This is a genomic window from Corynebacterium sp. HMSC065D07 (assembly GCF_001810695.1).
Classification (GTDB): Bacteria; Actinomycetota; Actinomycetes; order Mycobacteriales; family Mycobacteriaceae; genus Corynebacterium; species Corynebacterium hesseae.
This window is the reverse complement of the sequence record NZ_KV802471.1, coordinates 268836-324949: the sequence shown is the minus strand read 5'-3', so window position 1 is coordinate 324949 and position 56114 is coordinate 268836. Positions and strand designations below refer to the sequence as shown.

At 60.2% G+C, this 56114-nt stretch carries 57 protein-coding genes (1 of these 57 only partly in view); 24 read left to right on the top strand and 33 right to left on the bottom strand.

Going from position 1 to position 56114, the window contains the following annotated elements; genetic code table 11:
• A protein-coding gene (locus HMPREF2760_RS10585; RefSeq protein ID WP_070597308.1) for an Rv3212 family protein crosses the window boundary here: on the top strand, positions 1-236 show its 3' portion. The gene continues 1066 nt to the left of window position 1, outside the view; only the last 236 of its 1302 coding nucleotides appear in the window; its start codon lies beyond the left edge, outside the window; the stop codon is at positions 234-236.
• Between the two features lie 12 nt (positions 237-248).
• Here the strand turns inward: HMPREF2760_RS10585 and HMPREF2760_RS10580 are convergent, their stop codons facing one another.
• Positions 249-707, bottom strand: coding sequence for a hypothetical protein (locus HMPREF2760_RS10580; protein ID WP_070597307.1), 459 nt, complete (start codon positions 705-707; stop codon positions 249-251).
• A gap of 578 nt (positions 708-1285) precedes the next feature.
• On the opposite strand from HMPREF2760_RS10580, the gene HMPREF2760_RS10575 reads away from it, so the two are divergent.
• The gene (locus HMPREF2760_RS10575; RefSeq protein WP_010189168.1) at positions 1286-1543 is read left to right on the top strand and encodes a WhiB family transcriptional regulator; all 258 of its coding nucleotides are present in this window, start codon (positions 1286-1288) and stop codon (positions 1541-1543) included.
• Between the two features lie 85 nt (positions 1544-1628).
• On the top strand, positions 1629-1703 hold the full coding sequence (locus tag HMPREF2760_RS13230; protein ID WP_100227335.1) for a 50S ribosomal protein bL37: 75 nt from the start codon (positions 1629-1631) through the stop codon (positions 1701-1703).
• A gap of 78 nt (positions 1704-1781) precedes the next feature.
• Here HMPREF2760_RS13230 and rsrA read toward each other — a convergent pair whose 3' ends face one another.
• Both rsrA and HMPREF2760_RS10565 read right to left on the bottom strand, forming a co-directional pair.
• Positions 1782-2054 (bottom strand): mycothiol system anti-sigma-R factor, encoded by a 273-nt coding sequence (gene rsrA, locus HMPREF2760_RS10570; protein WP_070520186.1) that lies wholly within the window; start codon positions 2052-2054, stop codon positions 1782-1784.
• Positions 2054-2659 carry a sigma-70 family RNA polymerase sigma factor gene (locus HMPREF2760_RS10565; protein ID WP_070520183.1) on the bottom strand — a complete coding sequence of 202 codons (606 nt, stop codon included), beginning with the start codon at positions 2657-2659 and terminating at the stop codon, positions 2054-2056. Before HMPREF2760_RS10565 ends, rsrA begins: the two co-directional genes overlap by 1 nt.
• Before the next feature lie 37 nt (positions 2660-2696).
• Here HMPREF2760_RS10565 and ybaK point away from each other — a divergent pair, with 37 nt between their 5' ends.
• Positions 2697-3200, top strand: coding sequence for a Cys-tRNA(Pro) deacylase (ybaK, locus tag HMPREF2760_RS10560; RefSeq protein ID WP_070520181.1), 504 nt, complete (start codon positions 2697-2699; stop codon positions 3198-3200).
• 188 nt (positions 3201-3388) lie between these two features.
• Here ybaK and HMPREF2760_RS12630 read toward each other — a convergent pair whose 3' ends face one another.
• Positions 3389-4078 carry a hypothetical protein gene (locus tag HMPREF2760_RS12630; RefSeq protein WP_210386357.1) on the bottom strand — a complete coding sequence of 230 codons (690 nt, stop codon included), beginning with the start codon at positions 4076-4078 and terminating at the stop codon, positions 3389-3391.
• A gap of 124 nt (positions 4079-4202) precedes the next feature.
• Positions 4203-4865, bottom strand: a complete 663-nt coding sequence (locus tag HMPREF2760_RS10555) for an SOS response-associated peptidase (RefSeq protein WP_070597306.1) — start codon at positions 4863-4865, stop codon at positions 4203-4205.
• Between HMPREF2760_RS10555 and aroA the strand changes: the two genes are divergently transcribed.
• Both aroA and rsgA read left to right on the top strand, forming a co-directional pair.
• Positions 4864-6168, top strand: coding sequence for a 3-phosphoshikimate 1-carboxyvinyltransferase (gene aroA / locus HMPREF2760_RS10550; protein WP_070597305.1), 1305 nt, complete (start codon positions 4864-4866; stop codon positions 6166-6168). The two genes, HMPREF2760_RS10555 and aroA, sit on opposite strands and share 2 nt — an antisense overlap.
• Positions 6161-7183 carry a ribosome small subunit-dependent GTPase A gene (gene rsgA / locus HMPREF2760_RS10545; RefSeq protein ID WP_070597304.1) on the top strand — a complete coding sequence of 341 codons (1023 nt, stop codon included), beginning with the start codon at positions 6161-6163 and terminating at the stop codon, positions 7181-7183. The genes aroA and rsgA overlap by 8 nt, the downstream gene beginning before the upstream one ends.
• Before the next feature lie 69 nt (positions 7184-7252).
• Here rsgA and HMPREF2760_RS10540 read toward each other — a convergent pair whose 3' ends face one another.
• The 4 genes from HMPREF2760_RS10540 to HMPREF2760_RS10525 form a co-directional block, all read right to left on the bottom strand.
• On the bottom strand, positions 7253-7858 hold the full coding sequence (locus tag HMPREF2760_RS10540; protein WP_070597302.1) for a hypothetical protein: 606 nt from the start codon (positions 7856-7858) through the stop codon (positions 7253-7255).
• A gap of 53 nt (positions 7859-7911) precedes the next feature.
• The gene (locus tag HMPREF2760_RS10535) at positions 7912-8253 is read right to left on the bottom strand and encodes a hypothetical protein (protein ID WP_070597299.1); all 342 of its coding nucleotides are present in this window, start codon (positions 8251-8253) and stop codon (positions 7912-7914) included.
• A gap of 85 nt (positions 8254-8338) precedes the next feature.
• Positions 8339-8845: a DUF6912 family protein gene (locus tag HMPREF2760_RS10530; protein WP_180952063.1), complete on the bottom strand. Its 507-nt coding sequence runs from the start codon at positions 8843-8845 to the stop codon at positions 8339-8341.
• Positions 8846-8857: 12 nt separating this feature from the next.
• Complete coding sequence (locus HMPREF2760_RS10525; protein ID WP_070522579.1) at positions 8858-9268, bottom strand: HAD-IA family hydrolase; 411 nt, start codon at positions 9266-9268, stop codon at positions 8858-8860.
• A gap of 123 nt (positions 9269-9391) precedes the next feature.
• On the opposite strand from HMPREF2760_RS10525, the gene HMPREF2760_RS10520 reads away from it, so the two are divergent.
• A complete protein-coding gene (locus tag HMPREF2760_RS10520) occupies positions 9392-9913 on the top strand; it encodes a hypothetical protein (protein ID WP_227486282.1) in 522 nt (173 codons plus the stop codon).
• On the opposite strand, the gene HMPREF2760_RS10515 is transcribed toward HMPREF2760_RS10520, so the two are convergent.
• The 9 genes from HMPREF2760_RS10515 to HMPREF2760_RS10475 all read right to left on the bottom strand — a co-directional run bounded on the left by HMPREF2760_RS10515 (position 9910) and on the right by HMPREF2760_RS10475 (position 19906).
• On the bottom strand, positions 9910-10236 hold the full coding sequence (locus tag HMPREF2760_RS10515; protein WP_246818544.1) for a hypothetical protein: 327 nt from the start codon (positions 10234-10236) through the stop codon (positions 9910-9912). The two genes, HMPREF2760_RS10520 and HMPREF2760_RS10515, sit on opposite strands and share 4 nt — an antisense overlap.
• 179 nt (positions 10237-10415) lie before the next feature.
• Positions 10416-12968, bottom strand: a complete 2553-nt coding sequence (secA, locus tag HMPREF2760_RS10510) for a preprotein translocase subunit SecA (RefSeq protein WP_070522573.1) — start codon at positions 12966-12968, stop codon at positions 10416-10418.
• A 275-nt stretch (positions 12969-13243) separates the two neighbouring features.
• Positions 13244-13888 carry a ribosome hibernation-promoting factor, HPF/YfiA family gene (gene hpf, locus HMPREF2760_RS10505; protein WP_070522571.1) on the bottom strand — a complete coding sequence of 215 codons (645 nt, stop codon included), beginning with the start codon at positions 13886-13888 and terminating at the stop codon, positions 13244-13246.
• A gap of 171 nt (positions 13889-14059) precedes the next feature.
• A complete protein-coding gene (locus HMPREF2760_RS10500; protein ID WP_070522568.1) occupies positions 14060-14740 on the bottom strand; it encodes a ComF family protein in 681 nt (226 codons plus the stop codon).
• A gap of 21 nt (positions 14741-14761) precedes the next feature.
• A complete protein-coding gene (gene lpqB / locus HMPREF2760_RS10495) occupies positions 14762-16471 on the bottom strand; it encodes an MtrAB system accessory lipoprotein LpqB (RefSeq protein ID WP_070522565.1) in 1710 nt (569 codons plus the stop codon).
• Positions 16468-18120, bottom strand: a complete 1653-nt coding sequence (mtrB, locus tag HMPREF2760_RS10490; RefSeq protein WP_070522563.1) for an MtrAB system histidine kinase MtrB — start codon at positions 18118-18120, stop codon at positions 16468-16470. Before mtrB ends, lpqB begins: the two co-directional genes overlap by 4 nt.
• 90 nt (positions 18121-18210) lie before the next feature.
• Positions 18211-18897 (bottom strand): MtrAB system response regulator MtrA, encoded by a 687-nt coding sequence (mtrA, locus tag HMPREF2760_RS10485; protein WP_070522560.1) that lies wholly within the window; start codon positions 18895-18897, stop codon positions 18211-18213.
• Between the two features lies 1 nt (position 18898).
• The gene (locus HMPREF2760_RS10480) at positions 18899-19519 is read right to left on the bottom strand and encodes a dTMP kinase (RefSeq protein WP_070522557.1); all 621 of its coding nucleotides are present in this window, start codon (positions 19517-19519) and stop codon (positions 18899-18901) included.
• 33 nt (positions 19520-19552) lie between these two features.
• The gene (locus tag HMPREF2760_RS10475) at positions 19553-19906 is read right to left on the bottom strand and encodes a DUF4259 domain-containing protein (RefSeq protein ID WP_070522555.1); all 354 of its coding nucleotides are present in this window, start codon (positions 19904-19906) and stop codon (positions 19553-19555) included.
• A gap of 377 nt (positions 19907-20283) precedes the next feature.
• Between HMPREF2760_RS10475 and HMPREF2760_RS10470 the strand changes: the two genes are divergently transcribed.
• On the top strand, positions 20284-21216 hold the full coding sequence (locus HMPREF2760_RS10470; RefSeq protein WP_070597294.1) for a DNA-directed RNA polymerase II: 933 nt from the start codon (positions 20284-20286) through the stop codon (positions 21214-21216).
• A 30-nt stretch (positions 21217-21246) separates the two neighbouring features.
• Here HMPREF2760_RS10470 and manA read toward each other — a convergent pair whose 3' ends face one another.
• Both manA and HMPREF2760_RS10460 read right to left on the bottom strand, forming a co-directional pair.
• The gene (gene manA / locus HMPREF2760_RS10465; protein ID WP_070522550.1) at positions 21247-22476 is read right to left on the bottom strand and encodes a mannose-6-phosphate isomerase, class I; all 1230 of its coding nucleotides are present in this window, start codon (positions 22474-22476) and stop codon (positions 21247-21249) included.
• Between the two features lie 9 nt (positions 22477-22485).
• Positions 22486-23439, bottom strand: coding sequence for an exopolyphosphatase (locus tag HMPREF2760_RS10460; protein ID WP_227485841.1), 954 nt, complete (start codon positions 23437-23439; stop codon positions 22486-22488).
• Positions 23440-23468: 29 nt separating this feature from the next.
• On the opposite strand from HMPREF2760_RS10460, the gene cobA reads away from it, so the two are divergent.
• A complete protein-coding gene (gene cobA / locus HMPREF2760_RS10455) occupies positions 23469-24197 on the top strand; it encodes a uroporphyrinogen-III C-methyltransferase (RefSeq protein ID WP_070597292.1) in 729 nt (242 codons plus the stop codon).
• 22 nt (positions 24198-24219) lie between these two features.
• On the opposite strand, the gene HMPREF2760_RS10450 is transcribed toward cobA, so the two are convergent.
• The 4 genes from HMPREF2760_RS10450 to HMPREF2760_RS10435 are packed head-to-tail and all read right to left on the bottom strand — an operon-like array spanning position 24220 to position 27858.
• Complete coding sequence (locus tag HMPREF2760_RS10450) at positions 24220-25236, bottom strand: sulfite exporter TauE/SafE family protein (RefSeq protein WP_070597290.1); 1017 nt, start codon at positions 25234-25236, stop codon at positions 24220-24222.
• A complete protein-coding gene (locus HMPREF2760_RS10445; RefSeq protein ID WP_070597287.1) occupies positions 25229-25921 on the bottom strand; it encodes a sirohydrochlorin chelatase in 693 nt (230 codons plus the stop codon). The genes HMPREF2760_RS10450 and HMPREF2760_RS10445 overlap by 8 nt, the downstream gene beginning before the upstream one ends.
• A gap of 21 nt (positions 25922-25942) precedes the next feature.
• Positions 25943-26191, bottom strand: coding sequence for a hypothetical protein (locus HMPREF2760_RS10440; protein WP_070597285.1), 249 nt, complete (start codon positions 26189-26191; stop codon positions 25943-25945).
• On the bottom strand, positions 26188-27858 hold the full coding sequence (locus HMPREF2760_RS10435; RefSeq protein WP_070597284.1) for a nitrite/sulfite reductase: 1671 nt from the start codon (positions 27856-27858) through the stop codon (positions 26188-26190). The genes HMPREF2760_RS10440 and HMPREF2760_RS10435 overlap by 4 nt, the downstream gene beginning before the upstream one ends.
• A 229-nt stretch (positions 27859-28087) precedes the next feature.
• Here HMPREF2760_RS10435 and HMPREF2760_RS10430 point away from each other — a divergent pair, with 229 nt between their 5' ends.
• Entirely contained in the window at positions 28088-29440 is a 1353-nt protein-coding gene (locus tag HMPREF2760_RS10430; protein ID WP_070597283.1) for an FAD-dependent oxidoreductase, read from the top strand.
• A gap of 182 nt (positions 29441-29622) precedes the next feature.
• On the top strand, positions 29623-30909 hold the full coding sequence (locus tag HMPREF2760_RS10425; RefSeq protein WP_070597280.1) for a hypothetical protein: 1287 nt from the start codon (positions 29623-29625) through the stop codon (positions 30907-30909).
• A 93-nt stretch (positions 30910-31002) separates the two neighbouring features.
• On the opposite strand, the gene HMPREF2760_RS10420 is transcribed toward HMPREF2760_RS10425, so the two are convergent.
• The 3 genes from HMPREF2760_RS10420 to HMPREF2760_RS10410 are packed head-to-tail and all read right to left on the bottom strand — an operon-like array spanning position 31003 to position 33549.
• Positions 31003-31632, bottom strand: a complete 630-nt coding sequence (locus tag HMPREF2760_RS10420; protein ID WP_070597278.1) for a DUF2625 family protein — start codon at positions 31630-31632, stop codon at positions 31003-31005.
• A gap of 57 nt (positions 31633-31689) precedes the next feature.
• Positions 31690-33057, bottom strand: a complete 1368-nt coding sequence (locus HMPREF2760_RS10415) for a phosphomannomutase/phosphoglucomutase (protein ID WP_070597276.1) — start codon at positions 33055-33057, stop codon at positions 31690-31692.
• A 48-nt stretch (positions 33058-33105) separates the two neighbouring features.
• Positions 33106-33549, bottom strand: coding sequence for a DUF3499 domain-containing protein (locus HMPREF2760_RS10410; protein ID WP_083299235.1), 444 nt, complete (start codon positions 33547-33549; stop codon positions 33106-33108).
• 93 nt (positions 33550-33642) lie between these two features.
• Here HMPREF2760_RS10410 and HMPREF2760_RS10405 point away from each other — a divergent pair, with 93 nt between their 5' ends.
• Positions 33643-34113: a metallopeptidase family protein gene (locus tag HMPREF2760_RS10405; RefSeq protein WP_070564863.1), complete on the top strand. Its 471-nt coding sequence runs from the start codon at positions 33643-33645 to the stop codon at positions 34111-34113.
• Between the two features lie 128 nt (positions 34114-34241).
• Here the strand turns inward: HMPREF2760_RS10405 and HMPREF2760_RS10400 are convergent, their stop codons facing one another.
• From HMPREF2760_RS10400 to HMPREF2760_RS10390, 3 genes are all read right to left on the bottom strand, one after another.
• Positions 34242-34490 (bottom strand): WhiB family transcriptional regulator, encoded by a 249-nt coding sequence (locus HMPREF2760_RS10400; protein WP_005528147.1) that lies wholly within the window; start codon positions 34488-34490, stop codon positions 34242-34244.
• 489 nt (positions 34491-34979) lie between these two features.
• Positions 34980-36074 (bottom strand): mannose-1-phosphate guanylyltransferase, encoded by a 1095-nt coding sequence (locus HMPREF2760_RS10395; protein ID WP_070522520.1) that lies wholly within the window; start codon positions 36072-36074, stop codon positions 34980-34982.
• Between the two features lie 56 nt (positions 36075-36130).
• The gene (locus HMPREF2760_RS10390; protein WP_070565257.1) at positions 36131-37006 is read right to left on the bottom strand and encodes a glycosyltransferase family 2 protein; all 876 of its coding nucleotides are present in this window, start codon (positions 37004-37006) and stop codon (positions 36131-36133) included.
• Positions 37007-37095: 89 nt separating this feature from the next.
• Here HMPREF2760_RS10390 and HMPREF2760_RS10385 point away from each other — a divergent pair, with 89 nt between their 5' ends.
• The 3 genes from HMPREF2760_RS10385 to HMPREF2760_RS10375 are packed head-to-tail and all read left to right on the top strand — an operon-like array spanning position 37096 to position 40239.
• Entirely contained in the window at positions 37096-38748 is a 1653-nt protein-coding gene (locus HMPREF2760_RS10385; protein ID WP_210384679.1) for an LCP family protein, read from the top strand.
• A 45-nt stretch (positions 38749-38793) separates the two neighbouring features.
• Entirely contained in the window at positions 38794-39492 is a 699-nt protein-coding gene (locus HMPREF2760_RS10380) for a TIGR03089 family protein (protein WP_070564858.1), read from the top strand.
• Between the two features lie 24 nt (positions 39493-39516).
• Entirely contained in the window at positions 39517-40239 is a 723-nt protein-coding gene (locus HMPREF2760_RS10375) for a sulfite exporter TauE/SafE family protein (protein WP_070564855.1), read from the top strand.
• Between the two features lie 88 nt (positions 40240-40327).
• Here HMPREF2760_RS10375 and HMPREF2760_RS10370 read toward each other — a convergent pair whose 3' ends face one another.
• Positions 40328-40963 (bottom strand): endonuclease domain-containing protein, encoded by a 636-nt coding sequence (locus HMPREF2760_RS10370; protein WP_246823673.1) that lies wholly within the window; start codon positions 40961-40963, stop codon positions 40328-40330.
• A gap of 485 nt (positions 40964-41448) precedes the next feature.
• Positions 41449-42330, bottom strand: a complete 882-nt coding sequence (locus tag HMPREF2760_RS10365; protein WP_246818410.1) for a LysR family transcriptional regulator — start codon at positions 42328-42330, stop codon at positions 41449-41451.
• A 130-nt stretch (positions 42331-42460) separates the two neighbouring features.
• On the opposite strand from HMPREF2760_RS10365, the gene HMPREF2760_RS10360 reads away from it, so the two are divergent.
• From HMPREF2760_RS10360 to HMPREF2760_RS10350, 3 genes are read left to right on the top strand one after another with little or no spacing between them, the layout of a single operon-like run.
• Positions 42461-44116: a thiamine pyrophosphate-dependent enzyme gene (locus HMPREF2760_RS10360; protein WP_070565236.1), complete on the top strand. Its 1656-nt coding sequence runs from the start codon at positions 42461-42463 to the stop codon at positions 44114-44116.
• A 12-nt stretch (positions 44117-44128) separates the two neighbouring features.
• Positions 44129-45463: an aromatic amino acid transport family protein gene (locus HMPREF2760_RS10355; protein WP_070565234.1), complete on the top strand. Its 1335-nt coding sequence runs from the start codon at positions 44129-44131 to the stop codon at positions 45461-45463.
• A 13-nt stretch (positions 45464-45476) separates the two neighbouring features.
• Positions 45477-46517 (top strand): histidinol-phosphate transaminase, encoded by a 1041-nt coding sequence (locus HMPREF2760_RS10350; protein WP_070597274.1) that lies wholly within the window; start codon positions 45477-45479, stop codon positions 46515-46517.
• Here HMPREF2760_RS10350 and HMPREF2760_RS10345 read toward each other — a convergent pair.
• A complete protein-coding gene (locus HMPREF2760_RS10345; protein ID WP_083304516.1) occupies positions 46514-47281 on the bottom strand; it encodes a TetR/AcrR family transcriptional regulator in 768 nt (255 codons plus the stop codon). The two genes, HMPREF2760_RS10350 and HMPREF2760_RS10345, sit on opposite strands and share 4 nt — an antisense overlap.
• A gap of 48 nt (positions 47282-47329) precedes the next feature.
• Between HMPREF2760_RS10345 and HMPREF2760_RS10340 the strand changes: the two genes are divergently transcribed.
• The 6 genes from HMPREF2760_RS10340 (at position 47330) to HMPREF2760_RS10315 (ending at position 55978) form a co-directional block, all read left to right on the top strand.
• Positions 47330-48841, top strand: a complete 1512-nt coding sequence (locus HMPREF2760_RS10340) for a flavin monoamine oxidase family protein (RefSeq protein ID WP_070523320.1) — start codon at positions 47330-47332, stop codon at positions 48839-48841.
• A gap of 2 nt (positions 48842-48843) precedes the next feature.
• Positions 48844-49788, top strand: coding sequence for a universal stress protein (locus HMPREF2760_RS10335; protein ID WP_070530899.1), 945 nt, complete (start codon positions 48844-48846; stop codon positions 49786-49788).
• Positions 49785-51338 carry an APC family permease gene (locus tag HMPREF2760_RS10330; RefSeq protein ID WP_070597272.1) on the top strand — a complete coding sequence of 518 codons (1554 nt, stop codon included), beginning with the start codon at positions 49785-49787 and terminating at the stop codon, positions 51336-51338. Before HMPREF2760_RS10335 ends, HMPREF2760_RS10330 begins: the two co-directional genes overlap by 4 nt.
• A gap of 25 nt (positions 51339-51363) precedes the next feature.
• Positions 51364-52740, top strand: a complete 1377-nt coding sequence (locus HMPREF2760_RS10325) for an NAD-dependent succinate-semialdehyde dehydrogenase (protein WP_070597270.1) — start codon at positions 51364-51366, stop codon at positions 52738-52740.
• Positions 52741-53291: 551 nt separating this feature from the next.
• Positions 53292-54476, top strand: coding sequence for a class II histone deacetylase (locus HMPREF2760_RS10320; RefSeq protein WP_070597268.1), 1185 nt, complete (start codon positions 53292-53294; stop codon positions 54474-54476).
• Positions 54473-55978: an APC family permease gene (locus HMPREF2760_RS10315; protein WP_070597266.1), complete on the top strand. Its 1506-nt coding sequence runs from the start codon at positions 54473-54475 to the stop codon at positions 55976-55978. The genes HMPREF2760_RS10320 and HMPREF2760_RS10315 overlap by 4 nt, the downstream gene beginning before the upstream one ends.
• Positions 55979-56114 lie beyond the last annotated feature (136 nt).

The following is a 56114-nucleotide window of genomic DNA, read 5'->3' as shown; positions in this document are numbered from 1 at the left end:
AGCTCAATGTGGATCACATTCTCGAGCAAGCGGTGGGAACCGGGGTCGCAGTCGACGAACGCCTACTCGTCCCCACTGAGGAGGGGATCGACGTGGTGAACTGGTCTACCGGGAAAACCGAGAAGACCATCCCCGTTGACCGTGACGGCTATTCCGGCCCGATTTCGCTAACGCTAGCGGGCACGGTCATCGTTGAGCAGCGCGGCGACACCGCTGTGGCGCTCACCGCCGCTTAAGAGCATGCCCTACTAAAAGTGGCTTTCAGCCCACTGCGCCGTCTCGGGCCGCGCCATGAGCAGGTATAGGACGAGCCCGGCGCTTGCCAAGGTCACGATGCCTAGCAGCGCTGAGCCGCCGTTAAACATCTGAAAAGCCATGGCGCCCAGGATGAATTCCACCAGCACGATGGCTCCGCGGCCCCAGCGTTTGCCTTTGACGAAGGCCCACGAGCCGACGATGACAAAGCCGAACACGATAAAGATGAAGATGGCAGTGCCCAGGCCCACGAAGCTCGATGCGCCGGAATCGGACACCATGGAGCCGTTCTCAGCTCCAGCAACCTCACGGACGATGAGGAAGATGCCGAAAATAATAACCGCGATGGATTGGACCACGGCGATGCCGGCAGCCGCCATCACCGTACGCGGTGCACGGTTTCCGGCAGCTCGGTCAGGTGTCGTTGAGGGCTGGTTCTTCTTCTTATTCACGGGCGTTTAGTCTACTTCCCTGCCCCATGGTTTAGGCAGTCTCCACGCCAAAGCTTCACCCACTGCCAATTCGGCCGCCGCGGTACTCGCACGTCCTGTACTCAGCTTCGACTTTCCTCCTGCTGTGTTTTCGGGGGCAGCGAGGAGGTTGATGGATTTGACGCGATCCAGGTCACCACACTCACCCCAATCTCCCCGTCGCCGCAGGTAGAGACGCTACTGACAGGCTTCTTACAGCCGCCCACCCATTAGAAAAGTGCAAATTGGAAGAATTTATTTAGTGACGTTGGACACTTTTAACCCTTTACCCCTAGCGGACTTTGAGTAAACGTGTCATTATTCTCAGGTAGCAAAAACAACGAGCTGTTAAATCAGTTCTTAACTCGGAGAATCCTTCGAGTTAACAGAAAGTGAACCACGGCGGCGTCGACGCTGGCCCTAACTCGAGACAGGGCCCCACTGACCGCAGACCAGTCCACTTACACCCAGTAGCACTCAGTTCAGTTCACCACCGTGGACTGCCCTTGGTGCGCCTACTTCGCCCACTGCTGTCAAAAATTTGTTAGGAGATTTCAATCATGGATTGGCGCCACGAAGCCGTTTGCCGCGACGAGGACCCGGAGCTCTTCTTCCCTGTCGGTAACTCCGGCCCCGCACTCACCCAGATCGCTAAGGCCAAGCTGGTCTGCAACCGCTGCCCAGTTGCCTCTTCCTGCCTCAAGTGGGCCCTCGAGTCCGGCCAGGATGCCGGCGTGTGGGGCGGCCTTTCTGAGGAGGAGCGCCGCGCTATCAAGCGCCGCAACCGCAGCCGCGGCCGTGCCCGCGTATCTGCCTAAACAGACACACCCCCGATTAACACCCAGGCATACCCTGCCGCTACAGTTGAATAAGTTCATTTACCCTTAACCGAAGGAGTACGCGATGAGCAAGCGTGGCCGTAAGCGCAAGGATCGCCGCAAGAAGTCCGCTAACCGCGGCAAGCGTCCTAACGCATAACGTCAGCATTCAGGGCTCGTTCCTCACCCCAACACCGTGGGCGGGAACGAGCCCTTTGCTTATCCCCAGGTAATTTACCTATCCCCAGGTAATTTCAGTCCTCGTAATCTGCACGCTAATGCGTTGGCGCAGCGACTGCGGCGCGGCCTGTCCCCCACAGCACTTGCGTACGAGTGCCCGAACTACTTCCTCGCTCTCAAGGCGTTGCTGGCAGGCATCGCACTGCGCAAGATGCTCGCGGATTGCCATAGCTCGCGCGTAGCTCGTCGATTCATCGAATAGTTCCCTAAAGAGCGCTTCAACCTCCGGAGAGTTACACGCACCGCAATTGCGTCCTGTTGCGCGTTCCATTACTTCTCCTCCATCTCTGGGTGGTTGCGACCAATGCCTTTTTCTCGTGCTACGTCCTTCAACGCCGCGCGAAGCAGTTTTCTTCCGCGGTGGAGGCGGCTCATCACCGTTCCCAACGGTGTACCCATCACGTCCGCGATTTCCTTATAAGCCAGGCCCACTACATCCGCGTAGTACACCACCATGCGGTAGTCCTCCGGTAGGTCATTCATGGCCTCGGAAATCTCCGAATCCGGCATCTGTTTGAGGGCCTCGACCTCCGCCGATTCCAAGCCCGTGGAGTCATGCCCGGCCGTGGTATACAGCTGAAAGTCGCTCAGCTCATCCGCAGAGGATTCCAGCGGACGACGCTTGGCCTTCCGGTAGGAGTTGATGTAGGTATTCGTCATGATGCGATACAGCCAGGCCTTGAGATTCGTCCTCTGTTTGAAGGAATCAAAATTGCTATAGGCCTTGAGGTAGGTCTCCTGGATGAGATCCTCTGCATCCTGGGGGTTGCGCGTTAGGCGCATCGCTCCGCCATACAGTTGATCCAGCAAGGGCAAGGCTTGCTCCTCAAACAATCGCTGTTTCTGAAGCGTCTCGCTCGTCGTTTCGGTGGCCATGCTCACCATCCTAGCGCTCCGGACTAGGGTGGATTCTATGGCCAAGAAGACCCCGCACGCCGCTACCCCCGCTCTCAAAATCCTCGAAGAGGCAGGAATCGACCACAGTGTCTCCACCTTCGACGGTGGCCGCGAGCACTTCGGCGACGCAGCCGCGGCGGCGCTCGACGTCGAGCCTGAGCGCATCTTCAAAACCCTCGTCATCGACCTGAGCGCCGGCAAAGGCCCCAAGCGCCAGCTCGCCGTGTGCGTCCTTCCGGTTACCTACCAGCTCAGCCTCAAGAAGGCCGCCGCTGCCTTCGGCGCTTCTAAGGCCACGATGGCCGCGCCTGCCGACGCCTCCAAATCCTCCGGCTACATCCCCGGCGGCATCTCCCCGCTGGGACACAAGCACATCCTCCCGACAGTGGTTGATGAAACGGCGCTGCTTTTCGACACCATCTTTTTCTCCGGTGGCAAGCGGGGACTCGACATCGAGATGAACCCGGAGGATCTCCCCCGTGTGCTCGACCTTTCCTTCGCTGACGTGCTCGCCGCCTAAACCTCACGCGCTAGAACTGTGATGTCTAGTGGCTTTTTGGACGTTTACGGCAGTGAAATAGCCGTACTAGTCAAAAATCTTGACACCACGGGGACGTGCCACCTATAGTCAGAGTCAGAAAGTAAGGACATGGTCCCTTGCTATGACTAAAAAGGGTCTTCTGGACGTATGCGCCAGATGGCTCTTTTTTATTGACCAGGACGCTTATTAAATACCTTTGATACCTGGCTTCGGGACGACACCCACGTTGCAATTTGGTGATCCATCGAATCAATCAATTCAAACGCTCTCCGCGATTCGACAATCACGTTCACATTCAGAAGACTGTCCATGTGAGCGACTTTATTACGCAAATCGTTACAGTGCGATACGTTCCAATACGTAATCGATCCGTCGGGGTCGGTCACATTAGGGAACGCAGACTTAATAGCCTGATTCCATAAAACTTGTCGTCCTACATTCTCGGGTGCAGCGTGATTAGCGTTAGGGTGATGATTCGGTAGTAGCGTACGCCAAAGACCGAAAGTCGTATGGGAAAGCACATCATCATGAGTGATAGCACAACCGTGACGAGGATGAGATGAAGGACGGCAATCTACCGCTGCTTGTGCACGCCTAATCGCCTTTTCCCTCTGGGAGCCGACAATCGAACGCAAGGGGCGAGGAGGCGGATCAAGTAGCCAGCTTTGAGGACCATTATTACGGGCATTCCAAGCAAGCAATTCCTTGTCAATTGCGTTTCTCAGAAAGATTTCTGTTAACGCCAAAACATCTTTAACAGCAGACGATAACTCTGCATGCCATCCATATAACGCCAGCGCGCGCTTACAGTTCCCGCCACACTCATCCAAAAACGGTTGCATGCGAGCATCCGACAATCGGTCGACAATATGCCTTCTGTCCATACCAGTATCCAACCACATGTCTGGCAAATTCCACCGGCGTTAGCCGGTCGCCTTACGCCACTATGGACATAACACTCACACGTTAAAACAGGGTGAGTTAGAACAGGGTGGTCGACGGTGGTTCGTCGATAAGCTCTGCGTAGTCGTTGCGCACATTACCCACCGCCGGATCCGCGGGGCGTGCCTGAAAGCCCCGCACGGTGCTCGGCTCCAGAAGCGCCTCCCCCGCCAGCCAGGGCGCGATTTCCTCCGTGGTCAAAAACTTGGGCAGCCGGTGGTGCAGCCATGCCATCTCCTCCGTGGCATCCGTGGTCACCATCGTGGCCGACAGCCTATCCATACCCGTGGCCCACAGCCCTGCTGCCCACAGCAGCCCATCAGGGCCGGTGACGTAATAGGGCTGCTTCTTGGATTTCTTGTCCTCCCCAGCCTTCCACTCGTAATAGCCGTCCAGCGGGATGACGCAGCGCTGTGCCTTGAAGGCATCGCGGAAGGAGGGCTTCTCCGCCACGGTCTCCGCGCGTGCGTTGAATAGCGGCGGGCCGTCCGGATCTTTCTTCCAGTGCGGAATAAGCCCCCAGCGTGCGGGCTCCACGCGAGCGGTATGCTCCTCAGCTCGGACGATGGCGATGGTCTGGGTTGGGGCGATGTTATACCGCGCCGGTGGCAGACCTTCCGGCGCGTGGACCTCCGTGATGGACTCCCACGCGCCTACTTCCTCCAGTAGGGACTCGGTGAACAGAACAAATCTTCCGCACATGCCCTTTATTATGGACTACATGTCTGAATTCTGGAGCGCACCCCAACCGTCTGGGCCATTGTCCTGGGCGCAAAACCTCCCCGGGTCAAAATCGATGACCAACCGCGCCCTCATCCTTGCTGCGCTGGCTGACTCCCCGTCTATCGTCTATCACCCGCTGGTCTCCCGCGATACCAACCTGATGAAGGAGGCCTTGCAGGCCATGGGCGTGGGTATCTCCGAACAAGGCTCGCATCTTCATGTGACTCCCGGAAAGCTGCATGGAGCGAAGGTAGATTGCGGCCTAGCCGGCACAATTATGCGCTTTTTACCACCGGTGGCAGCGCTAGCGGATGGCCCCGTTGTCATCGACGGTGACCCTTATGCCCGCAATCGCCCCATGTCCACGATGACCGCGGCTCTGCGTGAGCTGGGCGTGGACATTGTGGGCGACAGCCTGCCGCTGACCATCACCCCCCACGGCGTTCCGGAGGGCGGCGAGGTCACCATCGATGCCTCCGCCTCCTCCCAGTTCGTCTCCGGTCTGCTCCTGGCCGGAGCACGCTACCGCAAGGGACTAAGCGTGCGCCACGAAGGCGGCACAGTGCCCTCCCAGCCACACATCTTGATGACCGTCAGTATGCTGCGCGAAGCCGGTGTCCGCGTCGAGGTGGGCAAGGACACCTGGGACGTGCACCATGGTGAGATTGAGGGCCGTGAGTGGCGCATTGAACCGGATCTTTCCAATGCCACTCCGTTCCTTGCCGCTGCCGCCGTCTCTGGCGGCAGCGTGAGCATTCCGAACTGGCCGGAGGAAACCCACCAGCCGGGTGACGCCTTCCGAGGCATCCTGGAGCAGATGGGCGCGAAGGTCGAGTATGTCCCCCAGGCTCCCGGCGAGGCGTCTTACTTAAAGGTGACCGGCCCGCAGGAAGGCCCGCGCAGCCTGCGCGGCATCGACCTCGACATGGGCGATATCGGTGAGCTCACCCCCACCGTGGCTGCGCTGTGTGCTCTGGCCTCAACGCCATCGACGCTGACTGGCATCGCACACCTGCGTGGCCACGAGACGGACCGCCTGGCGGCTCTCGCTGCGGAGATCAACGCCCTTGGTGGCAACGTCACCGAGCTTGACGACGGCCTCCGCATCACCCCTGCCCCACTCCACGGCGGGGTATGGCATTCCTACGCGGATCACCGCATGGCGACAGCCGGAGCCATTATCGGATTGGCCGTTGACGGCGTCCAGGTCGAGGATATTGATACCACGTCCAAGACTATGCCTGGCTTTGCTGATATGTGGGAGGCCATGATCCGTGGCTAGGCGCGCAAGTAGCTACGACGAATCCGACGTCCGCATCCGGCCCGGAAAGGGGTCGCGACCGCGCACGAAGGACCGCCCGAAGCACAAGGATGCCAAGTTTGGCATGGTCATCACCAAAGACCGCGGGCGCTGGGGTGTCGCGCTTGATAACGACGGCCCCGTGGTTACCGCTATGCGCGCCCGCGAGATGGGCCGCACTCCGGTCGAGGTTGGTGATCGGGTCGGCGTCGTAGGCGATACCTCGGGTAAGAAAGACACCCTCGCACGCATCGTGAAGCTCGAGGAGCGCCGCTCCGTCCTCCGGCGCACCGCAGATGACACCGACCCTTATGAGCGCATCGTGGTAGCAAACGCCGACCGCCTACTTATCGTGAGCGCCGTGGCTGATCCGCCGCCGCGCTCCGGGTTCGTGGAGCGCGCCTTGATCGCTGCCTTTGCCGGAAATATCCAGCCGGTGCTGTGTCTGACGAAGACAGACCTCACTGATCCCACTCCGTTTGCACAGGAGTTTGCGGATCTGGATGTCACCGTGGTGGAGGCTGGCGTCGACGACGGGCTGGAGCACGTCTGTGCGGCCATCGACGGCCACGTCACCGCTCTCATCGGCCACTCGGGCGTGGGAAAGTCCACCCTGGTGAACCGGCTTGTCCCCGATGCCAACCGGGAGACCGGCGAGGTTTCCGCCGTGGGTAAGGGAAGGCACACGTCGACGCAGTCGGTGGCGTTGCGTTTGCCCGCTGAAGGAAGCACGCCACACGGCGGCTGGATCATTGATACCCCCGGCATCCGCTCCTTCGGCTTAGCCCACATTGACGCGGAGAACGTCATCGAGGTCTTCGACGATCTTGCCGAAGCCATCGAGGACTGCCCGCGTGGCTGCACGCATGCCGGGCCACCCGCGGACCCCGAATGCGGGCTCGACCTAAGCATCGAAGAAGGCACGGCTTCTGCGCGCCGTCGCGATGCAGTGCGCACCCTGCTGACGTCCCTGCGCACCAATGTTGACTGGGCTTAAGGCCCATAGCGCCTTAAGCCCGAAGCTTCCTAAAGGAAGGGGCTTGCGCGTTCTTAAGGCACCGAGGCTTTAGATCGGGAGCATTGCCGTCAGCTGCGGCGGCAGGACGGTCTTCAGGTAGGGGCCTGCCGCGCGAAGCGCCATGAGGATTACGGCCAAGCCACCGGAAACCCCGAGGATGATAGCGCCGCCCGTGTCAATGTTGGAGGAGGTGTTGCCACCGCCTTCCTGTTCCTTATTGAGCTCTTCTTTCTTCGCACAGGCGTTGAGAGCTTTAACGTAGTCGGGCGCAATCTTGCGGAAGGCCTCCACCACCGCAATGTTGTTCTTGGCGCGCTTGGCGGATTCCTCACCACCGAGTTCAGCGTCTACCTCATAGCCAGCTAGGGCACGGTAGAGCTCTTCCGACTGATTCTCCACGTCACGTGCACGCTTTTCGGCGTCCTTGGGAAGAATCTTAAGGCCATCCTTCAGCAGGCTGCTATCGACATCGTTGTCCTTCGACTCCGCATTCTTAAGATCGCTCGCCTCCTCCTCGCTCAAGGTAATGGTGCACTTTTCATCCTTGATGGAAGTGGTTACGGCTCCGGCCGTGGGGGCAACGACACCGCTGGCTAGGACAGCAACAGACACGGTAGAGGCGGCAACTACCCGGCGAAGACGAGAGGAAGACATGCTGAGGGGACCTTTCGATCAGGCTGACTATTACCCCTGCAGGCTATCAGCATTTAGCCCAGCTTGGGCAGGTAATCACCGAACTCCTTGTACGCGGCCAGACCGATGCTCACGATGCCGAAAAGGATGGCGATAATAACGCCTGCCGGCCCCTGCGAAGAGCCCTCAAGAATTCGCAGCCACGGAGTCTTAGGCATCACGGCCATGTCGGGGTCCGGATTGCTGGGGTCCGGTTTGTTGTTAGCAGTTCCTTGAAGAGAGCTCCCCTGCGCGGTCTGGTTAGTCTGCACTGTCGGCGCTACTGCTTCCTCAGCTCCGGCAGCTGGCGCTGAGACGAGAGATGCGGTGCTCAGGGCCGCAGCGGTGACAAGGCTAGCAAAGCGAGTTGCCTTCATGGTGGTGCTCCTTTTCTGGCGACGACAATAAAGGCTCAGATTAGCACCATGCATGAGCCCACGGCGATGAAAGCCCAGAAAATGCTTAGAGAAGCTCCACGAGGATAGGCAATTCGGTCGGGTCATAGAAGGCCATGAAATTATCCAGGGCATCACCGACGGCGAGCTCAGCATCTTCGTCACCAAGGTCGGCGTTATCGATGGCGTCGATAGCCTTGGCAGTAGCGGCTTCGGACTCTTCGATGTCCACGTGGATGGCCTGAAGATTGTCCTTCGTGATGGTCGCGGGATCCAGCGCCACGACCGGTTCCCCCATGTCCGGCTTCGGGGTCACCACGGACTCGTCCACGTCGACGGAAATGACGACTCGGCGGTGCGGAAACTTCTCCTCATCACCGATAGCCAAGAGCCTCAGCGAAGCCATAGATGCTTCGAGGAACGCGGAGTATTCGATCTCTTCCTCGTCACCCTCGGTGTAGAACTCGCGCAGCGCGGGGGTTAGCGCAAAACCCCAACCGCTGCGGGCAGCAAGCTGGCCGGTTTCCTCGAGCTCAGCCAGCATAGAAAAGGTTGCCGGCAGGAAGACGCGCACATCCTTCGACACTTAGAACTCACCTTCAATGTCGAAGACTGCCTGAACCTCTACGCTCGTGCGGTCGAAGACGGTGTAGAGCATGCCGACCATGCCGTTTTCCACCGCCGCACGCACGTTAACGATGGAGTCATCCACCATGACGCAGTCATTAATCGGCAGATCAATGGCATCCGCTGCGGCTTGGAAAGCAGCGCGCTCCGGCTTCTCAGCGCCGACCTCACCAGAAAGCACAACGGCATCAACGATGCCGCGGTATTCCCACTCACGAATGTGCTCAGCGCCCGGGCCGCCCGGATCGTTGGAAAGGATTGCGGTGGCAACTCCGTTTGATTTCGCGGCGGCGAACAGATCCCGCCAGCGCTTGACGTCTTCTTCGGTGCCGTCAAGAACGCCTACAAAATCGACGATGAGTCCACGCATATTATCTACCCTTCGCATTGAACTGTGTTTATCGTCCGAAAGTATAGCGAACATACCGCCTGCCCGCTCTCACCGGCTTATGCACTGCAGTGCTCTAGCCGCATATAGGCCTACCGTGGCACAATGAACGTGCGTCCACCTTCCTTCACCGCGCCCGCCCCGAACCTAGCCTTCGTGCACTCCTCCGCCCCGCTTATCGCGGAAGAGGACGCGATCCCCATGTACACCCCCATCCCTGGCATGAGCCATTTGCAGCTGTATGTCGCCCCACAACGTATCCGCTACGAGCGTCAACCTACTGCGGGTGACCTCGCTACGCGGAAAGAGATCCACGGGCTTGTAGTCATAGTTCTAGAAGTTGCCGCCGCGCTGCGGCCTTTGAGTCATCTCAACAACCCACGTTTTGCACCGGAAATTGCAAACCATGTCCGTGCTTGGCGGAAGGCCCAGGCGTCTTCGGAGTGGCGCGGAGGGATGGCGCTGCGTAGCTTGCATGCGCGCTCGAATGGCGAGTTCTTCGGCTCGGTGCTGATGGGATCGACGCGACGCGCCTTTACCGGCGCCGCCGTTGGACGGCACCTGAGTTCCTTCCGGTTGCTTTCAGTCGGCATGCATCCCCACGGCAATGGGGAGCCGGAAGTTTAGAAAAGCGACCCCAGCTTGATCAAGATTGGCGTCCAGTCGATGCCCGCGAATGCAGCGGAAGCACTCACCAAAGCCAAACTGATACCGCCGAACATCGTGGCCCCCACTACCGGTGATTTCTTGGTGGATTCTTCCGCACTTTCCGGCGTGGCCACTGCGCCACACTCGGTGGGAACAATGTCCTGGGAGCTGAGTACCGTGTCCTTGGCGGATTCATCTCCCTGCGAGCTCAAAACGGAAGAGAGCTGGCACTGTTCTTCGGGAGCAAGCTCCACAGCAGATGCAGCCGCGCCGCCACCCAGCAGGGTGGCAGATGCGAACACGGATAGACCTACTCGCACAGACAAGCGGCGCATACTCACTCAACCTCCGAAGAATAATAATTACTAATTTGCCAGTATATACCTAAGTGCCTCCAATAAAAAAGACGCCGCGGGGAGCACTTCCCACACGGCGCCTCGCTGCACCTCAGCGCTCAATAACGCTGTGGTGTTGGCATTTACTAGGCTTCCGCCTCGTCCGCGGCGTTCGCCTCTTCCTGAGCCTTGAACTGTTTACGCAACATAAACAACTGGCGCACAGTTTCTTCCTTCACAGCTTCGTTCATGGCGTTGAACATGTCGCCGCCCTCCTTCTGGTATTCCACCAGAGGATCACGTTGTGCCATTGCACGCAGTCCAATGCCCTCCTTGAGGTAGTCCATCTCATAGAGGTGCTCACGCCACTTCTGATCAATGATCGGCAAGATGATCATGCGTTCTGCATTGCGCATCTGGCTCTCGCCGCCGATGGCGCTGACGGACTCTTCAAGTTTGTCGTACTCGGAGTTGGCATCAGCCACCAGTGCATCGCGCAGCTGCTCGGCGGAGATTTCGCCGGCGGAGCCGTACTCGGTACCGTCGACAAGCTCCTCATGCGTCTTGGTCGGCCCATACAGGGACTCCAAGGCATTCCACAGCTCGTCGAGGTTCCAGTCCTCCACATAGCCGGTGGCCGTAGCACCCGCCACGTAGGCAGACACGGTGTCGTCGATCATCTCGCGGATGTTGTCCTTGATGTCGCTGGCCTCAAGGATGTCGTGGCGGGTAGCGTAAACCACCTTGCGCTGTTCGTTCAGCACCTCGTCGTACTTGAGCACGTTCTTACGCATCTCAAAGTTCTGGTTCTCAACCTGCGCCTGTGCGCCCTTAATAGAGTTGGACACCATCTTGGCCTCAATTGGCACGTCATCCGGCACGTTGAGGCGGTTCATCATGTTCTCCATGGACTGGCCCACGAAGCGCACCATAAGCTCATCACGCATGGACAGGTAGAAGCGGGTCTCGCCCGGGTCACCCTGGCGTCCGGTACGGCCGCGCAGCTGGTTATCAATACGACGCGACTCGTGGCGCTCGGTACCCAGCACGTACAGGCCGCCGGCCTCGCGGACCTGGTCACCCAGCTTCTTGGAGTGTTCCTTTTCGCGATCGATTTCGGCGTCCCAGGCCTCTTGGTACTTCTCTTCATCTTCGAAGGGATCGAGGCCGCGATCGCGCAGCTTTTCATCCAGGATGACCTCGGGGTTACCGCCGAGCACGATATCGGTACCACGGCCGGCCATGTTGGTGGCTACGGTAACGGTGCCGGGGCGGCCGGCACGGGCGACAATCTGGCCCTCTTCCTCGTGGTGCTTGGCGTTAAGCACCGAGTGCTTGATTCCGCGCTTGCTCAGCAACTGGGAGAGGTATTCGGAGCGCTCCACAGAGGTTGTACCCACCAGCACCGGCTGACCTGCGGCGACGTGTTCCTCAATGTCATCAACCACCGCGGCGAACTTCGCCTCTTGGGTCTTGTAGATACGGTCGGAGTGGTCGATACGTTGGTTCGGCTTGTTGGTCGGAATCGGCACCACATCGAGACCATAGATGGAGTGCAGCTCGGCTGCCTCGGTCTCTGCGGTACCGGTCATGCCGGAAATCTTCTCGTACAGGCGGAAGTAGTTCTGGAGCGTAACGGTGGCCAGAGTCTGGTTCTCGTTCTTAATCTCCACATCTTCCTTAGCCTCAATGGCCTGGTGCATGCCCTCGTTATAGCGACGGCCAGCAAGCACGCGGCCGGTGAAGCTATCCACGATGAGAACCTCGCCGTTGCGGACGATGTAGTCCTTATCGCGGGTGAAAAGCTCCTTGGCCTTCAGGGCGTTGTTGAGGTAGGACACCAGCTGGGAATGCTCTGGGGCGTAGAGGTTCTCAATGCCCAGCTGATCCTCAACGAATTCCACGCCTTCCTCCAGCACACCGATGGTGCGCTTCTTGTGGTCCACCTCGTAGTGGATACCTTCGCGCATCTTCGGCGCCAGCTGGGAGAAGACGCCGTAGAACTGGGAGGAGCCGTCAACCGGACCGGAAATAATGAGCGGGGTACGGGCCTCATCGATAAGGATGGAGTCAACCTCATCCACGATGCAGTAATTGTGGCCGCGCTGGACCGTGTCATTCAGCGAGCGGACCATGTTGTCGCGGAGGTAGTCAAAGCCCAGCTCGTTGTTGGTGCCGTACGTAATATCGCACGCATATGCTTCCTTGCGATCCGCAGGGCGCATCTCAGAAAGGATGACGCCCACGGTAAGGCCCAGCCAGCGGTGGACACGGCCCATCATCTCGGCGTCACGCTTGGCCAGGTAATCGTTGACCGTCACGATGTGCACGCCCTTGCCCTCCAGCGCGTTGAGGTAGGCCGGCAGCAAGGAGGTCAGGGTCTTGCCCTCACCGGTGCGCATCTCGGCGACGTTGCCGAAGTGCAGGGCTGCACCGCCCATGATCTGCACCTTGTAGTGCTTCTGGTCGAGCACGCGCCAGGCTGCCTCACGCACGGTGGCAAATGCTTCGAGAAGAATGTCATTCATCTTCTCGCCGTCCGCCAGACGCTTCTTAAACTCGTCAGTCTTAGCCTTTAGCTCATCATCCGACAGCGCCGCGAATTTATCTTCTAGGGCAATAACATCATCTGCAATTTTAGCCAGGCGCTTGACGGTGCGTCCCTCACCGGCACGGAGCAGCTTGGAAAGTCCAAACACGTCTAGATAATCCTTCTTGTCGCGACAAATAAGTTAACTCGTCGCCATTGTACTCACTAGCTTTTCTGTAATGATTCGCCACCCAACCCAAAGGGCGAATCCGGCCACTGCCCGGCACCCCTCTTGCGGCCGCCTCCTCCCCACGCAAAGCTCAGCAGACAGGGATTAATAGATGTTAATAGAGGCATAAGAAGGCTCCCTGCCCCGCTGCGCGCGTGCGCTGCGGGGCAGGGAGCCTGTGGGTTAGGGCGCTAAGGCCCTTGGAGGCTTAGGCCTTAAGCATCAGCATCCGTCAGGGAGATGAGACCGTAGTCGAATGCGTGGCGGCGGTAGACCACGGAAGGCTTGTTGTTCTCTTCGTTGATGAAGAGGTAGAAGTCGTGGCCAACCAGCTCCATCTCACTGAGTGCATCATCAACAGACATCGGGGTGGCTGGGTGCTCCTTGAAGCGCACAACCTGGCCCGGGCGAACATCCTCGACGGTCTCTGCGTAGGGGTCGATGTAGCGCTCTTCCTTGGCCGGCTTGGCTGCTTCAGCCTCTGCGACCAGCTCAGCGGCAATCTCACCAGTACCCTTCTGAGCGCGGTGGCCGGACTTCACGTTCTCGCGACGTACCTTGACCTTGCGCAGGGAGCGCTCCATCTTGCCCAGGGCGGTTTCGAGCGCCGCGTAGAAGGAATCTTCCTTGGCCTCGGCGCGTGCGATGTGGCCCTTACCGGTGGCGGTGATCTGCAGGCGCTCAGCCTCGGACTCGCGGCGCGGGTTCGGCTCGTGCTGCAGCTCCACGTGGAAGAACGTCAGGGTCGGATCAAGACGCTCGATCTTGGCCAGCTTTTCAGTGACGCGGTCCTGAAAGTGCTCCGGAACCTCCACGTTGCGGCCGGTGATGGTGACCTGAGCGTTGGTCTGCTGGGACATTAAATGCCTCCCTATTCTCGTGGGGACTGAATGACTGCACATTCTGCGGACGCTCACAGCCCTGTGATGAGGGGCTTGATGCCCGCTTCCCTGTGACACCCCTCATGCTACCACTGGTCATAACCAACCCGGTCAGTGGCCCCCTCTGCGCATGCTTGGCGACGCCCCTCCCTACGCATCTGCCAGCACAATCGCACCGGCCACGTCACCCCCGATGGCCCACACGCGAGCGGCGCTGGCGCGAAGAGTTGCGCCGGTCGTGATGACGTCGTCGACAAGCAGCACACTGCGTCCCACCAGTTCGCGGGCACAGGGCCGCAAGAGCACTGCCCTGCGCATATTGTCGGCGCGTTCCGCCGCGCCGAGCTGCGACTGGTCCGCACTACCTTCGGCTGTGCTCAAGGCATTGACCACGTCCCAGCCCGGAAGCCGGGCGGACGCCGCCTGGCACAGCGCAGCGACGGGATCACCACCGCGCTGGCGGGCCGACGACGCGCGTGTGGGTGCCGGCACGAGCAGCGCGGTCTCCGGAATATCGCCGCGTGCGCGCAGGTACTCGATGCCGGCAGCCAACACCGCACCGAGGTGAGCTCGCACCGCCTGGTGCCCGCGTTCTTTCATAGCGATGATGACCCCACGGCGAGTATCGGAATAGGGGCCAAGGGCCCAGGCCGGGAAACCTAGGGGTTGCGGGCGTTCCACGCGGCGTGGCACCTGTCGAAGGTGTTCCTGGCAGGCCGTGCACAGCACCCCGCCTGCGGTGGTCTCACCGCCACACCCCGCGCACGGGCGCGGCAGGAACAGTTCCAGAAGTGCGGCGGCGGCCTCCCCTATCCCCCGGTTTTTCGGCATGCGCCCCACTCTAGCGCGACTCTAGCGCGCGATGATGGGTGAGGAGCGCACGCCCTGCAGACCTTCGACCTCACGCCAATAGGAGCGCTCGGACCCGCCCGCAGGAAGCTGCAACAGGGCGTGCGCATCGGTGACGTAGTGCGTCGACGGTGAGGACGCCACCGCCACCACGGGCGCGGTAATGTTTCCGGTAGGCAGTGTTGTTGCCGAAGAACCATCTTGCTCGATGCGCCACACCGGAGAGTTCGAGGCGGAGGTACCCACGAGCAGGGAGCCGTCCGTCTGCCACTCCACCGACAGCGCCGAACCGGTCAGCTCCGGGCCTACTTGGTGGACGTTGACTATGCGGCGCTCTCCCGACGTCGCGCGGGCAACCACGCCGGTGTACACGCTGCCGTCGATAATCATGGCGATGCGCGCTCCCGTGAGTGACAGACGGATGACCGAAATCTCTCCCTCCACGTTCTCCAACGCGGAGGTGTCAACCTCGGCGGTGCTCAGCTCTCCGGTGGCCGGAGAACGCGTCACGCGGACCACGTGTTTGCCGTCGACGACGGTCCACGCCACCTGGCCGCCCACCTCAAAAGTGGGGCGGGCCAGAGTCTCGCCCTTGATCGAATTCTCGAGCTCGTGGCCCAGCTCGCCCATCGTTAGCTGCGACTCCTTCTCGGAGCGCTTGCGCACGGCGGCCACCATCCCCTCATCGGAGATATCGGCGGACTGAATGTCATGAATCTGTCCGGCCATGCCCGGCACCTCGGCGCTGCCTTCACCCTTAACCTCAAGCAGCGAACCATCGTTGACTGCATAGAGCTTGGGCACCGATTGGGCGGCTACCTCGGGGTTAAACTCCGCGAAATCATCAATGGTCATCTCCTCCATGCCATCCACAAGCGGGCTGCCATCGATGGTGGCTCGGACGGAGTTCGTGATCTCGGCGTTGTTGAGGGTCCACACCAGCTGGGCGGCGAACTTAAGGCGCTCCTCCTGAGTCATCGAAGCCATGCCGCTGAACTCATAGACTCCATCATTGATTCCCAAGAAGGTGGCGTCCTTGGGGATCAGGCTGGAAGTTGCCGGCGCGATATCGGAGGATGGTCCCTGCAGCAAAAGCGTGACCAGCTCCGAGGCAATCGAATCCTTTCCCGAATAAAGCCAGCGACGATCCGCCACAAGCAGGCGTTGAGTCGTATCGAAAAAGTACAGCGACTGCGGGCGATAGCGATTGCGCAATTCGGTGCGCTCAATCACGGCACCGGTAGGCAGATCCGTAATGCGCCATTGCCCATTGAATTGGCGCAGCCGAACGGTCGCCTCAAGACGCGAGTTATCGGGGACATAGGCCCCGCCGTTGGCCAGACGGCCGATGATATTGCCACGCACCGAATACTCCAGGGCACCGTCCTCCATGTTCGAGGTCACCAGATCGATGGAATCCACCACGAGAACGGTGTCAGTAGGGTCCCAAGAATTGGCTATCTCAGAGGAAAGGAAGGTGCGTGCGGCAGCGTAGTTTCCGGTGGGAATCGCCACGGCCGAATAAAAGTCACGGACAAGCAAATCAGGTTCGCTATCGGCGCGCGGCTCGACGACGGCATCGTCGGCCCGGTCATGCGGTTCGAAGGTACTAATCACCTGCGGATCGGTGTTATGCGGCAACGTCGAACAACCAACGAGAGCGGTGAGTGCGACGCAACTGAGTACTGCGAGCGGGCGGCGGGCTGGAATCATCGCTGAGCCTCCTCCTCGAAGTCGGACACGCTGTCTTGGTTAAAAGGCGGATCCACGGCGCGGGCCTCACGCTCGGAGGGCCACACAATCCCGTTGTCCGTTTCTGCTTTAACCGCAGGAGCCTCCGGATCAGCGCTCAGCTCAAGAGCGAATTGTTCCTCTGCTTCTATGGGCTTCGGTGCCCCCGGCACTTCCAGAGCAATGGGCTCGGACTCCACCTGCTGCCCCGGAGTGCGTGGAAGGATCAATCGGAAGCGCGAACCGACGCCGTAGTAGCCGATGGCGTCGAGCGTGCCCCCATGGAGCACGGCATCCTCGCGAGCGATGGCAAGGCCCAAGCCGGTTCCACCAGAATGGCGCTTGCGCGAAGAATCCGCGCGCCAGAAGCGGTTGAACACCAGCTCTTCTTGGCCTTCCTTGAGCCCCACACCGGAGTCGGTGACGGCGATGCCGACGGCATCCTCAGTCGCGCCGACGTCCACGATGACGGGATTGCCCTCAGAGTGGTCGATGGCGTTCGCAAGCAGGTTGCGCAGGATGCGCTCGACGCGACGCGAATCGCATTCCACGGCGACGGGTTCCTCCGGCAAATGAAGGACGACCTCCACTCCGAGCTCCGAGGCGAGGTGCTCCACTTGGCTCAGCGCGGAGTCCACGCAGGAGCGAATGTCGATGGAAGCCGTGGAGAGGTCAGCCACGCCGGCATCGTGGCGAGAGATCTCCAACAGGTCCGCGAGCAAGTCCTCGAAGCGATCCAGCTCCTTGATGAGCAGCTCCGCCGAGCGCTTGGTGTAAGGGTTGAATTCATCCGCATCTTCCGCGATGACATCCGCCGCCATGCGCACCGTTGTCAATGGCGTGCGCAGCTCGTGGGACACGTCGGAAGTGAACTGCCGCTGGAGATCGCCATACTCCTCCAGTTGGGTGATCTGCTTAGACAGCTTATCTGCCATGTCGTTAAAGGAGGAGGCGAGGCGGCCCATTTCATCGTCTGAGTTGACCACCATGCGCTCACGCAGGTGGCCGGCAGCAAAGCGCTGCGCAATGCGCGAGGCGGAGCGAATCGGGACGATCACCTGCTGGGTTGCCAGCCAGGCGATGCCGACGAGGAGGACAACCACCACCACTCCGGCAGCCGAGAGCAAACCACGCATGAGAGCCATCGTGGATTCCTCAGATTCCATGGACAACACGAGGTAGACCTGGGTATTCGGAATGTCGCTTTCAATGGGCGTGCCCACCATCAGCGCGTTATAGGTTGCTCCCGATTGCTGGTCCACCGTGGCGTATTGCTGCACGACTTGGCCCCGGCCAACGAGCTCGCGCATCCCGCCGGGGATGCGGTAGCCCTCCGGGGACGTTGTGGCCGTGCCGTCGGAATTCTCCACGACGATGACCGGTTCATACACGGCCTGGGCGTCGGGTTGTTGCGCCGATAATTGGCCCAAGGCGGCGCGTGCAGAATTGATGCGCACCTGCGTTGAGTTTGCCGTACCGGTGGCATCGATCTGCTGTTCCACGGCCACGCGGGCGCGATCAAGCTCCTGAAGCGCCGTGTCCTCCTTCTGGCTCACCAGCTGCTGCGTCAGCACCGACACCAGCGCGTAGGCCAGGATGATCATGACCACCGTGGAGGCCACCAACATCATGCCCAGGACACGTGTCTGCAGGGAGGTGCGCCAGCGCTCGACGACGCCATCCCGGACTCGCCTTAACCAACCAAAAATAGCGGCAGTCCTTTACTCGGCGGTTTTTCCAGTCTTGTACCCCACGCCGCGCACGGTGAGGACGATACGGGGATCCTCGGGGTCGTGCTCAATCTTCGCGCGCAGGCGCTGGACGTGCACGTTGACAAGGCGTGTATCGGATGCGTGGCGGTAACCCCAGACAGATTCAAGCAGCGCCTCGCGAGTATGCACCTGGCCGGGCTTGCGCGCCATCTCCAGAAGAAGGTCGAACTCCAGCGGAGTCAGCGAGATTTCCTCGCCGCCCTTGCGGGTAACGGTGTGCTCGGGGACGTCGATAAGCAGGTCCCCCACCTCAATAATTTCTCCCGTGCCCCCATCGATTCGACGCAGGCGCGCGCGGATACGGGCGATGAGCTCCTTCGGCTTGAAGGGCTTGGTGATGTAATCATCCGCACCCGATTCGAGGCCGAGAACCACATCAACGGTGTCTGTCTTCGCCGTCAGCATGACGATGGGCACCGAGGACTCAGTACGAATGGCGCGGCAAATATCCACGCCATTCATGCCCGGAAGCATGAGATCCAACAGGATCAGATCCGGGTCATGCTCGCGGAAGGCCGGGATCGCCTCATTTCCATCGTTAACGGCAATAGGCTCCAGCCCTTCTGCCTCGAGCACGATGGTGAGCATTTCGGCGATTGCCGGGTCATCATCCACGACCAAGATTTTCGGTGCCACTTTATTGTTCTCCTACAAGCTCCTTGACAGCTTGGATAATCATATCGGCATCCGCGGTGGCGATCCACCGCCCTGCCCACTGCTGCTCTGCTAAGCGACGGTAGGCGGCCGCCGTGCGAGACTGCAACGCGGCATCGCGCTCATAGCGGTCGCGGTTGCGCCCTTCATCCTCTGCTGCACGGGCCACGGCTCGCTGGCCGGCAAGGGCGACGTCGGTATCCAAAAAGATCTGCAGCTGCGGCACCGGCAGGCCGAAGCGTTCAAACTCGAGCTCATAGATCCAATCGACGATGAGCTCACCGCCAACCCGCGCCGCGGAATACGCGGCGTTGGAAGCCACATAGCGATCCAAGATGAGCAGGGTATCCGTGGACTCAGCGGCGGCAAGGAGCTGCTCTTTGGCTCCGTGCCGATCCAGCGCAAAGAGCGTAGCCATTCCATAGACCGAATCGGTCAGATCCCCCATACGCCCATACAGGGCCTCCTGCGCGAGCTGCGCATGGATGGACTCTTCGTAGCGGGGAAAGCTCAAGACTTCGACATCGCAGGCTAGTTCTTCCCGCAGGCGCTGGGTAATGGTGTTTTTACCCGCGCCATCGATTCCTTCAATACTGATCAGCATGCTGTTATATCTAGCGTGTACCTAGTACTGCCGTTAGGACAGGGCCTCAATAAAGGGTTCGAGGTCGTAGTCTTCCTCGACCTCTTCGAGCAACTCCAGGGCATGTTCGTTGAGGTTTTCGCTGCCGGATCCGGCGAGATCCCGGATGAAGGGATAGTCTTCGACGACTTCCCCGGCGCTGAACGGGGCGCCTGCCCAGATCGCGGCTATCGTGGCCGCCGCCAAGGCGTTACGCTGCTCCTCCTCGGTCTGTTCTTCGCCCGAGACCGCAAGCGCGCAGGCATCATCTACCGCGGCAACGATTTCTTCATCCTCGAGGTCTGCCAGTTCATCCAGGAAGTCGACGTTGACCTCGTCGGCGAAGATGTCCTCATCCCATGAGCTCATTGCTTTCTCCTTCATCCTTAAGTGAATTAGGGGTCTGTGTTTTTATCCGCGTTCCTGTATCCACGGTGGGCCGGTGCAGCTTTACGGGCGGGCGCTCCGCGCAGCCGGTATCTAATCCAATTTCTACCATTCTTTAGATGCCCTCATGCAAGGCTTCGGTCAAGAGCGCGGTTTTATTACGGTCACATCGCTCCGTGCCGTCTTCCGACTGCCCCTCCTCCTGTCCTCCTCCATATGTTGCATTTCACCCACTGCCCTATACCACGCCTGAACGGGGAATTTTGCCCAGGCCATTTACTATCTCCAGATTCGTGTTATCGTTGTTACCGACTTGTGACATTTACGCAGGCTTTTGTGCAGGAAGGAGAGCGCCCCGCATGACGAGCAGTTCACGCCGCATCTTGGTCTTTGTCGCGGCCGGCCTCCTCTGCGCCGTCGCCGTAGGCGTCGCAGTGTGGCGCATCAGCGCGCCCGAATCCGTCGTGTCTAAGCCCTCCGCTGCCACCGCTGTGTCGAGCACCGCATCTTCCGCTCCCTCGACAACGCATTCCTATACGACCACGGCTACCCCGACGTCCACGCAGTCGAAGCAATCGAAAACTAATGTCGCCGCGCCGGCAGAGGATCCCTACCTGGCGCCGAATGCCGTGGTGAACCGCACGGAGCCGGTTGGCCCCACGGCCGTCTACCGCCCAGACAATGTTTCCTCACTGCAGAACCAGCAGCCGCAGGCAACTCCGAACAATCCGTACCCGCAGGCGCCGGTCAGCATGGCCCCTGCCGTGCCGCCAACGGACGGCTCTACTCCGGCCTCCGAAACACCGATTCCGGGTACTCCTCAGCAAAGCTCCGAGCCCACTCAGCCGTCGGCCACGCCGGAATCTCAGACCGCCGTGCCGCAAGAGGGCCCAGTGGAGGACCAGGACGGCAGCCAGCCCGCTGAGCAGCCGCAACCCAAGGAACCTACGCCCTCGCAGAACACTGGAGTTCCTGAACCGCTTGGCTCCTTCATCCCGCACCCCGCCGGGTTCACTCAGAACGCGCCCGCGCCTGATGCGGAGCCGAAAGCGCAACAGGGCGAGCCTATCGATGTCGCTCCACAGGGCGGCGAGGTACAAGGCGCCGATGTAGTGGAAGCAGTGGAGCGCGAATCCGCGGCTTACCGCACCAACGAGGCCGCCCCGACTCCCGCCGCGCCGACGGATGATGCTCCCGCGGCGGCAGAGCCTTCCGCAGCGACCCCCACCGCTGCTCATTTAGCCGACAACGGCGAAACTACCGCCGCATCAGCATTGACGCAGTCCGCCTAATACCCGCGCCGTTAACTAAACGGCCGCCGACTAAACGCGGGCGATAAACACCTCGGCGTCTTCGCCACCGGTGGAACGAACGATGGCGGCCGGGTCGCTAGCGGGAATCCACGCCGCGTGACCCGCGCCAAGGCTGACGTTTTCTGCCTCGGCATTGCTCAATGCCACCGAGCCGGAGGTGCACAACACAATCATGGGGCCATCGCTGTCGACCTCGACGCTCTCCTCACCAGAAAGCTCGACGCGATCCAGCAGGAACTCCTCAATCGGCACTGGGTAGGACCATGCCTCTGCACCCTTTATGCCTCCTGTCTCGGCTGCGTCTTTCAGGTCCACGCGCGGATCTTCTGCCGCCTGGTAGGTGAGGACTTTAACCAGCTCGGGGACGTCAACAAACTTCGGGGTCAGGCCACCGCGCAGCACGTTATCGGAGTTAGCCATGATCTCTACACCCAGGCCAGAGACATAGGCATGCAGCTGCCCAGCGTCAAGGTAAATCGCCTCCCCCGGCTGCAGGACGATGTGATTGAGCAGCAACGCGCCCAACACGCCGATATCCCCCGGATATTGCTCGTTGAGCTTGGCCACGGTTGCCATCACGGTGGCCATCCACGGCTCGCCCGCCTGGTTGCCGCGCAGGCGCTCGCCCGCCGCTACCACCGCGCTGATCAGCTCCTTGCGCTTGGCACCCGGGATCGTAATCCACGTGGTAAACAGCGCGCGGAGGCTGTCGCCTTCAGCGGCAGGATCGGTGTCGAGCATGCCCTCGTAGTGAGCCAGTTCTTCGCAGTCCAAGGCCGCAAAGAGGCTGCGGGTCTGCGCTAGCGGACGGAAACCCGCCATGGCGTAGAACTCCGTGAGCGCCACGATGAGCTCTGGCTTGTGGTTGTCATCCTTGTAGTTGCGGTTTGACGCCGTGAGGTCGATTCCCGCCGCGTTCTCGCGGGCGAAACCTTCCTCGGCCTGCCGCTTCGAAGGGTGCGCCTGCAGCGACAGCGGCTCTGCAGCCGCCAGAATCTTCAGCAAGAAGGGAAGGCCGGCGCCATACTTGTCAGCCACCCGCTGCCCCAGCTGGCCTTGCGGATCCGCCGCGATGATCTCATCCAGCTTTTCTCCCTCAATCGTTGAGGGATCCGCCGGGTGCGCACCAAACCACAGCTCAGCAACCGGGCTTTGAGCCTCGGGCTCGCCGAGCAGCGTCGGAATCAGCGTGCGCGAGCCCCACGAGTAATTGCGGGCAGCACTGGTGAGCAACTTCATTGACTTCCTCTATTTCACGTCGTAGGCGGTCGCGGCATAACTGCGCGTAATCAACTGCAGCGCGCGGGCCAATTCCCCACAGGAGGTATCGGCGCTCGCCGCTGCGAACGAGTGGGGAAGGTTCGCCTCTTCCTGTCCCCATAAAACAATTTTCAAGGGTACCAAAGGCTCTTCCGATTCAAACGGGTCATAGAAGATGTCCGTCGGATTTGTCTGCAGAATCGGCCCTAAGCCTTCCGCGTCGACGACGGTCCCGCCTAGCCCATGGACTGCCCACAGCGTGCCCGCCATGCGGGCAACGAGAGCGTCGAGGTGCACCCGCGTGCGCTCCTCCGAGAACGCATAGGGATCGGGTCCACAGCTGTGGATGATTCGTCCGCCTTCCACAAATTCACGCAACGCGCGCCCGGGGTTCGTCGTGGAATCGCGCTGCGGTGACAGCGCTTCCAGCTCACGGTCCACGGCATCGGCAACGTCCTCCAACCGGCGGGAGACCAACACCGGGTCTTCGCTTAACACCGCGCTCACCGCATGCACGGCCGTGATGGCGCGCACCGGTGAAATCCCTTCGGCCGTGGGAAGGGTGTCGATGACGACGGTGTCCTCAGGAGCATCCTCGATTTCATTCAGCAGAATCGTCGTCGCCCCTCGGCGCGCGGCGTCGTGCAGCGCGCGCTCTGCCCATGGGCTATCCCCCGCCACCACCACGACGTCGAGGGCACCGGTAAAGAGCGGCAGCGATTCGCTGACCATGATGGGAACCTCAGCGGGCTCGGCTAGGCCCACGGCGACGTGGGCAGCGGCGCGGGAAACCTGGTCAGCGGCAAGGACGACGATGCTGCGCGGGCGCAGCCCACCCAGCACGCGAGCCAGCTCCGGTACGGCGGCGGCCACCACGCGAGCTTGCGCGCCTTCGTGGGCGATGTCAAAGAAGCTCACGGATTCGGGGTCATAGGAAGTCATAGGCCCGAGCATAGCTAGGATGAGTGGCCATGAGCATTCATCCGGTAGTCCTTGTCGGCGGCGGCCCTGGCGCGTGGGATCTCATCACCGTGCGCGGCATGCGGGCGCTGCAGGAAGCCGAGGTCATCGTGGCTGATCACCTCGGCCCCACTGCCCAGCTGGATAAGCTGTGTGATGTTGACGCCAAGGAGCTTATCGACGTCTCCAAGATCCCCTACCGCGCCCAAGTGGCCCAGGAGCGCATCAACGAGGTCCTCATCGAGCACGCCCTGGCAGGCCGCCGCGTGGTGCGTCTGAAGGGCGGCGATCCTTATGTATTTGGTCGCGGCTTCGAAGAGCTCACCGCACTTACCGCCGCGGGTCTCCCGGTGGAGGTCATCCCCGGAGTGACCTCGGCGGTGGCCGTCCCCGCGCTGGCAGGAACGCCGGTGACTCACCGTGGCGTCGTCCATGCCTTCACGGTGGTCTCCGGGCACCTGCCGCCAGGCCACCCCAAGTCCTTGGTGGATTGGGCAGCACTCGCGCGGTCTGGGGCCACGCTTTCGGTCATCATGGGCGTGAAGAACGCGGCGGCCATTGCCACCGCGCTGATCGACGCCTCCCTCTCACCCCACACCCCCGTGCACATCATCCAGGAGGGCTCCCTCGATGGTGAGCGGGCCTTCCACTGCGAGCTCGCCGAACTAGGACCCACAATGGAGGAAAACTCGGTGGCTCCACCAGCGGTCATTGTTATCGGCAAGGTCGCCGGACTCTAGTCAACGCCAATACGGCACGTTCCTAGGATCGCGGCGAGCTCACTCCGACGGGTTCTGATTCCTCCGCAGGAGTGCCGGCAGGAAAGCCATCGCGTCCGGTCGGCTCCGTGGTTTCGACAACGCGGTTGCCGCCCCGCTGGGGCGCGGTGTTGGAACCGCTGCGCTCGTTTTCCTTGCCGCCAGCGCGGCGCGCACGGCGGGCATTTCCCCACACGGTCACCGCCACGCCCAGAACGAACGCGATGGACTGCACGATGAGGGTCTGCGGGTGCTGCAGGGCCCACCCCAGAGCTTTGGGGATGTTGAGCACCACGATGGCCGTTCCGACGAATCCACCGAGGAGCGTGGGATTGATGCGGGAAATGAGCCACGCCGCAACCGGCGCAGTGATCGCCCCGCCGATAAGCAGGGCCACGACCGCGGCAGCGTTGGCCACGATTTCTTCCCAGAGGCCAACGATGAAGCCTGCCGTCGCGCCAAAGGTAACAAGGAATTCTGCGGTGTTGACGGTGCCGACAATGCGCCGCGGTTGTTCGCGGCCGACCGCCAACAGTGTCGAGGTGGAAATCGGGCCCCATCCGCCGCCACCCGAGGCGTCGACGAAGCCTCCCACCACGCCGAGGCCGGCGAGGAAAGGAGTCGAATGCGGCCGGGATTCTCGCGGTGCGGCGCTGCGCGTTCGCGAAAAGCGCCAGACCAGGTTGATGCCCAAGGCGATGAGGATGGCGGAGGTTACGGGCGCGGCTGCTTCCAGTGAGAGGTTGGACAGAACCGTCGCCCCGATGAAGGCAGACAGGCCTCCCGGCACACCGAGCTTGAGCACGGTGGGCCAGTGCACGTTGCCGAAGCGCCAGTGGCTGATTCCGGAGACCAGGGTGGTGCCGAGCTCCGAGGTGTGCACTACCGCAGAGGCTGTTGCCGGCCCCAGACCAGCCAGCAGCAGGATGGTCGTGGAAGTTACGCCAAAGCCCATGCCGATGCCGCCGTCGACAAGCTGCGCGGCAGCACCCGCCAGCGCGATGAGGATGAGGCTACGCATGGGCCACCTCCGCATAGCGATGGGACACAATGCCGGCGAGGGCCTCCCCTAGCGGAGGGAGCACACGCCTGGGCTGCTCACTGGTATGCCTAGAATCCCCTTCGAGGCGATCCAAGAGCAAGCCGGGACTCACGAAGAGCGGCACTACGACCTCCTGGCTCCCCTCCGGCCCCACGGGCCGGCGCTCGCCGCGCGTAGCAAAAGAGACCTCCGCCGCGCAGCCGGTGAGCTCGCCCACGCGCCTTGCTAGGTCAGCTACCGCAGCATTAGCACGCTCATCGGAGGAACCGACGGAGTACACCACGACGGTATCCGTTCCTTCCGGCACCTGCTGCGCGAGCAGCCTGGCCATGTCCTCACCAGTGCCGAGGCCACGTGCTTGGTGGAGGGTGACTCCGGAAGCCGCGGAGGCCTGGGCCAGTGCGGCGGGAACGTCGACGCGCTGGTGGTAGCCCTCTGTAAAAAGCAAGGGCACAACAACCGCCTCGCGCACGCCTTGTTCAGCAAGGTTGCGCGCGGCCTCTTCGAGGGGAGGATCGTTGAACTCGAGGTGCGCGGCGGTGGCTGGCGCACCGGCAAGCTCGCCGGCAGCGCGGGTCAGGGCCGCCACGCTCGCTGCGGCCGCGGGATGGCGCGAGCCGTGCGAGAGGGTCAGCAGTGCGGTGGTGGAATTCGGGGCTGTCATGGCTGGGCGGTGTCCTTTTTCCTAGGCGGTGGCGGTGGAGTGGCCGCGGCGAGCGAGGGAGCGCTGCAAAGCCTCCGTTGAGGACACCGCCGGCGCGGGCGCTACCGGGGCATCGTCTTGGCCGTGGAAGCGTACGGAAAAGATGCGGAGGCACTCTTCGCACTTCCATGCGAAGTCATCTTCTTCATCGGGGAACAGGTTGGTCCCAGCGCAATAGGGGCAGTAGGCGGGATGGTTGCGGTTGGGGTTGGGCTTGCGGCGGAAATTCATTGCAAGTCCTCCTCGTCCGCGCGCAGCACCCAGTGGCGGAACTGCTCGCCGTCTTCGCGCTGCTCCTTATATTTATTGACCAAGCGGATGACGTAGTCGGGCACTTCATCGGCCACCACCTTGTGCCCGCGCAGCTTGCGCCCCCAGTCCGGGGATAGGCCGAGGGCACCGCCGAGGTGGACCTGGAATCCTTCGACGCGATTGCCATCAGCATCGGTCACGATCTGTCCTTTAAGCCCGATGTCAGATACCTGCGAGCGCGCGCAGGCATTGGGGCAGCCGTTGAGGGCGATGGACAGCGGCACATCGAGGTCGCCAAGGGTATCTTCCAGGATGTCGACAAGCTCGATGGCGCGGGCCTTGGTGGTCACGTGGGCGAGCTTACAAAATTCCAGGCCGGTGCAGGAGATGACGCCGCGGCGGAACTCCGAGGGCTGGGAGTACAAGCCCGTCTCATCCAAAGCGCGGGACAGGGCGGGGATATCCTCTTCCGCGACGTCGAGGAAGAGAAGCTCCTTCATCGGGGTGGTACGGATGCGGTTGATTCCGAATTTCTCGGCCACGTCGGCGATGGCGATGAGCTGCTCGCCGGTGGCATGCCCCACAGTGGGCTTGACACCCACGTAGAACTTGCCGTCCCGCTGGCGGTGCACGCCGAGGTGGTCGCGGTTACCGGGGGCGATGGGGAGCGGGAGGCCGTCGAGAAGCGGCGCGTCCAGATACTCCTCTTCTAGGACCCTGCGGAACTTCTCAATGCCCCACTGCGCCACCAAGAATTTCAGGCGCGCGCGGTTGCGGTTTCGGCGGAAGCCATAGTCGCGGAAGATGCGCGCAACACCGGCCCACACCTCAGGGACGCGCTCAAGCGGGATCCACGCGCCAAGGGATTGCGAGAGCATCGGGTTGGTGGACAGGCCTCCGCCCACGAAGCAATCGAAGCCCGGCCCGTACTCGGGGTGCTCGGTGCCAACAAAAGCGATGTCCTGGATTTCGTGCGTCACGTCCTGCCGGGAGTTACCAGAAATGGCGGTCTTAAACTTGCGCGGGAGGTTGTGAAACTCCTCGCGCGGGAGATAGTTGTTCTTAATCTCCTCGATGGCCGGGGTGGCGTCGATAATCTCGTCGGCCGCCACACCCGCTACCGGTGAGCCAAGGATGACGCGGGGCACGTCGCCGCAGCCCAGCAAGGTATCCAAGCCGACGGAGCGCAGTTTCTCCCAAATAGCGGGGACATCTTCAATCTGAATCCAGTGCAGCTGAATGTTCTGGCGGTCCGTAAAGTCCGCGGTGGAACGGGCATAATCGCGGCTAATCTCGCCTACCGCGCGCAGCTTGGCGGGATCCGCGCGGCCCCCGTCGAAGCGCACGCGCATCATGAAGTATTCATCCTGCAGCTCGGCGTTGGTGAGCTTGGAGGTCATCTCACCGCCCAGGTTCTGGTTGCGCTGGGTATACAGGCCCAACCACTTAAAACGCGGGGCAAGATCCTCGGCGGGGATGGAGGAGAAGCCCTGCTTCGAGTAGACATCGATGACGCGCTGGCGCACGGCTAAAGCGTCGTCGGCCTGCTTGATCTCCTCGTCAGCGTTAAGCGGGGCGGTGCCGTCGATCTTCCACTGGCCTTCCGGTTTTTTCGTGCGTGGCTTTCGCTGTGTGGCGGTGGTCATAATCTGCTGCCTTTCGTCGGTTACTGAAAACCTACCGGTCTAGCCAAAACAGACAAAGCAGTCTTTTTTATTTTCGCCCGAATATGCAAAGCACGCTGGGTTTATGCCACAATGTTCTCCGAATGTAATTAGGCCCAGTTGCCCTACAGCAGACAAGCCGGTTCAATGAAACCCACGCTTGTTTAGACCTAAGCTTTCGTTAGTTACTACAACATTCCGAAAGGCCATCATGACCCAGCAGCCCCTGAAAGTAGCCGTCATCGGCGCCGGCCCAGCCGGCATCTACGCCTCCGACATCCTGGTGAAGAAGACCGGCGGCAACGTTCAGATCGATCTCATCGAGCAGATGCCAGCCCCCTTCGGGCTCATCCGCTACGGAGTGGCTCCGGACCACCCGCGTATTAAGGGAATCATTAACTCCCTGCACCGAGTGCTCGACACCGAACAGATCCGCCTTCTGTCCAACATCACTGTGGGCCGCCATGTCACCGTCTCCGAGCTTGAGGAATACTACGACGCCGTCGTCTTCGCCACCGGCGCCGTTGGTGACCGGGGCATGCAGATCCCGGGCTCCGATCTCGAGGGCGTCCACGGCGCCGGCGAGTTCGTCGGTTTCTACGACGGAAACCCGCGCTTCGAGCGCTCCTGGGATCTGTCCGCCACCGACGTCGCCGTGATCGGCGTGGGCAACGTGGGCCTCGACGTGGCCCGCATCCTGGCCAAGACCGGCGATGAGCTTAAGGAAGCCACCGAGATCCCCGATAACGTCTACGAGTCCCTGGCCAAGAATCAGGCCACCACCGTGCGCGTCTTCGGCCGCCGCGGTCCGGCACAGGCTAAGTTCACCCCGCTGGAGCTCAAGGAGCTCGACCACTCCCCCACCATCAACGTGGTGGTGGACCCGGAGGACATCGACTACGACGAGGCCTCCCTCAAGGCCCGCGAAGAGGCCAAGTCCTGCGACCTGGTCTGCCAGACCTTGGAAGGCTACGCCATCCGTGAGCCCAAGGATGCCCCGCACACCCTGCAGATCCACCTCTTCGAACAGCCGGTGGAGTTCATCGGTGAAAACGGCAAGGTCACGGCAGTAAAGACCGAGCGCACTGCCCTCAACGGCGATGGCTCCGTCACCGGCACCGGCAAGTTCACCGAGTGGCCGGCACAGGCCGTCTACCTGGCCGTGGGGTACCGCTCCGATGCCATCGAGGGCGTTCCCTTCAACAAGCAGAAGAACGTCATCAACAACGACGGCGGCCACGTTGTCGACCTCGACGGTGACGTCGTGCCGGGCCTCTACACCACCGGCTGGATCAAGCGCGGCCCGGTGGGGCTCATCGGCAACACCAAGTCCGATGCCACGGAGACCATCGGCATGCTGCTTGCCGACGCCGATGCGGGCAACCTCTCCCACTCCCGCGAGGAGGACATCGTGGAACTCTTCAAGTCCAAGGGCTTGGAGCACCTGACCTGGGAGGGCTGGAAGAAGCTCGACGCCGCCGAGCGCGCACTGGGTGAGGCCGAGGGCCGCGAGCGTAAGAAGTTCGTCGAGTGGGAAGAGATGGTCACCCACTCGCGTGACTAAGGCGCACGCGCCGAGCACCTAACCGTGCATGTCTAAGACAAACACAGCGGGCGCGGGGAGGAAGCACACACGCTTCTCCCTGCGCCCGCTGTGCGTTTCGGGAGGCCCGTGCAGCCAATCATTACGATGGTGGCGCACGCGTCCTTAGAATGGAGCCCACCCTCATCCAAGGCAGATAAGATTTGACTTTCGAGATTGCATATAACCAGCCCACAGCGTTTTTCTGGCAAGACCTTGAATCCACCATCGCCACAGTCAAGAGCAACTTTGATCCGCTTTTTCTCAACTTCGTTGAAATTGACAAACCCACTAAGCCACTATCAAATCTCGATCGAGTCTGGATCTTCCAAGAACAAAACGGAGTAACCGCGGTGAGCTATTCGCTCGACGAGTCAGATCGCCTTTTCCAGCTCCTCATTCACGTCCATGAAGAACTCGAACATCCGCCCCTAGGGATGGCGATTACGAAGACCGAGGTTTCCCAGCAATGGGTACTCATTACTTACTCGAATCAGCTAGATGCGATGACGCGTTCCTACTCCCAACATTGGCTCGGGAAAAAGACCACCGAAGATTCAATGGCTCCCGACTTTCCAGTAAAAGCTCAAGATATGAACGAACAGCGCCTTCTCGAATTCCTTGAAGAAAACGGCCTCGACGTTGCCATGTCTTCAGCTTCACCAAGAAATGCCCGATATTTCCTCGTCACAAACCGAGAACCGACTCTAGAGGAGTGGGAGGAATACTATTCCCGCATGGGAAAACTGAGTTACTCTACAACCAACAATGGCACCAGCGACGGAGCAACAATGAGCACAGAACGAGTAATCATCCACCTCCCAACCACTCCAGCCGCGCCAGATGAGATCTACAACCTCGTGATCTCCGCTAGCCAGGCAGAAAACCACTTCTCGCAACAAGCTCTGCAGCTCTACCAATACCTCACCAAAGTATTAGCGCCACACAACATAGCTGTGGAGCTCACCGGATCAAATTGCCTTGCCATCAGCGATTTCGACGACCACATCGCCCAGTTACTCCTATCCGTCAGCCCCGTGCTTTCCTACTTCGCAACGCTCACCGTCCTCGAGAACGAGCAGTTGGTGTGGACATTTGGTGATGAAAACTCAAACTTCACCACCGAGACGATGGAGTACCAAGCGCCTTGGGCTAGTCTCCGCAGCATTCCTTACTGGATTGATTACATCACTACAAATGCTTGGTCACTAGCGAACCTCAATGTGGGAACCGATCCGCGGGATTTCCTGATCATCAGTGACAACACCAAAATTGAGCATTACATCCAGTGTTACTTCAGCCCAGACAGCAACAACTACCGCGTAGAAATGCGCCTCGGCGATGCTCTGCACCACTACTGGTGCGATAAGAACGACGCCGCAAGTGTCATCCAAGAACTCTCCACCTGGATGTCTGCCCCAACCACTCCACCGCTGGGTGGAACAAACTAGATATTTCATAGCTCACCACTCAAGGTTGCGCGTGCGGTGAAAGCAGTTTGAGTAAATTGAGCTGACCCGTGGCCACTCCTAGGCGGTGCAGTGCTACTTGGTGCCCAGCAGTTCCTGGATGCTGACGACCGCCTTCGTCGCCTTGCTCACGTCGCTGCCCTCGACAGAGGAGGGCGGCGGGTACAGGAAAATGCCCTGCGTGAGCGCCAAGGACGCCACATCGTCCTGCCAGCCCGGCCAGCGCAGCCCCTCAAAGACCACATCGAGGCCACCACCCAGCGCAGCAAGAAGGAAAGCCGAGTAGCCGCCACCAAGCCTGTCCCATGTGAGGGTGTCCGGCCCGAAATAGCAGACCTCGCCGGGCGCAACACCCAGCGCACCGCCGTCGATGGCGAATAGGCCGCCGAGGACATCGTGCCCGACAATCAGCTCGCCGGGCGGCGCCGACATGTCGCCTCCCAACCCGTTGGCTTCGGCAATGCTCGGCAAGTGTTCGCTGCCGCCGCCGTACAAACGTATCCAGCCGTGGTCGACGACAATGCCGCCGGTGTGCAAAGCGACAGCTCCCATCGTCGACGCGGCGGTAACCTGCAGCTCCCACAGCGAGCGCCGCCCTCGCTCTGAGTCAATGGGCAGCACGACTGCATCAGATTCGGCCAGCGGCTTCTGCAGGTGGGGCCAGGCCGGTTCGTCGACGGCAATGAGACTTTCGATGTCACGCACGGAGGCTCCTTCGCTTGTCATGTTCATGCCTTCAGCTGGAGGGGCGGCGGCGGTTTTCTAGGCGCGGATGATGCCGAGGACCTCGTCGACGATGGCCTGCACCTCGTCGGCAGTCTTGGCCTCAACGTTGAGGCGCAGCAGCGGCTCAGTGTTGGAGGCGCGGACGTTGAACCACGCGTCGGTGCCCTTCAGCTCTACGGTCACGCCATCGAGTTCGTCGACGGACTCAATCTTGTCCGCCAACTCATCGAGCACGCGCTGCGTCGTAGCCTTCTGGTCCTCCACAGTGGAGTTGATTTCACCCGAGGCCTCGTAGCGCGAGTACTGCGCCATGAGCTCGCTCAGCGGCTTGTCCTGCTCACCCAGAGCAGCCAGCACGTGCATGGCAGCGAGCATGCCGGAGTCCGCATTCCAGAACTCCTGGAAGTAGTAGTGCGCGGAGTGCTCGCCACCAAAGACCGCCTTCTCCTTGGCCATCTGGGCCTTGATGAAGGAGTGACCCACGCGGGTACGCACGGCCTTGCCGCCCTTCTCCGCGATGAGCTCCGGAACGGTCTTGGACGTAATCAGGTTATGGATGACGGTGGCACCAGGGAACTTATCCAGGTAGCGCTCCGCGACCAACGCACAGATGGCGGACGGGGACACCGGCTGGCCCTTCTCATCCACCACGAAGCAGCGATCCGCATCGCCGTCGAAAGCAAGGCCGATATCCGCCTTCTGTTCGACGGTGAACTTCTGCAGGTCCACCAAGTTCTTCGGATCCAGCGGGTTAGCCTCGTGGTTGGGGAAGGTGCCGTCGAGCTCAAAGTAGAGATCCCGAACGTCGAAAGGCAGGCCCTCAAAGACCGCCGGGACGGTGTGGCCACCCATGCCATTCGCGGCGTCGACAGCCACGACCAATGGGCGGGAGTTCTCCAGCGGCACCAGGCCGCGAAGGAATGCCGCGTAGTCCGGAAGAACCTCACGCTCAGTGACGGTGCCCGGCTCACCGTCGAAGGCCGGGGTGCCGTCGATCAGCATGTCCTTGATCTGCTCCAGCCCCGTCTCCTGCCCCACCGGAACAGCGCCCGCGCGGCAGAGCTTGATGCCGTTGTACTTAGCCGGGTTGTGGGAGGCGGTGAACATAGCGCCCGCGCAATTGAGGTGGCCGGCGGCAAAGTACAGCTCATCGGTGGACGTGAGGCCGAGCTGGATAACATCAAGGCCCTGCGCGGCAGCGCCCTCAGCAAAGGCGGCTGCCAGCTGCGGGGAGGACGGACGCATGTCGTGGCCTACTGCCACGGTGGTCTCCCCTTCCCCGCGGAGGATGGCGGCGTAGGCCGCGCCAGTATCGCGCACGAGGGTTTCGTCGATGTCCTCACCCACGACGCCACGGACGTCATAGGCCTTGATCACTGCATTGAGCTGTTCACGAGTTCGCATAACCCACAAGCATACCCCCGTCAGTCGCGGTAATCCGCGTGCGACGAACTAGTCGGCGTCCGGAACCACCGTCAGGTGAGCTCGGCGGCGCTGGCGGGCATCGTGGACGCGGCGGGTTCGGAACACGGGGTGGTTCGAATTCCGCGGATCCGCGCCGTCGAAAGTAGCGGAATAGTCAATGGGATCGGCGCCGGAACCAGCAGTGGAATCATCCACCAAGCCAGTGGTCACGCGCCCAGCCTCACGGACCGCCTCGGCGAGAGCTGTAAGGTCATCATCCTCATCGAGCTCGATGCGGTCAACGCGCACCATTTCCCATCCTTGCGGGGCGGTAATTCGTGCGCTGTGCTTTTCGCACAGATCCCAGGCATGGGGATCGGTTTCTTCGGAGAGCGGGCCCACGACGGCGGTTTGCTGCGCATAGGCATAGGTCAACGTCGCCACGGCGGGACGGCCGCAGCCGGGGCGGGAGCAATGGCGAGAGCTATTCACGGGCCCAAGTCTAAACCCTAACTTGAGATTTAGATAGTTCAGCGCGGCGCGTCTCGCCGCGAGCCCACCTCGATGCGGCTTAGACTAAGCCGCATGACCACGCCTCGCCCGCATATTCGCCCGGCCCGCCACCGCCATGGCCGTGGTGCCCGCGGGCCGCTGTTGCCGCAGAATACGCCGCGCTACCGCAGCAGCGCCGAGCGCTTCGACATGGCCGTGCTCGAGGCCTACTCCCCCATTCACAATGCCTTTGCCGAACAGCTCACCGGACTCGATCTCGCCGTTGATACCGTGCCCCGCATGCGCCTCTCAGTTGATATGACTGTGTTGCCGGATGAAATCATCGCGGATGGCCCCGTTCCGCTCGGGCGCATCGTCCCGGCGGGCGTGGATTCCGAAGGCCAACCCACGCGCGCCCGACTCGTCATTTTCCGCATGCCCGTGGAGGAGCGCGTGCACTCCGCGCAGGAGCGTGAAGAGCTACTGTCCACGGTGCTAACCGCTCTGGTGGCCAATTACCTCAACGTCGATCCCGGTGATATCGATCCGCGTTTTACTTGGTAAAGGCTAGGGGTGCAGAGCGCCCCTGCCCTAAAACCACTACTCCCCCTCACCGCCGAGACCCGAGCCAAATGACATAGGACTGTGCAGTGAGGGGGAGCACTGATGCTGGTTAGTAGCTGCTTTGAGCTCTAACCAATCTCACGCTTGAGGCGGCGACGCTCACGGTCCGAAAGCCCGCCCCAGATACCGAAGCGCTCGTCATGCTCCAAGGCATACTCGAGGCATTCATCACGCACCGCGCAGGCCTGGCAGATACGCTTAGCCTCGCGGGTAGATCCTCCCTTTTCCGGGAAGAATGCTTCTGGATCCGTCTGGGCGCACAGCGCCTGGTCTTGCCACTCCTGCTCGACGGCACCAAAGAGTTCATCGAGCGACATCTCTGCAGCAGCACCGCCACGGAGAATAGCGCTGTTATTCGTTGTATTGTCCACGCCGCTTCCTTTCTCCGAGGTCGTTTCTCTCTTAATTCGATGGCACCGACCCTACACCGAAAAGATTTTTCGGTGCCGTGCCCGCCGTGCCGTTGATTACACTGATGTCATTTCACACCGAATCACTAAATATCGTCAACCTGTCGCGAGAGATTTTTCGGCGGCTCCAGCGAAAACGCTGTACAGCATCCCCAACTTTCACATCCGTCACAGATCGCCCATCTAGGGGGCAATCATCGGGGGTACTACATGTAGTGGCCACCCCCAACCCTGTGAACAATTCTAAGGTTGCTTCGGCGTGTCGCCACCCAGTTGGGCAAAACACATGGATCTCATTCGCACCATGAAAACCATGCGTCACGCCCAAAAGATACGGAAAGCACCGAGAAGGTTCCTTCCTCCTCGGTGCCTTTTCCTCCTTTTACGGCGCAGCGCTTAGGCGTCGGAGCTGAAACGCACGCCAGCGTCCGGAATGCTCACGCCCGGGAAGACGCGCATGCCGCCCTGCAGTTCGCAACGCGCGCCAATGGTGGCGCCTTCACCAATAACGCAACCATCAATATGCGCGTTGGCACCGATGTGCGCGCCCGAGGCAATGATGGAGTTGTTAATGATGGCACCCGGCTCAATGGTCACGCCGTCAAAGACCACCGTGCCGTCCAAACGCGAACCCGCCCCAATGACAGACCCGCGACCCACAGCCGTACCCGACAGCAACAGCACGCCACCGGCAATACCCGCGGACTCATCCACCACGGACTCGCCCGTGCGGCCCACCAGCAACGGTGAATGCGCAATGCCGCGCACCAGATCGGAAGAACCACGGACGAAATCATCCGGGCGGCCCATGTCGCGCCAATAGGAGTTGTCCACATGCCCAACCACTAGGCGGCCAGACTCCAGCAGCTGCGGGAAGGTCTCGCGCTCCACGGAAACCACACGGCCCTCCGGGATGGTCGCAATAACATCCTTCTTAAACACGTAGCAGCCAGCGTTAATCTGGTTCGTCGGCGGATCCTCGGTCTTCTCCAAGAAAGCGGTCACCCGCCCGTTGGAATCCGTCGGGACGCAGCCAAACGCGCGGGGATCGGCGACGTTGAGCAGGTGCATCGTCACGTCGGCATCCTTCGAGTGGTGAGTATCGAGGATGCCGTTGAGGTCCATACCGGACAAAACGTCACCGTTGAACACCATGACCGTATCCTGACGCAGCTTGTCGTAGACATTGCGGATACCGCCGCCCGTACCCAGTGCGGTTTCCTCCACGACGTACTCGATCTCCAGACCCAGATCTGAGCCGTCCCCGAAGTACTCCTCAAAAACCTCCGCCTTATAGGAGGTGGAGAGCACCACGTGCTCAATCCCCGCGTCCTTGATGCGGGCGAGGAGGTGCTGAAGGAATGGGTAGTTGGCCGTGGACAGCATCGGCTTCGGTGTGCCAATCGTCAGCGGGCGCAGGCGAGTGCCGCGACCTCCCACCAGAATGACGGCATCGGCCGTCGATCCCCACTGGGGCGCTGATTCAGTCATATCGTTCCTTAATCTCTTTTCAGATAAGCCACCGTTAGTGTATAGGCGCACCTAGCTCAGGAGCCGTCGCGGCACGCGCTTAATACCAGCCCACGTACGCGCAGCCCCAGCCACAAGGCCACGCGCAGGGGCGCTTGGTACCAGTGCGGGTGCCTGTCCGCCTGGAAGCGATAGGCCGAATCATGGTGCGCGCGCAGCATTGCGCCGCGGTGCGCCTGCGTCGAATGGCCTTTGGCGTGGGTAATCACCGCCGTGGGGCAGAAGATATTGCGCCAGCCGGCGCGGACGAAGCGGTCACCTAAGTCCACATCCTCCAAATACATGAAGTAACGCTCATCAAAGCCGCCAATCTGTGCAAAAGCCTCCCAGCGCACCAACAGACAGGAGCCGGATAGCCAGCCGGCGGGGCGCTCGCTGTCCATGTCGGCGTCATCGCGGTAGGCGCGCGACCACGGGTTGGAGGGCCAGATCGTTCCGAACAGCGCATGGCCAATTCCCGTGAGCAACGTGGGCACTGCGCGCGCCGAAGGATAGTTACTGCCGTCCGGCTCCACGATGCGCGGCCCCACCGCCGCGGCATCCGGGTGACGGCGTGCGCACGCAATCAGCTCATCCAGGGAGCCTTCGCTAAAGGTCACGTCCGGGTTGGCGATGAGGAAAAATTCGTCATCGACCCCACGCGCACGCACAAAGCGCGCGCCGGCATTCATCCCCGCGCCGTAGCCGATGTTGCCGCCGGTATCGAGGAATTCCACGTCCACGTGTTCCCGCGCGGCGGCTTCCGGCACCCCGTCGGTCGAGCCGTTGTCGGCAAGGATGGTGAGGGTAGGGCGGGACGTCGCCAAGCGCAGCGATGCCAAGAAGTCGCTGAGGTAACGGCCAGGAGAAAAGGTCACGGTGACCACGGCCAGGGGTTTCTGTAAATTCTTCACGATGAATCTGAGCGTACCCAACGCCAACGCGCGCACGCGCCCGCGACACTGCTTCACGTTTTTGCAGCGAGCTCACCTAAACTAGTCCCGTGACTTCCCCGAACTCCCCGCGCGCCGCCCGCCATATCCAGGCCGCGCCCTCGCAGTCCGCGCCCACCGCCCAACGAGGATCGACGCCGGTGAAAGCCATCGTCGCTTTCTTGTCCGCCGTTGTCCTCGTGGTCTCCGGCGTGGGTTACTTCACCGTGGGCAAGCTGGGAAATGACATCTCCTCTGCGTCGAACCTGGCACTGGGTAACCAGGGTGGTTTCAAGGACAGCAGTCTCGATGGCGCGGTCGATATCCTGCTCGTGGGCAAGGACTCCCGCACCGATGCCAAGGGGAATCCGCTTTCCGAACAGGAGCTGGCAGATCTGCATGCCGGCGTGGACGAAGGTGAGGAAAACACGGACACCATCATGGTGATCCGTATTCCGAACGACGGCTCGCGCGCGACTGCCGTGTCTATCCCGCGCGATACCTATGTCCACGACAGCGAGTTCGGAAACACCAAGATCAATGCTGTCTTCGCGCTCCACAAGTCCGCCAAGATGGAGGAGCTCCAGCAGGAGAACGCTGAAGCTGAGGCAGCAGGTAAGAAGCCTCCCTACACGGAGAAGGAGATGGAGAAGGAAAGCACGGAGGCCGGCCGTGCTGGGCTCATCTCGATGGTGCGCACGCTTACGGATGTCAGCGTTGATCACTACGCTGAGGTGGGGCTCTTGGGCTTTGTGCTGCTTACCGACGCCGTCGGGGGCGTCGATGTCTGCCTCAACAATGACGTGGATGATCCGATGTCCGGTGCGAAGTTCCCGAAGGGGCGCCAGACCCTCAAGGGCTCCGAGGGCTTGTCCTTCGTGCGCCAGCGCTATGACCTGCCGCGCGGCGACCTTGACCGCATCGTGCGCCAGCAGGCATACATGGCATCCCTGACCTCGCAGGTTTTGGATTCGGGAACGCTGACGTCCCCGGGCAAGCTCAACAAGATTGCCGATGCCGTGGAGCGCTCCGTTGTCATCGATGATGGCTGGGACATCATGGGATTTGTCACCCAGCTGGCCGGGCTGGCCGGCGGCAACGTGACCTTTACGACGATCCCGGTGACCTCAATTACCGGCGTGGGTGACTATGGCGAATCGGTGGTGACCATCGATACTGCGGAGGTACATCGCTTCATGGATGATCTGGCCAAATCCCAAGAGAAGGCTGAGGAAGAAAAGAAGTCTGAGGATGCCCCAGCCGACCAGGAAGGTGAAGACGGCGAAAAGCCCGTGGCCGAGGACCTCAACCTCCACGTCCTGAATGCAGGCACCGTCGACGGCATGGCCGGCGGAATCGGTGCGTGGTTGAAGAACGTGGGCTACACCGTTGAGCGCACCGCCAACGCGCAGTCGGGCCTGTATACCGAGTCCCAGATTGTGGCCGCGGATGCCAACGATGAGCGCGCCCAGGCCTTGGCTGAGCAGCTCGGCGGCCTGCCGGTCACGGCCAACGAGGAGCTCGAGCCGGATACCTTCATCGTGGTGGCTACGGATGATTACTCTGGCCCGAAGGATGACTCCGCGCAGGAAGAGGAGGCTTCCGCCGAGACGAGCGAAGGCGGCGACACCCAGCAGGTGGGTACTCCGGGCGATGACTTCGGTACCGCGGAGGTGGCACCGGAAATCGACGCCGGCGGCGACGGCCCGCGCTGCGTGAATTAACAGCGTCGTGGCGGGCTGAGCGCCCGCCACCTACGATGGGCGGACATGGAACTCCTTCAGCATCTCTTGACCGCCGATGCCTCCGCTCCCCGCCTCAGCGTCTACAACGAAGCTGACGGCACCCGCATGGACTTCTCGGCGCAAACGCTGGAGAACTGGACCTCCAAGATTGCCAACATGCTGTTGGAAGAGCTCGACCTTGAGCCCGGCACCGATGCCCGCATCCTCATCGACCTTCCGGTGTCGTGGCAGGCTGCCGTCATTGCGCTTGGGGCACTAGCCGCGGGCATCCCCTTTGACATTACGGATGGTGCGGCTGCCCCAGAGCCGCACGTCGATGATGTCGCCGTAGTTTTCACCTCCCCGGAGGCCTACCTCGAGGCCACCGCCGGCTCGGCTTCTACCCCACTGGTCGACACGGTGCTGGTCACGCGAGATCCTTTTGGCCGCGGCGTTGTCGAAAGCGGCGGCGAGTTGCCGCTCGGCACCATCGACTTCGGCCCCACGGTGCGCTTTTATGGCGATCACTTCTATGGTTCTACCACTCCGCTTCCGAAGCTTTTCCCCACGGATTTGGGCGCTGAGCGCGTGTTGTCTCCAGGGTGGAGCGACACCGCCTCCTTCCAACGTGCTGTGTTAGAGCCACTGGCTGCGGGTGGCTCGGCCGTCATCGTGTCCGGATTGTGCTCGGCGGACCGCTTGGAGGAAATCGCGGCCAACGAGAAGGTCACTGTCCGCGCTTAAAGCTTGTCGTGAGATAGTAGAGCGATGTTCAGCTGGCTCTACGTCTTCATCGGCCTACTCATCCTTGTGGGCACAATCTGCCAGGGAACCATCGGATTCGGCCTGGGCACCATCGCCACCCCAATCTTGGCGCTGATTAAGCCGGAGCTTGTTCCCACGCTTATCCTCCTGCTGGCCTTCGTCATTTCAACCACGACAATGCTCAAGTCACGCTCAGCGGTGTCGTGGGACATCGTGGCCATTTCCTCCATCGCGCGAATACCCGGCTCCCTGCTCGGCGCGTGGGCCATTGCCTCCCTCTCCCACCGCGGGCTCTCCCTTTTCATCGGCTGCGCCGTCATCTTTGCCATGACCTTGTCTAGTCTTGGCTGGTCGCCGAAGCGAACCACCACCAACATCGCGGTCGCGGGTGCTGCTTCCGGGCTCCTGGGCACGTCCACCTCCATCGGTGGTCCACCCATGGCGTTAGTACTCAAAGGATACGACCCCACCCGTGTGCGCGGCACCCTGTCGGGCACGTTCATCATCGGCTCCACCATCTCGCTAGCCACCTTGGCCTTGAGCGGGCAAATCACCAGCCTGCAGCTCACCGCGGCCGCGGCCTACCTTCCGGTAGCCATCGTCGGCCTCATCGCTGCCGGATACCTCAACCGATTCATCAACGCCACGGTGCTCAACCGCATCGTCATCATCGTGGCCATCAGCGCGGCTGTGGCGCTCATTGTTGAGGGGCTGGTTGCTGCCTAGCGTCCGCGGCCTACTGCCACGACCACGCTCCGCACTGCCCGTTCTGCCAAAGTTCTCGCCTCCGACTCAAGATCTGGCAATAACTTTGTCAACTAGGGCAGTTGGGTGGCTCCGGGAAATCTGGCGGTTCCGGGTAATCGGGTGGCTCAGGCAAGTCGGGCGGCAGATACCCTAAGTGCTCGCTGTATTCCCAGGGCTTTGGCTTGGGCGGCAACACTCCCTCATGCCAGAAGCCGATGAATTTGAAGTAGCGCTTCTCGAAGTCCGGATTCCTGGCATTGGCTATCTGGTCGATGACATAGTCCAGATGTGTTATGTCCAGATGATGTGCCACGCAATGACCTGTGTAGCGCAACGTGAGCCACCCAATCAGCGCACCCTCGTTGTTCTTCCAATGGTCTCGTAGCCATGCCTCTCGCTGGGAATGGAATTTCATCCCGTTGATTTCTACCGCAACCTTGAGCTCTGGGAGCACGATGTCCCAGGTGTAGTGGCCGATAACAACGTTGCACTCAACTTTGAGCCCACGCCTCTTCAGTCCCTTCGCCACCTTGACCTCCGCACCGGAATCCGTGAACAGGGCGGCTTGCTCCAGCATCCGTTGGCTTGCAACAGGGATGACATTGAGTGCTTCGCGGTGGCTGTCCAAGCGAGCACGCCCCGACTTCGAAGAATAGATAGATTCGAAGACGCGAATCCCCAGATCAGGACTAACGGACTTCATAGCGACAAGAGGATTAAGAATCCGGATCCCCGACAAAGTGACAAAACTAGTGACGCTCACCCGCGAGTGCACATAAAAGGTCGATGTCGGCATCCTCTCTGCACTAGCGAGCCTCAGCGGAAAAGTGACAGGCTCGCCAAGGAGTACCTGGGCAGCCGTTGTACCTGTCGCCTTAAGGTATGGACGGTGCTCCTGCAACAGCTTCAAAGCTCTAAAGGCTCGGGCCTGCCCCAGACGTAGATTCCCTTGGCGATTCTCGCAATCTCCCCACGGCTCACGCGAGTTGCAAGCGCGCCTTTAGATAGGCCGCGCACAACGCCATGGTTCATGTCATTCCCCCCGGAAAGTTTGGCCTCCACGCTAACATGGCGCCCCGCCACATGCCGAGCAACTGCCCGTTCTGCCAAAGTTATAGCCTCTGATTCAAGATCTGGCCTGATCTTTGGCAACAACGACAGTTATGCCCACTGCAAACTAAGCAGACCCTAGCGAAGCGACCCCTCAATAAAACTGCGGAACCGCCGAGCAATCTGCGCTATCTCCTGCCCCGCGAAGTGGCCCGGGGACCATGCCGCCACCAGCGGCACACCGCCTAGAGCGCGCTCGCCATCAACGACATCAAAGCCCACCAGCCGCGCCGGCTGCAGCTCCGTCATTAAAGCTACGGCTCGCCCGGCACGCGCCAAGGCGCATAACGTCGCCGTATCATCGCACTCCACGTGCGAGCCCAGGGCATAGCCGGCCGTGCCCACGAAGGAATCCACCACCCCGCGGGACACGCTGCGCCGCGAGGGCAACGCCACATTTTCCTGCAGCAAGCGCTCGACCTCCACGCTTGTCGAACCCGCGCATTCCAGCGCCAGCGGGTGCGTCGGCGGCGCCCAGGCGCGCACCGGAATCGTGCCCAGCGGCAAGGAAGCCACGTCATTGCCCGGCGGGATGGTAGCAATCACCATGTCGGCGGTTCCTTCCAGCGCCTCGAAGACGTCGTAGTGCGAGACCGGAGTCGTCGTAAGCAGAGGAATCGACGAGCCGGCGGCCTCTATAAACGGGGCGAGAAGCGTCGACATCGTCGTCGGCGTGGCCGCCACGCGCAGCGCCGGAATTCTGCCAGCCCGAAGTGCCTCCACCGCCTGCCCGGCGCGCGCGGATGCAGCGAGGAGGCGGCGGCAGGTGGGAATGAGGGCGTGCGCGGCATCGCTTAGCACGAGCGAGGAACCGGCCCGCACAAAGAGCTCAAGGTCCAGCTCTTTTTCAAAACGCCGCAGTTGGCGGCTCAACGCCGGTTGGGTAATTCCGAGGCGTGAGGCGGCAGCGGTCACCGTCCCGGCCTCAGCCACCGCGAGGAAATATTTGGCCTTCACCATGTCCATTCCCCTACTTTTACCAGCCCCCATGCCCTATATGCATGGCTTTAGAGCTTTAGCAACATTAGACAACATGACATCACCAAAGAATAATGAGACCACTACCACAACGAAGTCAGGGAGGTTCTCCATGTCACATGTCGGCGCCGCCATTGCCGCATCCCTTGCCGCGCACAATGTGCCCCGCGCATTCCTCGTACCCGGCGAAAGCTTCCTTCCCGTGTTGGACGGACTCTACGATTCCCCCGTCGAAGCCATCGTCTGCCGCCACGAAGGCGGCGCCACCTACATGGCCGAAGCCCAGGGCAAAGCCACCGGCCAGCCCGGCGTCGCCATGGTCACCCGCGGGCCCGGCGCGGCCAACGCCTACGTCGGCATCCACACCGCTTGGCAGGACGCTACCCCGCTCGTCCTCTTCGTCGGCCTCATCCCCACTTCGGACCGCGACCGCGAATCCTTCCAGGAATTCGATCCCAAGGCGTGGTTCGGCACCCAGGCCAAGCAGGTCTTCGTCCTCGACGATCCGGAGCGCGCCTCTCGCGTCGTGGCCGAAGCCTTCTTCCAGGCCCAGCAGGGCCGCCCCGGCCCCGTCATCGTGGGCCTGCCGGAAGATGTTCTCCACAAGGAGTTCACCGGCACCATCCACCCGCCCATCCCGGTTGCGGAAGGCGCGCTTTCCGACGATCACCTGGGCCTCCTCTCCCGCGAACTGAGCCACGCAGAGCGACCACTTATTTTCGCCGGCGGTCCGCGCTGGACCCCAGAGACCGCGGAGAAGATCACTCGCTTCGCCGAAGAGCACCGTATCCCGATCATTCAAGACTTCCGCGCCGCCGACCGCGTGCCTTTCGACTCCCCCGCCAACGCCGGCTGGCTCGGCTACGGCCGCGACCCCCGCGCGGCGCAACTTTTGGAAGCCGCCTCCCTCGTCATTGAAGTTGGTGCCGTTCTCGGTGATGTTCCTACCGACGGCTATACCCTGCGCCAGTCACCGCAGGCGCGCAACATCGCCATCAATCCCGACACCAGCCTGCGCGGGCACTCGGTACCCCTCGAGAGCCACATCGTGGCAAGCCCTGTGGCCTTCGCCAACACGCTGGACCGTCTAACCGTCGAGGGCACGGAGCAGCGCGGCGAGTGGTTTGATTCCGCGCACGCGAACCACCTCAACTTCGCCACCCTCCCCGAGCCCGCAGACTACCGTCCAGGCAAAGAGGGCACCGCCCACATGGAGGCCATCCTCGCAGCGCTCCACGAGCAGTTGCCCAAGGACTCGATCTACACCTTTGGCGCCGGCAACCACTGCATCTGGGCCCAACAGTTCTTGCGCTCGACGGTCTACCCCTCCCAGTTCAGCGTGCGCAACGGCTCGATGGGCTACTCCATCCCGGCCGCAGTTTCCACCAAGCTGCAGTTCCCGGAGCGCACCGTGGTCACCATTGCTGGCGATGGCGAATACCTCATGAACGGCCAGGAGCTGGCCACCGCGCTGCAATACGGCGCGCCTTTCCTCATCATCGTGATGTCCAATGGCGAGTTCGGAACCATCCGCGATCACCAGAAGAAGCACTTCCCCGATCGCGTTTCCGGCACGCAGCTGGTGAACCCGGATTTCGCGGCGGTTGCCCGCGGCTTCGGCGCCCACGGCGAGCTCGTCACCGATGACGCACAAGCACCAGAGGCAGTCGCGCGCGCTCTAGCCGCCATCGCCAACGACGGGGTACCGGCACTGATCAACGTCATCACCGATCAAGAGCATTCCCTGCCTATTCCGCCCACCAACTAAAGGAGGCTCATCATGAGCTCTACCAACACTCCCCCAACAACCACGCCACCCACTACTGAGCTGAAGGAGGGCGAGCACATTGTGGGCGATGGGGTCGTCGCCAAGCAGCGGCCCGCCGCATCCACCGCATCGTGGATCATTACGCTCTTCGGTACCGCCGTGGGTGCCGGCATCCTCTTCCTGCCGCTCAACGCCGGTGGTTTCGGGTTCTGGCCGCTGGTCTTCGCCACGGTCTTCATCTTCCCGCTGGTGTTTTTCTCCCACCGCACCTACGCGCGCATCGTCGCGGGCGCCCCCAAAGAGGACCACGGCAAGGACATCCTCGAGCTGGTCTCGCAGTACCTGGGCAAGGGCCAAGGAATCGTCTTCGCGGTGCTGTATTGGATCACGGTCTTTTCCACGGTCCTGATTTACGGTGTCTCCATCACTAACGCGGTGGATAGCTTCATCGTCAACCAGCTGGGCGGGCCTTCGCTCGACCGGTGGCTACTGGCCATGCTCTGCGTCGGCGTCATGACCGGTGCCTTCGCCATCGGCCGCAAGCCCATGATTTGGCTGGCCCAGGTGCTGGTGTACCCGCTGATTATTGCGCTGGCCGTCACCTCCATTTACCTCATCCCGCGCTGGGACCTGCAAAGCTTCCTTCACTTTGATGACGGCTCGGATGGCTACGGCGGCATTTTCAAGGGAATTTTCCTCATCCTGCCGGTGCTGGTCTTCTCCTTCTCCCACATGGCAGCGCTGTCGCAATTCGCCCTCGATATGCAGCCGCAGTACGGCGAGAAGACCGAGAAGCGCGTCTCCCGCACGGAGTTCTACACCTCCATCCTGCTCGTGGTCTTCACCATGTTCTTCGTGTGGTCCTGTGTCCTCGCGCTCGGCGCCGACGGCATGAATGAGGCCCTCGAGCAAAACATCCCGGTGCTCTCCTACTTCGCCAACGTCACCGGCACGCCGTTCATGGCCTACATGGCGCCCATCGTGGTCATCTGCGCCATCGTCTCCTCTTACTTCGGCCACATGCTCGGCACAGAAGAAGGCACGGAGTACCTGCTGAAGAACGCCGCTCCGAAGCTGGCGGAGAAGGTCTCGCACCGCACGCTGCTCAACATCATTTATGTCATCGCCTTCGTGTGCACCACGCTCGTGGCGATCTTCAACCCCTCCATTATTTCCATGATTTCCGTGGTCTCCGGTGTCTTCGTGGCGTTCATCGTTTACCTGGTTCCGGTGTACATGTTCAAGAAGTTGGACGTGTACAAGCACTTCCGCAATGACCCGTGGAACTACTTCGTCTTCGGCATGGGCCTGCTGATTATGGCCGTGACCATCTGGGACATGATTTAGAAAGGACGTGATTATGCTACGCAATGATCTCTCGAGCTTCCCCGAGTACAAGGTGGGCAAGGACTTCCCCAACGCGCTCAAGCTCTCATCCAATGAGGTCCCCTTCCCGCCAGCTGAGGACATCATCGCCGCGGTTGCCGACGCCGCCCGCACCACCAACCGCTACCAACAGCCCGGCAGCCTGGAGCTCACCAATGCACTGTGCAACTACTTGGGCGTGCCGGCGGATAATATCTTCGTCTCCGCGGGCTCCACGCCCATCCTGCAGGCCACCATCTTGGCGTCCTGCCATACAGGCGATGAGGTCATCGTGCCCTGGCGCAGCTTTGAGGCCTATCCCCTGTACGTGCGCATGGCCGGCGCGGAACCGGTTCTGGTCCCACTCACGGAGGATTACCGCGTCGATCTGGAAGCAGTACTCGAGGCGCTAACGGAGAAGACCAAGCTCATCATCTTGTGCAACCCCAATAACCCGACGGGCACCGTGATTACCCGCGGTGAATTCCGCGCCTTCATGGACAGGGTGCCCAAGGACGTGGTCGTGCTGCTGGATGAAGCTTATTGGGAATACAACGACGCCCCCGATACCCCGGATTCAGTGGAGGAATACCAGCGCTACCCCAACCTGCTCGGCGTGCGCACCTTCTCCAAAGCGTGGGGATTGGCCGGCATGCGCGTGGGCTACGCAGTGGCCGGCGAAGAGATCATCAACGCGCTGCGGCTGCTCTCCCTGCCGCTGACGGTGACAGCCATGGCGGAAACCGCCGCCGTGGAGGTGCTCAAGCGCCACGACGAGCTTGCCGACGCCGTCGAGATCACCAAAGCACAGCGCGACCGCGTCTGCGCGGAGCTGGGGGCCGAGAAGTCCTTCGGCAACTTCGTCTGGCTGCCGCGTGCGGATGCCGCGGAGGTGGAAACGAAGATGCTCGATGAAGGCGTGGTCATCCGCCGCTACCTCGACGAAGGCGTGCGCGTGTCCATCACCGATGAGGCCGAGACCACCCAGTTCTTGGAGGCCTGGCGACGCGCGGGCATTGAGCCTTGGAGGGGCTAGCCATTCTTCTCGTCGGGGAGATCTGACAGGAGGGCTTCAAGGCCTAAGCGGAACGGCTCGTCGGCGTAGGGATTCCTCTGATCCTGACTGTCTGCGATGGAGGCGTCCGGTGAAAAAGCGCCGCGCGCATCGGCCAGTGCCGGTGCGCGCGCCTCACTATCCACCGGAAGGTCAAAGATGTCTTCGGGGGCGTGGACATCGTAAGCACTGCCATAAATGAAAGATTCCAATGCCACGATGCGTGGCATGATGGCCGAGCTCGGAAGACCGGTCAGCTTCAAAACTCGGGCTAGCACTTCGTACATTTCAACCGTACGAGGTGCTCCAGAAATAGGTGTCAACGCAATAATCCGCACGAGCGGAACATGCCGTGCGCAGACATCGCGGTAGGACGTTGCCCAACGTATGAGTGCATCGCGGGGTGAGAGTGTCGGGGTGGCCTCCAATGCGGCATACAAGGAACTGCATTCCACTTGCTCCATGACTGCATCTTCGATCAGCGCGAGCAAGTCATCTTTCCCCGAAAGGTGGTTGTACAACGCGCTGGTTCCCACGTTTAGACGGCGGGCAATGCGCGCCATTGTGAGTTTTTCATATCCTTCTTCCCCCACAATGGTGAGCGCAGCCTTAGCGATTTTTTCGCGCGTAACCAGCGCTTTATGGGGACGACCTTTAGGCCGATGCGAATTCACAGCTCCGAAACCTTGTCTCACGTTACGTTCCTTCTGTACAGTGATACGAGACACAAAATGAATGATGTTCATTTTGCCACACCTGCCCCTTCATCGTCCCATAGGAACGGAGACACCTTCATGACTTCACTCGTCAATCCAGACAATCCCGTTATCGAGCGCGATGTCGTCGTTATCGGCGCCGGCCCCGCTGGCCTCATGGCCGCACATACCCTAAAGAAGAAGGGCCTGAGCGTAGCCGTCCTCGAAGCTCGCGAGCGCGTCGGCGGCCGTACCTGGAACGGCAAGGTCAAGGATGCACAGGGAGTCGAGCACTTCGTAGAGCTCGGAGGCCAGTGGATCTCCCCCGACCAGACCCGCCTCATCGAGCTCGTTGATGAACTCGGCCTCGAAACTTTCTCCCGCTACCGCGAGGGCAAGTCGATCTACGTCTCCCCTGATGGCACCCGCCACGAGTACGAAGGCACTGTATTCCCAGCCGATGAGAAGACCATTGCTGAGATGGACCGCCTCATCAAGATCATGGATGAACTCGCAGCGGAAATGGACCCCGCAAACCCTTGGTCCCACCCGCGCGCCAAAGAGCTAGACTCCATCTCTTTCCGCTCTTGGCTTGAGGAGCTTTCCGACGACACTGAGGCCATCGACAACGTTTCGATTTATGTGGCGTCCGGCATGCTGACCAAGCCCTCCTACACGTTCTCCACTCTTCAAGCAGTGCTCATGGCTTGCTCCGCAGGCTCCTTCAGCAACCTTGTGGATGAGGACTTCATCCTGGATAAGCGCGTCGTCGGCGGTATGCAGTCCGTTTCCTTAACTCTTGCCAAGGGCTTGGGCGACGATGTCCACCTCGGCACTCCTGTGCGCGAGCTTCACTGGGCGGAGCCGGATGCATCTACCGCGGACGAACTCAACAACATCAAGGCAGATGTTCGCAATGGTGTCGCGGGTAATGGCGAGGCTGGAAACGTTACCGCCATTTCGGAGAAGGTCACTGTAAAGGCCCGTTTCGCTGTCCTTGCTGTTCCGCCAAACCTGTACAACCGCATCTCCTTCGTTCCGCCGATGCCGCGCGACCAGCAGATTGCGCACCAGCACATCTCCATGGGACTGGTTATCAAGGTCCATGCCATCTACGACACCCCGTTCTGGCGCGAAGAAGGACTCTCCGGCACCGGCTTTGGTGGCGGCCGCCTCGTTCAGGAGGTTTACGACAACACCAATTACGGCAAGAATTTTGCCGAATCGACCGCAGATAAGGAAGACACCTACGGCACCCTCGTGGGCTTTGTCTCCGACGTTTATGCAGAGGAGATGTGGCACCTGCCGGCTGAAGAGCGCAAAGAACGCATTCTCGACGCCATGGCAGATTACCTTGGCCCAAAGACCAAAGAGCCCATCGCTTTCTACTTGTCTGACATGGCAGCCGAAGAGTGGACGCGTGGTGCCTACGCTACCTCCTATGATCTCGGTGGACTCTCGCGCTGGGGGCACCTCCAGAATCAACCGACCGGCCCCATCTACTACGCATGCTCCGACATCGCCGCTGAAGGCTACCAACACGTCGACGGCGCAGTACGCCAGGGCGAGATCGCCGCACTGGCTATCGCAGAGCAAGCAGCGAAGGCTTAAACATGGCTCCCGCAAGTTTCCCTCGCCGCAGCACTAGTGGTTGCATCCTCGTGGGCTACGTCGCTACCGATTTCGGCAAAGACGCGTTGCGCTTAGGAATTGCTCTCGCAAAAGAGCGCAACGTGCGCCTCGAACTCGTTATGGTAGCCCCCGCGCATAGCTCCTTCTCGGGCGTTTACCCGCACGACCGTGGCTATGACTCCATTGTGGAGGAACAAATCGCTGGATGGCTGGAGGAGGCTCTCGCGGAGGTTCCTGAAGAAATCACTGCAACCGCACGCATCGTGACGGGAGATTCCGAAGCTGCCGCGCTCTGCGAAACTGCGGAGACCCTTGGTGCTGACTTGCTCGTCGTTGGTGCCCGGAAGGGCGGCCTCTTCGGACGTTTCCAGATGGGTTCCGCGGTCAATGCGCTCTTGCACTCTGCCCCCGTTCCTGTCGCGCTCGCGCCGCGCGGATACTCCTACCCAGGCCCTATCACTCGAGTCACGACCTTCTTTGGCCCTCGCCGTGGCACGTCTGATGTCATTGCGATCGGCCTTGATCGTGCGCGTCGCCGTGAGATTCCCTTGCGCCTCGTCTCGCTCGTCCTAAGCGGTGAGTCTGACATGCATGGGCTCGGAACCGACGTGCCCAGTGCGCTCAATGCTTATGCCAACCGAAAACTGGCTGACTCCGCTCAACACATGCTTGACGCCGGACACGCCACCACCGAGGTGGCGTCTGGCAAGGACGTCAGCACAGCCCTAGAAAAGTTGAGCTGGCAAGACGGCGAAATCGCCGTTGTCGGTTCCTCCCGTATGGCCGTTCCTGGACGGCTCTTCTTAGGCTCAACAGCGTCTCGAATGCTCCGCTTGATCCCAGTCCCCATGATTGTTGTGCCCGCCGGCTACATGCAAGCCGGCGAAGAAAACAATCTTCTATCGAAAGGTGGTGACAACACATGACCACCACGACCCCTTCGACGCCAACCACCCACTCGGTAAATGAGACAGCGTCGGACAAAGGCCTAGCTACGGGCCGCGTCGGATTACTTGGCGCAGTCGTCATTGGCGTCAGTTGCATCGCCCCTACCTATACGCTGACCTCCGGTATTGGCCCAACGATTTCAGCTGTGGGTCAATACGTCCCGGCAGTGCTGTTGCTGGGCTTTATCCCCATGCTGCTTGTAGCGTTTGCCTACCGCGAGCTCAACAACGCAGTCCCTGATTCAGGTACTTCCTTCACGTGGGCTACAAAGGCCTTCGGCCCGTGGGCCGGCTGGATGGGAGGATGGGGGCTTATCACCGCCACGATTCTGGTGCTATCAAACCTGGCGGCGGTGGCCGTCGATTTCTTCTACCTACTTCTTGGTCAGCTCTTCAATAACCCGGCTATTAGTGATCTGACCCGGAACCTGTGGGTTAATATCCCGACTACCTTCGTCTTTATCGCTATCGCGGGCTACATTTCTTACCGCGGACTCGACTCAACTCAAAAGCTGCAGTATGTACTCGTTGCGATTCAGATTGCTGCCATTGTGCTTTTCGACGTCGTCGCAATCCACAACGCCTATAACAACGGCGGATTCGACTTCACACCGATTTCGCTCGAATGGTTCAACCCGGTTGGCATCGGTAGCTTTTCCCTCATTGCTGCGGGCATCTCACTGTCTATCTTCATGTTCTGGGGATGGGACGTAACCCTCACGATGAACGAGGAAACAAAGAACCCCGAAAAGACGCCGGGTCGTGCAGCTACGATCACGGTGCTCATCATCATCGCGCTGTATATCCTCACCGCGCTGGCAGTCATCACTTGGGCCGGCACAGGTGACACGGGCCTGGGCGCTGGTAATCCAGAAAACCAGGAATCGATTTTCGCGGCACTTTCAGAGCCCGTCTTGGGTAAGGCCTCGATCCTGATCTATATCGCGGTCCTGTCCTCTTCCTTCGCCTCCCTGCAATCCACGATGGTGGGCCCCGCCCGCACCTTGCTGGCCATGGGCTACTACCGCGCATTGCCGCCGGTGTTCGCAAAGATCAGCCCCCGCTTCCGTACACCGTCGACGGCCACCATTGTTTCCGCTGCAGCAGCAGCCGTGTTCTACGCGGTAACCCGCCTTATTTCGGAAAACGCGCTATGGGACACCATCGCTACGATGGGCCTCATGGTCTGTTTCTACTATGGAATTACGGCCGTGGCCTGCATCTGGTACTTCCGAACCGAACTGTTTAGCTCGATGCATAACATCGTGTTCAAGTTCCTCTTCCCCACTGTGGGCGGCGGATTCTTGCTCATGATGTTCTTCATCACTGCATACGATTCCATGGATCCGTCCTACGGATCCGGGTCTGAAATCGGTGGTATCGGCATGGTCTTCATATTGAGCGTCGCTGTCTTAGGGCTCGGCGTATTCATCATGCTGTTCACCCGCTTTGCCCACCCAGGATTCTTCAAGGGCGAAACCCTCACGCGAATTTCCTCGCGCGACGACGACCAGCAACCGCTGGTCTAACTACACACGAGAAAAGGAGTAATCAATGTCCAACACCTATCGCGTACAGAACCCCGTAACCAATGAGGTAGTCGAAACCTTCGATACCGCTACCGACGCTGAAGTCGAAGCAGCACTGGCAAAGTCCGCCGCGGCTTATAAAGAGTGGTCTGCACGCCCCATCTCTGAGCGCGCAGAAATCATGACCCGCGTCAGCGAGCTCTTCGAGGAGCGCAAGGAAGAACTAGCCCAGATTGCCGGCGAGGAGATGGGCAAGTTCCACTCCGAAGGCATCGAGGAAGCTGAGTTCTCTTCCGCCATTATCAAGTACTACGCCGATAACGGCGCAGACTTCACCAAGGACCAGGAGATCCCGACTGCCTCCAACGGCACTGCAGTCATCCGCCGCCTGCCTATCGGCCCACTGCTCGGCATCATGCCGTGGAATTTCCCCTACTACCAGATCGCCCGCTTCGTGGCACCCAACCTGATGCTGGGCAACACCATCATTCTCAAGGATGCGGAAATCTGTCCGCGCTCGGCCCTCGCCGTTCAGAAGATCATGGATGACGCTGGCGTTCCTGAGGGCGTGTACAACAACGTCTTTGCTTCCCACGACCAGATTTCCACCATCATCGCGGACTCTCGCATCCAAGGTGTATCTCTTACCGGTTCTGAGCGCGCAGGCTCCATCATCGGCGCGCAGGCCGGCGAAAACCTCAAGAAGGCTGTTCTCGAGCTCGGCGGCTCTGACCCGTATGTCCTGCTCGATACTGACGACGTCAAGGCAGCTGCGGAGCTGGCATGGGGCACGCGTATGTACAACACCGGCCAGGCCTGCAACTCGAACAAGCGCATGATTGTCATGGAAGACATCTACGACGAGTTCGTCGCTGAGCTCGAGCGCCTCGCCAACGCTGCTGTAAAGTCCACTCCGGACAACCAGCCTGAAGGCGCATACTCTGCGCTGTCCTCCCGTGAGGCAGCCGAAAAGCTGCGTGACCAGCTGGACCGTGCCGTTGCTGCCGGTGCTAACTTGCGTGCAGGCGGCGAGCTCTCTGAGGAAGGTGCTTACGTCTCCCCTGCTGTCATCACCGATATCCCGGTTGGCTCCGATATCTACTACGAGGAGTTCTTCGGCCCAGTCGCGACCGTTTACAAGGTAAGCAGCGACGAAGAAGCCCTCGATTTGGCTAATAACACCCAGTACGGCCTCGGCGGCACCGTGTTCTCCCAGGACACCGAGCGTGCCGCCGCTGTCTCCCGCCGTCTCGAGTGCGGCATGGCCAATGTCAACACTCCTGCAGGCGAAGGCGAAGAAATGCCATTCGGTGGCGTAAAGCGCTCCGGCTTTGGCCGCGAGCTCGGCCCGCTTGGCATGGATGAGTTCGTTAACAAGCAGCTCTACTACGTGGAGAAGTAGCCCGAAATAGATCACCAAAAGGGTGTTGGATTATCGACGGATAATCCAACACCCTTTTGGTTTTCGTACGCCCCAATTGAAGTAAAACCTGTTTCATCAAACTCAATACGAGTCCACCTGTAATCGGCATTAAAACACCTATCAAGGTTGGATTAATTCTTATACCAAGTTACAAACCTACAATCCTCCACGCGAGATAATATTATCCACCACTATCCTCGGCAAAATCATCGAGAAAAACTTTCACCCCTACCCACTCACCTGCACAGTTACAAATATTCACGAACGATAGATCGCCCAACCTGCAATCAGTCCACCCCCACAACGGGGTAACTAGTCGTGAATTTTATTCGATTCAAAATCGCTATATTGCCGTTAGTAAATACCTCTAATAGCAGTTCGGAAACAGCGGACTCCACCGCCAATATTAAAAACATAACGGCACCTTAGAGAAATTAACCTTCCCCGCAATTAAGGCGCAAACAGTCTCTCAAATCACACTCGACAAGTACTATGGTCTGCAACACCACAGCCGAAAGGAAGGATTGTAAATGTCAACCAAAAAGCAAGATAAAGTCTCTGTGGGTTATCTCTGGGACACGCTCTACGGATGGCACGACACAGGCACGGGTGGCAATGCGCCGGCGAACCCAGCCCTTGGCCTACAACCCGTGAACCGCCACTTCTCTTCGCCGGAACCAAAGCGACGCCTAAACGAATTAGTGCAGGCCTCGCAGCTCCGCAAACACCTCACCAATCTTTCGGCAAAGCCGGCGGCGAAGGAGCAACTCGAAAGAATTCACTCCAAAGAACACATCGAGTCGATGCTCCAACAGTCTCAACTACCGAAAGGTGGCGATTGTGGAGATGGAGGATCACCGTTCGGACAAGGAGGCGCAGACATTGCGAAGCTCTCAGCTGGCGGCGCAATTGAAATGACTCGAGCTGTACTAGACGGAGAGGTTGACCGTGGGTATGCCTTGATTAATCCTCCGGGACACCATGCTGAGAGGAACCGTGGCTTAGGCTTCTGCCTTTTCAATAACGCGTCGGCTGCAGCGTCTTTTGCTCTCGAGGAACGCGGTCTAGAAAGAGTCGCAATCGTAGATTGGGATGTTCACCATGGCAACGGAACCCAAGACATCTGGTGGGAAGACAACCGTGTTCTCACAGTATCCATCCACCAAGATAGAAATTTCCCGGTCGACAGTGGTTTCGTCGAAGAACGAGGCTCCGGAAAAGGCAAGGATTTCAACCTGAATATCCCCCTTCCTCCAGGAAGTGGCGACCTAGTGTATGAAACCGCGCTTAATGAGATCGTCATTCCAGCGCTCGAGGAATTCAAGCCAGAATTAATCATCCTTAGTACAGGCTACGATGCCGCGATGATGGACCCTCTAGGCCGCATGATGGTAACAACCTCGGGTTACTACAACATGACTCAGGCTCTTGCAGCTGCTGCAGACAGCCTTTCTGAAGGAAATCTAGTCGTGGTCCAAGAAGGCGGCTATTGCCAGTACTACGTTCCTTTCTGCGGTCTTGCAGTGTTTGAAAGCCTGACCGGTGAAGAGTCCGGTTTCAAGGATGAATACGCCGAAATCGTGGAAGGACAGATTCGAAAGACGTTCACAGATGAACAAATCGAGTATCTAAGAAAGGCATATACCGCTCACTTCAAAGAAGACAGCCCCGCGCTTGAAAGTCTCTCCCCTGCTACAAGTGATGGTGCCGTATGAGCGAAAAGATTCGTACCCTCAAGACGCACAACATTGTCTTTCTAGTAATTGCAGCAGCTGCACCTTTAACGGTGGTTTCCGCCGGAGTAACGGCAGCATACGCCACATCTGGAATGCCAGGAGTTCCTCTCGGCTACCTGCTTTGCGGAGCACTCGTGGCATTCTTTTCAGTCGGCTTCTGCGCTATGGCCAAGGAGATACCCAATACTGCTGCATTCTTTTCCTACGTCTCCGCCGGCCTCGGGAAAAGTCACGGTTTAGCAGCTTCTTCACTGGCTATCGTTTCTTACACTGCTATGCAGATCGCACTTTACTGTCTTCTCGGATACACAGCATCTAGCTTATTTGAATCGATAGTAGGCACCTATATCCACTGGGCGGTGTGGGCACTCATAGCTTTAAGCCTAGTGGCATTTCTAGGCATTAAATCTGCCGATGCCACTTCGAGAATTCTAGGAGTTCTTCTCTTCTTGGAGTCTTGTGCCATCGTGTTCTTCTGTGTTCTCGCAATCCGCAACCCTGCAGATGGGCTCTCGATTGGCACCTTATCTCCGTCCGCGCTCATTGGAACTGGCACAGGAACTCTCCTCGCGTTCACTATCGCCGGGTTCATGGGAATTGAAAGCAGTGCTATGTACTCTGAGGAGGCAATCAATCCGGAGAAAACCATCCCAAACGCGACGCTTATATCAATTCTGATTATTTCCGGCTTTTATGGATTCTCTTCATGGTCAATTGCCCAAAGCACTGGAGAGTCTCAGGTAGTTGATTCTGCGCAAGAATATGGTTCGGATCTGTTCTTCAACTTTATTGCCAGCCAGGGATACGAGTCCATCGTTCCGCTAATTCAGCTTCTCTTGGTCACCTCCCTCTTCGCAGCCGTTACAGCCTTCCACAATTCTATTTCCCGCTACCTCATGGCGCTGGGGCGAGAACAGGTTATTTGGAAGAACCTCGGCACGACTAGCGAAAATGGTGCCCCTGTTGCGGCATCGCTTTTCCAATCTTGCTTCGGTTTGTTTGCCATCGCCACGGCACTGCTTGCTCAAAAGCTCTCAGGATATGACGAAAGCTTTCCATCAGCAATCGTGTTCTCTTGGATGAGTAACGCTGGTGGTTTCGGACTCGTCTTCTTGCTTCTAACCACTTCGGTCTCGGTTTACTTCTATTTTAGGAAGCACAAAGGGCTTTACCCAGTGTTCGTCACAAAAGTGGCGCCAACTATCGCCATCATTGGGTTCGGCACAATGTTCGTGCTGATCTTGGCCAACTTCGAGAACCTCATTGGCGATGCCGAGCTGTGGTATTTGGTTTTCGTGATTCCAACCATCATCCTCTTGTGTGGAGTAGCTGGCTTTGTTCGCGGCGAGCTGCTCAAGCGCTCCCATCCTCACATCTATAGCAACATCGGTTCTGGACATCCCCCAGGCGAAAGCCGCGTGCAGAGTAGGGCAACCGCTGAGCCGAAAAACTCTCAACTAGTCACATCAGCACAAGATTGATCCAAAGCACGAAAACGTGAACACGGTATTGAACGCTTATGGGAAACCTCGGGGACGTACGCCCCGATTGTGCAGAGCTAACGAAATCTACCGGTAACGACAAGAGCGGCGGTGGGCTACTTCGCAGTAGCCCACC

What these genes read in the sequence shown, in the direction of transcription:
- HMPREF2760_RS10575 (WP_010189168.1), top strand. Translation starts at nt 1,286, where the DNA reads ATGGATTGGCGCCACGAAGCCGTTTGCCGCGACGAGGACCCGGAGCTC.
- rsrA (WP_070520186.1), bottom strand. Translation starts at nt 2,054, where the DNA reads ATGGAACGCGCAACAGGACGCAATTGCGGTGCGTGTAACTCTCCGGAG.
- HMPREF2760_RS10565 (WP_070520183.1), bottom strand. Translation starts at nt 2,659, where the DNA reads ATGGCCACCGAAACGACGAGCGAGACGCTTCAGAAACAGCGATTGTTT.
- ybaK (WP_070520181.1), top strand. Translation starts at nt 2,697, where the DNA reads ATGGCCAAGAAGACCCCGCACGCCGCTACCCCCGCTCTCAAAATCCTC.
- aroA (WP_070597305.1), top strand. Translation starts at nt 4,864, where the DNA reads ATGCCCTTTATTATGGACTACATGTCTGAATTCTGGAGCGCACCCCAA.
- HMPREF2760_RS10555 (WP_070597306.1), bottom strand. Translation starts at nt 4,865, where the DNA reads ATGTGCGGAAGATTTGTTCTGTTCACCGAGTCCCTACTGGAGGAAGTA.
- HMPREF2760_RS10540 (WP_070597302.1), bottom strand. Translation starts at nt 7,858, where the DNA reads ATGTCTTCCTCTCGTCTTCGCCGGGTAGTTGCCGCCTCTACCGTGTCT.
- HMPREF2760_RS10535 (WP_070597299.1), bottom strand. Translation starts at nt 8,253, where the DNA reads ATGAAGGCAACTCGCTTTGCTAGCCTTGTCACCGCTGCGGCCCTGAGC.
- HMPREF2760_RS10525 (WP_070522579.1), bottom strand. Translation starts at nt 9,268, where the DNA reads ATGCGTGGACTCATCGTCGATTTTGTAGGCGTTCTTGACGGCACCGAA.
- HMPREF2760_RS10520 (WP_227486282.1), top strand. Translation starts at nt 9,392, where the DNA reads ATGAACGTGCGTCCACCTTCCTTCACCGCGCCCGCCCCGAACCTAGCC.
- hpf (WP_070522571.1), bottom strand. Translation starts at nt 13,888, where the DNA reads ATGTCCCAGCAGACCAACGCTCAGGTCACCATCACCGGCCGCAACGTG.
- HMPREF2760_RS10500 (WP_070522568.1), bottom strand. Translation starts at nt 14,740, where the DNA reads ATGCCGAAAAACCGGGGGATAGGGGAGGCCGCCGCCGCACTTCTGGAA.
- lpqB (WP_070522565.1), bottom strand. Translation starts at nt 16,471, where the DNA reads ATGATTCCAGCCCGCCGCCCGCTCGCAGTACTCAGTTGCGTCGCACTC.
- mtrB (WP_070522563.1), bottom strand. Translation starts at nt 18,120, where the DNA reads ATGATGTTGGTGGCCTCCACGGTGGTCATGATCATCCTGGCCTACGCG.
- HMPREF2760_RS10480 (WP_070522557.1), bottom strand. Translation starts at nt 19,519, where the DNA reads ATGCTGATCAGTATTGAAGGAATCGATGGCGCGGGTAAAAACACCATT.
- HMPREF2760_RS10475 (WP_070522555.1), bottom strand. Translation starts at nt 19,906, where the DNA reads ATGAGCTCATGGGATGAGGACATCTTCGCCGACGAGGTCAACGTCGAC.
- HMPREF2760_RS10470 (WP_070597294.1), top strand. Translation starts at nt 20,284, where the DNA reads ATGACGAGCAGTTCACGCCGCATCTTGGTCTTTGTCGCGGCCGGCCTC.
- manA (WP_070522550.1), bottom strand. Translation starts at nt 22,476, where the DNA reads ATGAAGTTGCTCACCAGTGCTGCCCGCAATTACTCGTGGGGCTCGCGC.
- HMPREF2760_RS10460 (WP_227485841.1), bottom strand. Translation starts at nt 23,439, where the DNA reads ATGACTTCCTATGACCCCGAATCCGTGAGCTTCTTTGACATCGCCCAC.
- cobA (WP_070597292.1), top strand. Translation starts at nt 23,469, where the DNA reads ATGAGCATTCATCCGGTAGTCCTTGTCGGCGGCGGCCCTGGCGCGTGG.
- HMPREF2760_RS10450 (WP_070597290.1), bottom strand. Translation starts at nt 25,236, where the DNA reads ATGCGTAGCCTCATCCTCATCGCGCTGGCGGGTGCTGCCGCGCAGCTT.
- HMPREF2760_RS10445 (WP_070597287.1), bottom strand. Translation starts at nt 25,921, where the DNA reads ATGACAGCCCCGAATTCCACCACCGCACTGCTGACCCTCTCGCACGGC.
- HMPREF2760_RS10440 (WP_070597285.1), bottom strand. Translation starts at nt 26,191, where the DNA reads ATGAATTTCCGCCGCAAGCCCAACCCCAACCGCAACCATCCCGCCTAC.
- HMPREF2760_RS10435 (WP_070597284.1), bottom strand. Translation starts at nt 27,858, where the DNA reads ATGACCACCGCCACACAGCGAAAGCCACGCACGAAAAAACCGGAAGGC.
- HMPREF2760_RS10430 (WP_070597283.1), top strand. Translation starts at nt 28,088, where the DNA reads ATGACCCAGCAGCCCCTGAAAGTAGCCGTCATCGGCGCCGGCCCAGCC.
- HMPREF2760_RS10415 (WP_070597276.1), bottom strand. Translation starts at nt 33,057, where the DNA reads ATGCGAACTCGTGAACAGCTCAATGCAGTGATCAAGGCCTATGACGTC.
- HMPREF2760_RS10405 (WP_070564863.1), top strand. Translation starts at nt 33,643, where the DNA reads ATGACCACGCCTCGCCCGCATATTCGCCCGGCCCGCCACCGCCATGGC.
- HMPREF2760_RS10400 (WP_005528147.1), bottom strand. Translation starts at nt 34,490, where the DNA reads ATGTCGCTCGATGAACTCTTTGGTGCCGTCGAGCAGGAGTGGCAAGAC.
- HMPREF2760_RS10395 (WP_070522520.1), bottom strand. Translation starts at nt 36,074, where the DNA reads ATGACTGAATCAGCGCCCCAGTGGGGATCGACGGCCGATGCCGTCATT.
- HMPREF2760_RS10380 (WP_070564858.1), top strand. Translation starts at nt 38,794, where the DNA reads ATGGAACTCCTTCAGCATCTCTTGACCGCCGATGCCTCCGCTCCCCGC.
- HMPREF2760_RS10375 (WP_070564855.1), top strand. Translation starts at nt 39,517, where the DNA reads ATGTTCAGCTGGCTCTACGTCTTCATCGGCCTACTCATCCTTGTGGGC.
- HMPREF2760_RS10370 (WP_246823673.1), bottom strand. Translation starts at nt 40,963, where the DNA reads ATGAAGTCCGTTAGTCCTGATCTGGGGATTCGCGTCTTCGAATCTATC.
- HMPREF2760_RS10365 (WP_246818410.1), bottom strand. Translation starts at nt 42,330, where the DNA reads ATGGTGAAGGCCAAATATTTCCTCGCGGTGGCTGAGGCCGGGACGGTG.
- HMPREF2760_RS10360 (WP_070565236.1), top strand. Translation starts at nt 42,461, where the DNA reads ATGTCACATGTCGGCGCCGCCATTGCCGCATCCCTTGCCGCGCACAAT.
- HMPREF2760_RS10355 (WP_070565234.1), top strand. Translation starts at nt 44,129, where the DNA reads ATGAGCTCTACCAACACTCCCCCAACAACCACGCCACCCACTACTGAG.
- HMPREF2760_RS10350 (WP_070597274.1), top strand. Translation starts at nt 45,477, where the DNA reads ATGCTACGCAATGATCTCTCGAGCTTCCCCGAGTACAAGGTGGGCAAG.
- HMPREF2760_RS10345 (WP_083304516.1), bottom strand. Translation starts at nt 47,281, where the DNA reads ATGAACATCATTCATTTTGTGTCTCGTATCACTGTACAGAAGGAACGT.
- HMPREF2760_RS10340 (WP_070523320.1), top strand. Translation starts at nt 47,330, where the DNA reads ATGACTTCACTCGTCAATCCAGACAATCCCGTTATCGAGCGCGATGTC.
- HMPREF2760_RS10335 (WP_070530899.1), top strand. Translation starts at nt 48,844, where the DNA reads ATGGCTCCCGCAAGTTTCCCTCGCCGCAGCACTAGTGGTTGCATCCTC.
- HMPREF2760_RS10330 (WP_070597272.1), top strand. Translation starts at nt 49,785, where the DNA reads ATGACCACCACGACCCCTTCGACGCCAACCACCCACTCGGTAAATGAG.
- HMPREF2760_RS10325 (WP_070597270.1), top strand. Translation starts at nt 51,364, where the DNA reads ATGTCCAACACCTATCGCGTACAGAACCCCGTAACCAATGAGGTAGTC.
- HMPREF2760_RS10320 (WP_070597268.1), top strand. Translation starts at nt 53,292, where the DNA reads ATGTCAACCAAAAAGCAAGATAAAGTCTCTGTGGGTTATCTCTGGGAC.
- HMPREF2760_RS10315 (WP_070597266.1), top strand. Translation starts at nt 54,473, where the DNA reads ATGAGCGAAAAGATTCGTACCCTCAAGACGCACAACATTGTCTTTCTA.